At 63.7% G+C, this 45,152-nt stretch carries 28 protein-coding genes; 9 read left to right on the top strand and 19 right to left on the bottom strand.

Annotated elements, in window-relative coordinates; translation table 11 throughout:
* Positions 1–128 precede the first annotated feature (128 nt).
* From PMI38_RS10060 to PMI38_RS10040, 5 genes are all read right to left on the bottom strand, one after another.
* A complete protein-coding gene (locus tag PMI38_RS10060; protein ID WP_008093411.1) occupies positions 129–1,535 on the bottom strand; it encodes an amino acid permease in 1,407 nt (468 codons plus the stop codon).
* 125 nt (positions 1,536–1,660) lie between these two features.
* Positions 1,661–3,913, bottom strand: a complete 2,253-nt coding sequence (locus PMI38_RS10055) for a hybrid sensor histidine kinase/response regulator (RefSeq protein ID WP_008093409.1) — start codon at positions 3,911–3,913, stop codon at positions 1,661–1,663.
* The gene (locus PMI38_RS10050) at positions 3,910–4,674 is read right to left on the bottom strand and encodes a substrate-binding periplasmic protein (protein ID WP_008093407.1); all 765 of its coding nucleotides are present in this window, start codon (positions 4,672–4,674) and stop codon (positions 3,910–3,912) included. Before PMI38_RS10050 ends, PMI38_RS10055 begins: the two co-directional genes overlap by 4 nt.
* Positions 4,671–5,387: a response regulator gene (locus PMI38_RS10045; protein ID WP_008093405.1), complete on the bottom strand. Its 717-nt coding sequence runs from the start codon at positions 5,385–5,387 to the stop codon at positions 4,671–4,673. The genes PMI38_RS10050 and PMI38_RS10045 overlap by 4 nt, the downstream gene beginning before the upstream one ends.
* A 76-nt stretch (positions 5,388–5,463) precedes the next feature.
* The gene (locus PMI38_RS10040; protein WP_008093403.1) at positions 5,464–6,111 is read right to left on the bottom strand and encodes a TetR family transcriptional regulator C-terminal domain-containing protein; all 648 of its coding nucleotides are present in this window, start codon (positions 6,109–6,111) and stop codon (positions 5,464–5,466) included.
* 116 nt (positions 6,112–6,227) lie between these two features.
* Between PMI38_RS10040 and PMI38_RS10035 the strand changes: the two genes are divergently transcribed.
* The 5 genes from PMI38_RS10035 to PMI38_RS10015 all read left to right on the top strand — a co-directional run bounded on the left by PMI38_RS10035 (position 6,228) and on the right by PMI38_RS10015 (position 15,279).
* Complete coding sequence (locus PMI38_RS10035) at positions 6,228–6,974, top strand: enoyl-CoA hydratase-related protein (protein ID WP_008093401.1); 747 nt, start codon at positions 6,228–6,230, stop codon at positions 6,972–6,974.
* Positions 6,975–7,279: 305 nt separating this feature from the next.
* Complete coding sequence (locus PMI38_RS10030; RefSeq protein WP_008093399.1) at positions 7,280–7,840, top strand: TetR/AcrR family transcriptional regulator; 561 nt, start codon at positions 7,280–7,282, stop codon at positions 7,838–7,840.
* 665 nt (positions 7,841–8,505) lie between these two features.
* Positions 8,506–11,973, top strand: coding sequence for a hypothetical protein (locus PMI38_RS10025; protein WP_008093397.1), 3,468 nt, complete (start codon positions 8,506–8,508; stop codon positions 11,971–11,973).
* A gap of 42 nt (positions 11,974–12,015) precedes the next feature.
* Positions 12,016–13,719, top strand: a complete 1,704-nt coding sequence (locus PMI38_RS10020; protein ID WP_008093395.1) for a hypothetical protein — start codon at positions 12,016–12,018, stop codon at positions 13,717–13,719.
* Between the two features lie 36 nt (positions 13,720–13,755).
* Complete coding sequence (locus PMI38_RS10015) at positions 13,756–15,279, top strand: DUF2235 domain-containing protein (RefSeq protein ID WP_008093394.1); 1,524 nt, start codon at positions 13,756–13,758, stop codon at positions 15,277–15,279.
* Between the two features lie 89 nt (positions 15,280–15,368).
* On the opposite strand, the gene PMI38_RS10010 is transcribed toward PMI38_RS10015, so the two are convergent.
* Together PMI38_RS10010 and PMI38_RS10005 are read right to left on the bottom strand one after the other, a co-directional pair.
* Positions 15,369–16,487 carry a DUF3616 domain-containing protein gene (locus tag PMI38_RS10010; protein WP_008093393.1) on the bottom strand — a complete coding sequence of 373 codons (1,119 nt, stop codon included), beginning with the start codon at positions 16,485–16,487 and terminating at the stop codon, positions 15,369–15,371.
* A gap of 137 nt (positions 16,488–16,624) precedes the next feature.
* Entirely contained in the window at positions 16,625–17,500 is an 876-nt protein-coding gene (locus PMI38_RS10005; protein WP_008093391.1) for a hypothetical protein, read from the bottom strand.
* A 193-nt stretch (positions 17,501–17,693) separates the two neighbouring features.
* On the opposite strand from PMI38_RS10005, the gene PMI38_RS10000 reads away from it, so the two are divergent.
* On the top strand, positions 17,694–18,704 hold the full coding sequence (locus tag PMI38_RS10000; protein ID WP_238540182.1) for a helix-turn-helix transcriptional regulator: 1,011 nt from the start codon (positions 17,694–17,696) through the stop codon (positions 18,702–18,704).
* Here the strand turns inward: PMI38_RS10000 and PMI38_RS09995 are convergent, their stop codons facing one another.
* Genes PMI38_RS09995 through PMI38_RS09985 form a run of 3 tightly spaced genes read right to left on the bottom strand, consistent with a single transcriptional unit; the run spans position 18,705 to position 25,649 of the window.
* A complete protein-coding gene (locus tag PMI38_RS09995; RefSeq protein WP_008093386.1) occupies positions 18,705–22,466 on the bottom strand; it encodes a DEAD/DEAH box helicase in 3,762 nt (1,253 codons plus the stop codon). It abuts the gene before it with no gap.
* A complete protein-coding gene (locus PMI38_RS09990; protein WP_008093384.1) occupies positions 22,450–24,438 on the bottom strand; it encodes a hypothetical protein in 1,989 nt (662 codons plus the stop codon). Before PMI38_RS09990 ends, PMI38_RS09995 begins: the two co-directional genes overlap by 17 nt.
* The gene (locus PMI38_RS09985) at positions 24,435–25,649 is read right to left on the bottom strand and encodes a hypothetical protein (protein ID WP_008093382.1); all 1,215 of its coding nucleotides are present in this window, start codon (positions 25,647–25,649) and stop codon (positions 24,435–24,437) included. Before PMI38_RS09985 ends, PMI38_RS09990 begins: the two co-directional genes overlap by 4 nt.
* Before the next feature lie 203 nt (positions 25,650–25,852).
* On the opposite strand from PMI38_RS09985, the gene PMI38_RS09980 reads away from it, so the two are divergent.
* The 3 genes from PMI38_RS09980 (at position 25,853) to PMI38_RS09970 (ending at position 29,628) form a co-directional block, all read left to right on the top strand.
* A complete protein-coding gene (locus tag PMI38_RS09980; RefSeq protein WP_008093380.1) occupies positions 25,853–27,949 on the top strand; it encodes an AAA family ATPase in 2,097 nt (698 codons plus the stop codon).
* Positions 27,950–28,033: 84 nt separating this feature from the next.
* The gene (locus PMI38_RS09975; RefSeq protein WP_008093379.1) at positions 28,034–29,056 is read left to right on the top strand and encodes a helix-turn-helix transcriptional regulator; all 1,023 of its coding nucleotides are present in this window, start codon (positions 28,034–28,036) and stop codon (positions 29,054–29,056) included.
* Between the two features lie 35 nt (positions 29,057–29,091).
* The gene (locus tag PMI38_RS09970; protein WP_008093376.1) at positions 29,092–29,628 is read left to right on the top strand and encodes a hypothetical protein; all 537 of its coding nucleotides are present in this window, start codon (positions 29,092–29,094) and stop codon (positions 29,626–29,628) included.
* Positions 29,629–30,096: 468 nt separating this feature from the next.
* On the opposite strand, the gene recD is transcribed toward PMI38_RS09970, so the two are convergent.
* From recD to PMI38_RS09925, 9 genes are all read right to left on the bottom strand, one after another.
* Positions 30,097–32,181: an exodeoxyribonuclease V subunit alpha gene (gene recD, locus PMI38_RS09965; RefSeq protein ID WP_008093375.1), complete on the bottom strand. Its 2,085-nt coding sequence runs from the start codon at positions 32,179–32,181 to the stop codon at positions 30,097–30,099.
* Positions 32,178–35,852, bottom strand: coding sequence for an exodeoxyribonuclease V subunit beta (recB, locus tag PMI38_RS09960; protein ID WP_008093372.1), 3,675 nt, complete (start codon positions 35,850–35,852; stop codon positions 32,178–32,180). The genes recD and recB overlap by 4 nt, the downstream gene beginning before the upstream one ends.
* Entirely contained in the window at positions 35,849–39,313 is a 3,465-nt protein-coding gene (gene recC / locus PMI38_RS09955) for an exodeoxyribonuclease V subunit gamma (protein WP_008093370.1), read from the bottom strand. The genes recB and recC overlap by 4 nt, the downstream gene beginning before the upstream one ends.
* A gap of 177 nt (positions 39,314–39,490) precedes the next feature.
* Positions 39,491–41,437: a response regulator gene (locus tag PMI38_RS09950; protein WP_008093368.1), complete on the bottom strand. Its 1,947-nt coding sequence runs from the start codon at positions 41,435–41,437 to the stop codon at positions 39,491–39,493.
* Positions 41,427–42,296, bottom strand: coding sequence for a sensor histidine kinase (locus PMI38_RS09945; RefSeq protein ID WP_008093367.1), 870 nt, complete (start codon positions 42,294–42,296; stop codon positions 41,427–41,429). Before PMI38_RS09945 ends, PMI38_RS09950 begins: the two co-directional genes overlap by 11 nt.
* The gene (locus PMI38_RS09940) at positions 42,289–43,305 is read right to left on the bottom strand and encodes an ATP-binding protein (protein ID WP_177324905.1); all 1,017 of its coding nucleotides are present in this window, start codon (positions 43,303–43,305) and stop codon (positions 42,289–42,291) included. Before PMI38_RS09940 ends, PMI38_RS09945 begins: the two co-directional genes overlap by 8 nt.
* Positions 43,296–43,700, bottom strand: coding sequence for an ATP-binding protein (locus PMI38_RS09935; RefSeq protein WP_008093363.1), 405 nt, complete (start codon positions 43,698–43,700; stop codon positions 43,296–43,298). Before PMI38_RS09935 ends, PMI38_RS09940 begins: the two co-directional genes overlap by 10 nt.
* Positions 43,697–44,059, bottom strand: coding sequence for an STAS domain-containing protein (locus tag PMI38_RS09930; protein ID WP_008093361.1), 363 nt, complete (start codon positions 44,057–44,059; stop codon positions 43,697–43,699). The genes PMI38_RS09935 and PMI38_RS09930 overlap by 4 nt, the downstream gene beginning before the upstream one ends.
* Before the next feature lie 4 nt (positions 44,060–44,063).
* Positions 44,064–44,915, bottom strand: coding sequence for an STAS domain-containing protein (locus PMI38_RS09925; protein WP_008093359.1), 852 nt, complete (start codon positions 44,913–44,915; stop codon positions 44,064–44,066).
* Positions 44,916–45,152: the final 237 nt, after the last annotated feature.

The following is a 45,152-nucleotide window of genomic DNA, read 5'->3' as shown; positions in this document are numbered from 1 at the left end:
CCATGGCCTGTCAGGCCATGGCACGTTGCAACAAATGTAGGAGCGGATTTATCCGCGATGCGCCGCGCGGGCGGCGCTCGATCTCATAGGCGCCGCAAAGACTCCGGCGAACACCAACCAGACCCTTCTCATGCCACCGGCACTTCCAACCCAACCCCCTGGCGCTTGCGCTGCACCACGAAGTACGCCGCATAGCACAGCGCAATGAACCCGAAGCCCCAGTACAGCGAAGGCCGCTGGGTCTCATCCATCGCCAGGAACACGAACAGCGAACTGCACAGGGTGATGCACAGCAATGGCACCAGCGGGTACAGCGGCGCCCGGTACTTGAGCTCGCTCAACTGCCCGCCATCACGCAGGAACTGCTGACGGAACCGGTACTGCGCCAGCGCAATCACGATCCAGGTCACCGTGCCCGACATCCCGCTCACCGCCATCAGCACCATGAACAGGGTGTCCGCAGCGACAAAGCTGGTCATCAGCGAAACCAGCGCAAAGCACAGGGTGATGAACAGGGCGCGCAGCGGCACGCCGCGGCTGCTCAGCGGCGACAGGCTCCTGGGCGCCATGCCGGTCTTGGACATCGCCCAGAGGATGCGGGTAGACGCATAGAGGCCGGAGTTGCCCACCGAGAGAATCGCGGTGAGGATCACGAAGTTCATCAGGTCCGCCGCAAAGGGAATGCCGACCATGTCGAACACCTGCACGAACGGGCTTTCCATCAGCCCGGCCTGCTGCCACGGCACGATCGCCGAGAGCACCACGATCGCCAGCACATAGAAGATCAGCACACGGAACACCACGTTGCGCACGGCGCGCGGGATGCTCTTCTCCGGCTGGTCGGTCTCGCCCGCCGCCACGCCCATGATCTCGCAGCCCTGGAAGGCATAGACCACGGTCATCATCACGGCGAACACCGCCGACAAGCCATTGGGGAACAGCGAATCGCCGATCAGGTTGCTCATCATCGGTGCCGGCGCCCCGCTGGTCAGCGGGATGGCGCCGAAGATCACCAGCACGCCGACGATGATGAAGCCGAGAATCGCCGCCACCTTGATGCCGGCGAACCAGTATTCCGCCTCACCGAAGGCACGGGTGGCCAGCGCATTGATGCCGAACAGCACCGCGACGAACAGCGCCGACCAGTACCAGATCGGCACCCCGGGGAACCAGCGTTCCATCAGCATGCCGGCGGCGGTGAACTCAAGGCCCACGGTGGTCGCCCAGCTCATCCAGTACACCCAGCCGATCATGAAGCCCGTGGCCGGGCCGATGAATTTCGTCGCGTGGGCCTGGAACGAGCCGGACACCGGCATCTGCACCGACAGCTCACCCAGGCAGACCATCACCAGGTACATCAGGAAACCGGCCACCAGGTACGCCAGGATCGCGCCGACCGGCCCGCCCTGGTTGATGGTCACGCCCGAACCCATGAACAGCCCGGTGCCGATCACGCCACCGAGCGAGAGCATGAAGATGTGCCGACTCTTCAATGCCCGTGTGAGGTGGATACCTTCAGCTTTACGGCCTTTCATTATTATTATCTCCAATAAGCGTCGAAGACCGCGTGTGCAGCGGTTGACCCGATTATTGGAAAGCGATGTAAGCCCCGGTTGATCGTAAAGATCAAAGATGTAAAAAGTCGTAAGTTTTTTGTCGCTCAAGCCGCCAGCAGTTCAGCCAGGCTGTCTTCGGCGCGCTGCAGGTGCTCGCGCAGCAACCCGGCCATGGCCCGCACACCCGGTTTATCACGCTCCAGCCCGCGTTCCTCAAGCCGCCGCAAGGTCGCTGCCAGCCCACACAAACCCATGGAATCGCTGCTGCCGGCCAGGCGATGGGCCAGGTGGGTCACCTCGGTACAGTCACCCGCCTCGACCGCTTCAAGCAAGGGCTGGCGGTGTTGCGCCAGGGCGTCCAGCAACGCGGCCAGCAGGCCCTGCAGCTTCTGCTCGCCCAGCAGCGTGCGGTGCGTGTCGAGCAGCTCGTGGTCAACCCAGGTGGGCGTTGCCGATTGTTCCTCCTGGCGCTGCCCGGCCAGGGCCTGGCGCAGGCTGGCAAGTTTCAGCGGCTTGCCCAGCACCCCCTGCATACCGGCAGCCAGGTAGGCACGCACCAGCGCCGGCTGAACGCTGGCCGTCAGCGCCAGGATGCGCGTCTCGCGGTTAAGCGTGTGGCCGGCGCGGATCTGCCGGCACAGCTCCACACCACTGATGCCCGGCAGGTGCACATCCAGCAGCAGCAGGTCGAAGCGCTGCTGGGCGCACAGCTCAAGCCCCTGCTCGGCATCTTCGGCCTGCCACACCTTGTGCCCGTCACGCTCCAGCAGCCCGCGCACCACTTCACGATTCAAGGCCACGTCTTCCACCACCAGGATTTCCAGCGGCGCCGCGCTGGGCACCGCACGCGCGAGTGCCTGGGGAGCCTGCGCCGTCGCCAGATCCAGCTCGAACCAGAAGCAACTGCCCTCCCCCTCGCGGCTGCGCACGCCGATCTGCCCGCCCATCTGCTCCACCAGGTGCTTGCTGATCGCCAGCCCCAGGCCGGTGCCGCCATAGCGCCGCGCGACCGACTCGCTGGCCTGGACGAAACGGCCGAAGATCTTCGGCTGCATCGCCTCGCAGATGCCGATGCCGTCGTCGGTGACACTCAGCCGCAGGTGCTGGCGCCCAGGCGGTGACTGCAGCACCTGCACTTCGACCAGGATCTCGCCGCCCTCGGTGAACTTGATGGCATTGGCCAGCAGGTTGCTCAGCACCTGGCGCAGGTACTGCTCGGCGCCGTGCTGGTACGTGGCCAACTGCGGGTCGATGCGGCAGAGCACCACGCTGTCATTGGCCAGCGCGCGGGGTTCGAGCAGGGTCAGCACCTCGTCGCACAGCTGGCGCAGGGAAAAATCGACGGCCTCGGGGTGGCTTTCGCCCTCTTCGAGGCGGGCGAAGTACAGCACTTCGTTGAGGATGCCGAGCAGCCCCTCGCCAGCCTTGTACAAAGCCTCCAGTCGCTTGCGATCGTCTGCCGCGAGCCCCGCGCCACGCAGCAGTTCGGCCATGCCGAGGATGCCGTTGAGTGGCGTGCGCAGTTCATGGCTCATGGTGGCGAGGAAGCGCGACTTGGCAAGGTTGGCCGCCTCGGCATCGTCCTTGGCGCGCATCAGGCTCGCGGTGCGCCGTTCGACCTGCTTCTGCAGCTCGTCGCGCTTGTCCTGCAGGGCCAGGCGGTCGGTTTCGCGACGTTCGATATCGCTGAGGATCGCCCGGCGCATGTCATCCAGCGCCAGCGCCACGCTGTCGATCTCGTCGCTGTGCGGCGAGCGGCGCTTTTTCAGGCGCAGCGGCTCGTGCCACTGCCCGGCACCGATGCGCCGGGCAAAATCCGCCATGACCTGCAGGTGACGGGTGACCAGGCGGTAGAACAGCCCGGACAGCGCCAGCGCCAAGCCGCAGAGGAACACGCTCATCCACAACAGGCTGGTCAGCCCCGTGGCGAACAGCCGTCGGTGCACCGCGCCGAGGTCGATGCTCACCTCCAGTTCGCCCAGGTGGCGTAAGGGCCCGGAAGGCGGCTGGTAGTCCAGGGGAAAACGCTCGACCCGCAGCGGGCCCTGAGGCGATGGATCCCCTTGCTGCAAGGTGAAGTCGGCGCTGTTCAGCCGCACCAGCGCCACGTCGGAAAAGTCCACCAGCCCGCGCAATTGCACGTTCAGCTGCTCCTGGTTCAGGTCCCAGAGGCTGCGCTCCAGGCTGGCCAGGTAACCCGCGCGGATCAACGCCATGCGCGCATCGATCTCGCGCATCTCGCGGCGGTACTCGAAGTACAGCTGGACACTGCTGGCCAGCACCGTGAAGCACAAGCTGAACAGCAGGATGAACAGCAGCAGCCGACGCAGCAGGCCCCCCGGTTGCAGGCGGGTCATGGCTGGCTGACCATGTCGCGGTAGGTGACCTCGCTTTCATGCAGCCAGCGCTCCAGCTCGCCGGCGTCGGTCATCTTCTGCAGCTGCGCGTCGATCTCGCTCATCCGCTCGCTCAGCGGCGAGCGGCGCGACACGGCCACGCGCAGGTAGTCGACGCTCAGTGCCGCCGGCAGCGCGACGATGTCCCGGGCACCGGGCAGGGACTCGACGAACAGCTGGCCGGTGCGCCGCTCCTGGATCACGAAGTCGATGCGCCCGCGTATCAACTTGCCGAAGTTCTGCCCGCTGTCCGAGACCCATTCGATGTTCTGGTGCTGCGCCACGAAGCGGTCGAACTCGGGGCCGTAACTTTCGCCGAACAGCAGACCGCCGCGGTACTGGGCCAGGTCTTCGAGCTTGTCGAACTTGAGCGGGCGCTGGCGGTTGGCGAACACCGCCACTTCCTCGCGCAGCACCGGCACCTGGGAAAAGCGCATGGACTGGGCACGCTGCTCCGAGGTGTAGGCCAGCACCACATCCACCCGCCCTTCGGCGGCGTCGAGCAGGCAGCGCTGCCAGTTGCCCAGCACCACCATCTCGACCTGGTAGCCCAGCCGCCCGAACAGCTCGCGGACCACCGTCGGCGCCAGCCCGCGCGGCTGCTTGCCATCGCTCCAGGACACAGGGGGGTACACCGGATAATCGCAATAGCGGAGGGTTTCTGCGGCCTGCAGCGCCGCGCTGGCCAGCAGCGCCAGCACGCCGAGCAGGTATTGCCTCACGCGGCCACGCTGGCGGTGAACAGGTAACCGGCGCCGTGGATGGTGATGATCAGCTCAGGCTCGGCCGGGTCGTCGTGCAGCTTGCGCCGCAGGCGGCCGACCAGTACGTCGATGGAGCGGTCGTTGGGCACCCACTCGCGGTTGCGGATCTGGTCCATCAACTGGTCGCGGCTCAGGGTATGGCCGCTGTTGCGCAGGAACACGCTGAGCAGCTGGAATTCGCCGTGGGTCAGCAAGGTTTCAGCCCCTTGCGGATCGATCAGGCGGCGGCGGTCGCAGTCCAGCGACCAGTCGCCGAACTGCTTGAGGGTGACGTTGGCAGGCCCGGCCGGCCGGGCGCCCTGGGCGTGGCGCACGCGACGGATCAGGTTCTTCGCGCGGGACACCAGTTCACGGGGGTTGAGCGGTTTGCTCACGTAGTCGTCGGCGCCGCATTCCAGGCCGACGATGCGGTCGATCTCGTCGTTGCGCCCGGTGATCAGGATGATCCCCACTTCCGAGCGCACCCGCAGCTCGCGGGTCAAGGTCAGGCCGTCCTTGCCGGGCAGGCGGATGTCCAGCATCACCAGCTCCACCGGCTGTTCGGCCAACAGCGTTTCGGCTTGTTCCGCGGTCGCGGCGCAGTGGACGGTATAGCCTTCCTGGGACAGGTAGGCCTGGAGCAAGTCACGAATCAGCGGATCGTCGTCGACGATCAGTACGCGAGAGGTCATTGCGTAGGGTCCTGAAGCGCCCGTAGGCGTGTTTCTTATTAGAGTGCGCCAAGACTAGCGATTGCTGAACGGCCGATCAACAGCCCTCGCGGGTCAGGGTGAAACGTTGCCGACCGCCGGCCTGCAGGCCGTCGACCCAGGCTTCGCAGATCTGCACGCCCTGGGACGGGGTGAAGGTGCCCGGGTTCAGGCCCGACTCCAGCCACAGCCCGTCGAGCAGGGCACTGAGGCTGATGGCGGCAAGGTCCGCGTCGAAGTCTTCCCAGCCCTCCTCCCGCGCCAGTTCGCTGAGCAGGCTACGCAGTTCGCGGCGGTATTCACCGTAGGAATGGTCGTGCACCTGGTTGATCGCCTCGGCGGTTTTCACCGCGCCCCAGAACGCCAGCCAGGCGTCGAGCAGCTGCGGGTCGAGCAGCTCGGCGCTGAACGAGCCACGGAAGAAGGCCGACAGGCGTTCGCGCGCGTTGGGCGCGACCTGGTCCATGGCCTCGCGCAGCAGTTGCATGACCCGGCCGGTGACGGCCATGTAAGCCTCGGCGACCAGCTCGTCCTTGCCGGAATAGTGGTGGCTGATCAGCCCCACCGAGACACCGGCTTCGGCAGAAATCTTGCGGATCGAGGCGCCCTGGAAGCCATGACGCTTCAGGCAGGCCAGCGTGGCCTCGACCAGATTGGCCTTGCGCAGTTCGGGCAGCATGCGGCTGAAGCGGGCTTCCTGGGTCATCGGTCGTCCTCAAGCGGGGATAGTCCAGTTGAACGACTGTACAGCAAGTCGCCTGAAACGCGATACTCCGGCGACACCTGCTTCAGCACCCCTCACAAAAACAACAGAGGCTCCTGATGACCGACCTGATCCAGCACGAACTCGACGAAGGCCTGCTGACCCTGCGCCTGAACCGCCCGGACAAGCTCAATGCCCTGACCAACGCCATGTACACGCGGCTGGCGGAGTTGTTCGAGTCGGCCAACAGCGACCCGCAGGTCGAGGTGATCGTGCTGACCGGCAGCGCCGAGTGCTTTACCGCCGGCAACGACTTGCCGGACTTCCTCGACCAGCCCCCGACCGACCTGCAAAGCCCGGTGTTTCGCATGATGTGGGCGGTGCTGGCGCTGGACAAGCCGCTGATCGCTGCGGTTGCGGGGCCTGCGATCGGCATCGGCACCACCGTGCTGCTGCATTGCGACCAGGTACTGGTGGCCCGCGACGCCAAGTTGCGCACGCCGTTCGTGCCGTTGGGCGTGTGCCCGGAGTTTGGCGCGAGCCTGTTGCTGCCACGGCTGCTGGGGCATGCCCGGGCTGCGCAGTTGTTGCTGTGCAGCCAGCTGATCGACGGCGAGCGGGCCGTGCAATGGGGCCTGGCGACCGAGCTGTTAGAGGATGGCGCACAGTGCCAGGCCGCCGCCGTGAAGCTTGCGCGGCGGTTGCAGCAGTTGCCGGCCGATGCGCTGCGCATCAGCAAGCGCTTGCTCAAGGATGCGCATCGGGAAGAACTGGCGGCGACGGTGGCCAAGGAAGGGCTGCTGTTCATCGAGCGGCTGAACAGTGATGAAGCGAAGGCTGCGCTAGCGGCAATGGCGAAGCGCTAGGCTGCCTGAACCGAGTCTTGGCAGGCACTTGTGGGTATCGACTTGTGGGTGTCAACTTGTGGGAGCGGGCTTGTCCCGCGAACCAGGGCGAAGCCCTGGCCATACACCTCTGTTGCCTGGGCCGGCCCTTTCGCGGGACAAGCCCGCTCCCACAAGTGCAGGCCATTGAGCCGGGGGCAATATCCATTTGGGGGGTGTCCAGCACGGTAATGGTGAATACAGTGAGCCAGTCAATCCCGGCCTATCCGCTAGTGAGACACGCGCCTAGGGTGATGGCACACAACAACGACACCAGAGGGATCCCCATGGCCGAGAACGCTTCGCGAACGCCCGATCTGCTGCTGCACGCCGCCGAGCTGATGGCCGAATGTGGCTTTGCCGGCATGAGCATGCGCCAGCTGGCGGCGCGTTGCGGGTTGCAGTCGGGCAGCCTCTATCACCATGTGGCGAGCAAGCAGGACCTGTTGCTGGATGTGCTGCTCGAGGTGCTGGCCCAACGCCTGGCGGCGTGGCACAACGGGTCGTTCAGTCGTGACGTGCCAGGTTACCTGCGGTTCCTCCTGGCCCGTCAGCGCTCGCACCCGCACGAGGATCTGCTGCTGCGCCATGAAGCCCGGCACCTGACGAGCGACCAGTGGCACTGGCTGGACAAGGCGCAGGGACGCCTGCGTGCGCCGCTGTTGACGTACATCGACCAGGGCCGACGCGGGGCGCCCTTGCCGTGCACCGGCAGGGCATGCGCCAGCGAAGCGATCTTCGCCCTGGTCGAGACGGCGCACGGCCTGCGCCGGCGCCCTGGGCCGGTGGACGAGGCCGGGATCGAGGCGTGGCTGATACAGGCGAGCACCGCGGTGCTCGGCGCCTGAGCCGATCAGAACGGCGGCAAGATCCCATTTCCCGAGCGGCCTGCCCCGGCCTGATCGCCGGCAAGCCGGCTCCCACAGTGACCGTGCAGGCTTCTGGATAGGGCGCAAGACAGTTGCTCCCACCGGCATACCGCAGGCTTTGAAAGCTGCGATGGACCTGAGGGAGCAACTGTCTTGCTCAATTTCAAAAAGTTGATGCGATTCCTGTAAAGCAACTGCCTGACTCAATTTCTGAAAGTTGACGCGCCCCCTGTGGGAGCCGGCTTGCCGGCGATGAGGCCGGAACAGGCAAAACGGGGCCGGCTTGCAGCGCCGGTTCTGGCCCTATCGCCGGCAAGCCGGCTCCCACAGGAAAAACCACAGGTTTAACCAACGCACATCAAAATCAATGTCCCTGGCAACTTGACTGTTAACTTGCCGATACACTTGGCGCCTTGTACTTGACTTTTGTGTACCGAACATCAGAAAACAGGCAACACACTAATCTGGCAACTTGCCAGCCTGCCGGTCTTTTCTAAACTTCAACTTGCCAGTCTCTGTTAACAGAGACCAATGTCCGCCGCTCCGCACGTTCGACCCCATCGACGTAGTGCAAGCCGCTGTTCGTGGCTGCTGGATCCGGTCCCGCTCCTGTGCCAAGGGCGACCTGATTCAGGTAATGCACAATGGACACAAACAATAATTCAACGAGCAACTATGCCGTCTGGCTGCCAGGCAGTGCATTGATACTCAGCCTTGTCGTTTCTGCATTCGCCCTGAGCCGTGCGCCTTTTTTGGAAACACGCCCCGAGGGCGGCCAGTTCCAGCCGCACATGCCGATCGAAGCACGTCTGTGGCAAGACCCTTTCGATGCGCTTGAGCGTTACCGTAAACGTGTCAAAGACTTGAAGATCACACCCGTACCAACGGCCTGCACCGTAAATTCCCCCCCGACAAAGGCACAACTTATCGTGGCGTTGGTCGAGGATGGCGCCTATGCCGAAACTGTCGAACTTCGCCGCCGCATGCGCTACGCCATTCTGGCAGGCCTGAAGGGGGCCCGTCTGGTACCCGAAGATGAGCAACATCTTGGCTGCCTGGCCATGAGCATCGACCCGTTGAGGCTTGGCGAGGCCAGGACAATAAAAACCGCGCAAGGCAAAGAAGAAACCGAGGTAGTTGCAGATGTGGAAGTCCCCTACGAGGACTTCGTCGCCGACCCATTGATACCCACCCAAGCCAGCGACGAAGAACAGCCGCCTCCCGCGCGAGTAAGGCTGCTCTGGCTCAAGCAGGATGCGCTCGGGGAGAATCCGCTGGCCCAACTGAGACATCTAAAAAACGCGTTGAGCGATAGTGCAGCCACCGACATCCTCAAGGTAATCGGGCCGGCCGATTCACAAATGCTGCGCACCCTGTATAGAGAAGAGGCCCGCGTACGCTATGGGCTCGGCACTGACGGCGAACCTCTACCCGAAAAAAACGCCAAGGCAGTAGAAATTGCGCAGAACATCGAAATCTATTCACCCTTGGCCACAGCTGACAGGAAACTGTTGCTCAACGACTTCGACAAACGCAACCAAAAGGAAATCGACTCGTTCAAAGGCATGCAGCTGATACGCACCGTCAGCGACGACACCACGATGGCCCGCCTGTTACTGGACGAGCTCAAGCTGCGCCACGTCGACCCAGCGGCCGGTGCACAATGCGCCACACCGAAAGACGAAAGGCAATGCTTCCCTGGCGCCGAATGGCGCAATGCCAATCGCATCGCGCTGATTTCTGAATGGGACAGTTTCTACAGCCGAGCATTGATAGAAAGTTTCCGCATTAAAATCGCCGAGCGGCCGTCGATGCCGCCCGTGGACACCTACAAGGTCGACCCATGGGTCCTTCGCTACAGCTACCTACGCGGTCTGGACGGCCGTCTACCCGAAGACACCATCGCCAAGACTGACCAGAAAACCGAAAAGGAAAGTCGCACAGTCGACCTCAGCCCGCTGGAAAAATCTGACGGCAACTCGCAATTGGACTACTTGCGCCGGCTTGCCGATCACATCCTGCTGCAGGACCAAATGTACCGTAACGCCGGCCAGAGCGGCATCGGCGCCATTGGAGTGTTAGGCCTGGATACGTATGACAAGCTGCTGGTGCTGCAGGCGCTGAAGAACCGGATGCCAAACAAGTTGTTTTTCTCCACGGACCTGGATGCGCGCATGTTGCAACGCGGGCAAGCCCAGGTGACGCGCAATCTGGTGCTGGCATCGCCCTACGGCCTGACATTGACCCGGGCCTTGCAGCAGGAGATGCCGCCGTTTCGCGACAGCCTGCAAAGTGCAGTGTTCGTCTCGGTGCTGGCAGCACTGGCCCCCGAGCCGTTCGACGCCAAACGTTGGAAGTTCGATTACTCCAAAGCCGGCATCTTGTCGCCAAGCATCTATGAAGTAGGCATCAGTGGCTTCATACCGTTGGAAAGCAGTTCCACCAAACGGCGCTCGCCCGATTGCGCGCCTATCAGCAATCGATCGGGCCAGGGCACCTATATTCGTCCGCAGGACATCATGGCCTTGCGCTGCCTGCAGGACCCTTCCCCACCCATTTACCCAGAACCTTCCGGCGCAGTGAAACACCTGCTGCACGCAATCCTGTCGTATTTCCTGGCAGGGCCGTTGGCCGTGTTGCTGGTGGCCCTCGGGCTGATACTGAGCTGGTGGGGCAGCAGCAACCGCCAGGGAAGGATGGGGGTGAGCGCATGGGTGCCACCCGCAATGTATGGCGTGGCAGCGCTGACTGCATGGGTGGCCATGCAGTCCTGGCGTGTCGAGATGCTGTGGGTCACTTTCGCCCTGATCCTGCTGGGGTTGGTCGGGTCCGGTCTGAACCGTCGCGCCCAGAACAAAGACAAGGCGGCCGCAGGCCTCTTCGATGCCAAGGCCTGGTATCTGGTGGTGCCGCTGGTGATCTTCATCCTGGTGCTGCTGCGCGCTTACCAGCAACGCGAAAGCCTGACCGAAGAAGGCTTGGGCGAACCGATGTTCCTTTTCGAAGGCATCAGTGCCTGGCCAACCCTGGCCCTGCGTTTGCTCGCGGTGATCATCTCGATAGCCGCGCTGGCATGGGGGGCGCGCAGCCTGCGTCTGAATCATCAACAGCTTGAGCGCGAGTTCCACCTGCAAGGCGCCAAGGGTGAAAAGCGGCCCGGTTTATGGCAGCAGCTTCGTGCCTTGACCGAGGATGGAAAACTGAGGCCCATGAGGCGTTTGTTCAATGCGTTAGGCCTATGGCTCAGCCATGTTTTCCTGCCGCTCTCGCCCACCCCCCAGCCTGAGCCGGAGCATAACCACCGTGGCCCCAGAGAAGTCCTGTACTACTGGCGCGAGCATCGCATTTGCGGCAGCTTCGGGGCCAGGCTGTTGCGCGCGATCCTGAGCGCCTGGATCTTCGTGGCACTCACCAGCTTGCTGTTCGTGCTATGGCCCTTTGACGGCAGCCCCATACGGGGCAACCTGTCGTTGGGAATCTGGAGTTGGCTTCCTTCCTTATTGGCTTTCAACCTGCTGGTTTTCTGGGTCGTCGACGCCAACTGGTTGTTGATCCGCTTCATACGCCAGCTCAGCGAGGAGCATTGGATCTGGCCAAGGGAGTTGCAACGTGAGCAAAAAGCGCTTTACGGCGACCTCGACAACCCCGTGGACAAGGCCGCCCACCCAAGCATCGACGAATGGTTCGGCCTGAACCTGATCGCCAAGCGCACGGCCGCCGTCAGCCGCCTGATCTACGCGCCAACCATTGTGCTGTTGATTCTGATCGTTTCTCGCAGCAGTTACTTCGACAACTGGCCCACGCCACCAGGGATGATCATCACCTTCACGCTAACGGGGCTGATCCTGCTTTTTTCGGCGCTCTCCCTGCGTCGGGCAGCCGAAAAGGCCAGGACTGTCGGCCTTCAGCGAATCGACCAGTATCTGCTTGAAATCGCCGGCAACGAACCCTTGTCCGCCAAGTTCCGCTTGCTTCGCGAACGCATCGTGGCCCTGAACACGGGCGCCTTTTCCCGTTATGCCGACGAGCCGCTGGTACGCGCGCTGCTGCTATCGCTCACGGGCATCGGCGGTTCGGCGCTGGTCGATGCGTTGAACTATTCGAAGTTCTGATGCAACCACATGCCGGTCATTGCGCCGGCAGAGGAGCACATCATGCCTAATGCAAACGATGTCCAATGGTTCAAGTCGCACTTCCAGGACCGCTTGCAACCTGCCTTGGCCGGCACTCCGCTGACCGTGGACTTCCTCACTGCAATCGCCTGCCAGGAGACGGGTGAAATCTGGCAGAACCTTCGCCACGACCTCCCGGAAGCCGAAGTACTGAGGCTGTGCGTAGGCGATACGCTCGACTCGGACAAGGGCCGCAAAGCCTTTCCCAAGGACAAGGCCGCGTTGCTGGCAGCCCCGCATGGCGAGGAGATGTTCGAGCTCGCCCATCGCTCGCTGGTGGAGATGGCCCAGCACATTCGAGCCTACGCACCCGTGGCGAAAAGACAGAACAAGTTCTGCCACGGCTTCGGCATCTTCCAGCGCGACCTGCAGTTCTTCAAGGATGACCCCGACTACTTCCTCGACCAGCGCTACGCGCAGTTCGAGGGTGCCCTCGACCAGTGCCTGAGCGAACTCAAGCGAGGCTTGAAAACGCTTGGGTTGTCCAAGGCGCAGTCGCTCAGCGACCAGCAGCTGGCATCGGTCGGCATCGCCTACAACACCGGCGGATTCAACCCGAAAAAGGGCCTGCGCCAGGGCTTTTTCGATGGCAAACGGTTCTACGGCGAGAACCTGCTCGACTTCCTTCAGCTCGCCCATACCGTCAGCATGGACGGCGCGCCGCCACAGCTTGCCCCTGCCGCGCCAGGCCTTGCGCTGTTGCCGCCCCCGAGCACTCTGACGGCCACTGGTGAGTTCCTGCGGGTGGACACCCGCGAAAGCACCCTGCGCGTGCGCAGCGAGCCGCGCATCAGCGAACCGTCGAAAGCCAACGTCATCGGCAACCTGCCCGACGGCCACCCGGTACGTGCCGTCGGTATCCGTGCGCAGAACGGCTTCCGGGAGATCGAAACCTCACTGTTCGGCGCGTTGCTGCACGGTTTCGCCGCGCAGAAATTCCTGGTCGCGGATGAGACGATCGAGGATGTGCCCATTACCCTTCCGGCGCCTACGGAGCCCAGCACCGGCATCGTCGCTGCGCACCTGGCGCACAAGCCCAACCAGGTCACCCGGCGCATTGCGCCAGCTGGTGCACATTCGCTGAACGAACGCGGTCAACCCCAACGCCAAGGCGACACGCCCCAGACACTGCGCACCGAGCTGGCGGCCATCATCGATTGGCTGGGCGTCGACAACCCGGCCAACAAACGCTACCAGCCACGCGATGGCCTGACCTTCTGCAACATCTACTGCCACGACTATTGCGCCCTCGCCGGGGTGTATCTGCCGCGCACCTGGTGGACGGCCAGGGCGCTGCTGGACCTGTCGCACAACAAGCCCGTTGCACCGTTGATTGGTGCCACGATCACCGAGATGCGGGCCAACGACCTGTTCCGTTGGCTGCGCGATTTCGGCAGCGAGTTCGGTTGGCGGCAAACCGGCACGCTCAGCAAACTGCAGCAGGCAGCCAACCAGGGCGGCGTTGCCCTGATCGTTGCACGGCGCAAGGAAGATGGCCGGTCTGGGCATATCGTGGCGGTGGTGCCCGAGGACGCCCTCCACAGCGCCAGGCGCGATGCTGCCGGTGACGTGATTGCGCCGCTGCAGAGCCAGGCAGGTGCGCGCAACTTCGCGTATGGAACCGGTACTGCCAACTGGTGGAACGGCGAGCAATTTGCCGAAAGTGCGTTCTGGATTCATGCGTAGTTCATCACTTCGTCAAACCGAACAGAGGGCAGTTTCATGTCCAACATCGTGATTTGCTGCGACGGCACCTGGAACACGCCCGAGCAGCTGGATAAAGGTGTTCCGGCACCCACCAACGTGGTCAGGCTGCATAACGCCGTGGCGGACGAGGACGCCGCCGGTGTTCATCAGGAAAAGTACTATCACCCCGGTGTCGGTACATCCGGCAAATGGTGGGACAAGGCGTTGGGTGGCGGCACAGGATCAGGGCTGGACGCCAACATCAAGAGTGCCTACCAGAAGCTCTGTTACTGCTATCAGCCGGGCATGGACATCTATCTGTTCGGGTTCAGCCGTGGCGCCTATACCGTTCGAAGCCTGAGCGGATTGATCAGTTGTTGCGGCTTGCTGAAGATTGCCAGCATGGAACCAGCGGACGTCTGGAGCAACATCGACCGCCTGATGAAATTCGGCTACCGACGCAAACTGGAAGATCGCGAAGACTGGGACAAGTTGGGCTGGCAATTTCATAACGCCAAAGGGGCCAGCATTCCGATTCGCTTCATCGGCGTGTGGGACACCGTCGGCGCACTGGGCATTCCCGACGACATGGCATTGCTCAACCTGCTCGATGACCGCAATCGCTACACCTTCCACGACACCACCTTCCACGCCGCGGTAAGGACGGGCCGGCACGCCTTGGCGATGGACGAGCGCCGTGCGTCCTTCCAGCCCACGCTATGGACAGATGTACCCGCAGGCTGGGACGTGCAGCAGTTGTGGTTCCCCGGCGTGCATTCCGATGTCGGCGGTGGCTATCGTGAAAGCGGCCTGGCTGACGGCGCGTTGCAGTGGATGGTCGAGGAAGCTTCGAAATGTGGGCTGGCGTTCAACCCCAAGACCATCAAGCAGATTCGCCCTGACTTTCACGACATGATGCATGACTCGTGCGACGGCGTGTTCAGCTTGCTGCCCACGCAACCGCGCAGCATTCCTGACCTCAAGTCGCAAATGGCCAGTTTTCATCAAACTGCCCTCGAGCGCCAGAATGACCCGCCCATCACTCAACACCCCTACCGGCAGTCTCGCCTGATCGCACCGCCCCTCCCGTTGGTGATCGACATTGCGGCCCGCGTGCCCTGGAACGAAACGGGCCTGTGGCTGGAAGCTGGCCAAACCTACCATTTCAGCGCGTCGGGGGAATGGCTCGACAGTTCGATCAGCTGCGACCCCGGCGGTACCGGTGACGGTAATTTCCAGCCGGCGGAGGTCGCCCACCTGGTGGCCAGCGCACTCGGCCAGGTGGAGACCTGGTACAGCAAGCTGTTCAAGAACAACGATGCCAACTTCAACTTCACCAAGCGTCATGAACAGTTCAACTGGTTCAGCCTGATCGGGGCGATCGCCAACAGCGATGGGGTGGATGCCAAAGGGTATCTGATCAAGCCGGAAGTGTTCGAGATAGGTAAAGGGCGCAGCTATACGCCAAAGCGGTCGGGGTATTTGTATGCCTATGCCAATGACGCGTGGAACTGTTATGGCAACAACCGAGGGCATGTTGCGCTGACGGTGAAGGGATGAGCTGTCGGTCCCTTCCACGTTGTCAGCGCACGGACTGTCGCCGCCGGCACCCTACCCTGCCTGCGGCGACAGCGCATGAAGCATCGCCTTCACGGCAACTGGAAAATATCCGCCAGCACTGCGCTCAGCTCCACCTTGCGGCACTCGGCGACAGCGTCGTACACCACCAGCAACGAGGGCTTCTGGCCGGTTTCCGGCACGTACAGGGTGATGCCTTCTGCATGGTCGTTGCCTTCGCCAAAAGGTACATCCAGCACGGGTTGCAATACGCTTGACGGGACCATTACCTCGTCATCAGGTGCGCAACCGCCGGGCCATCGGAAAACGTTGACCGGCCCATCGAGATCCAGGGTAGGCCCAGCCAGGATCAGCAAATCCGCGCCCTGCACGCACAGGTCGCGAATGCCCAGGCCCCCGAGTTGGAGGAAGTGCTTGCGGTAGCGCCGTTTGTTCGGCCCGATGGCCTTCAGGCTCAGGGTGGAAGAACCGGGATCGTCGTCGACCGCCAGCTCCAGCACCACCGCCCACCCACGCAAGACCGGCCCGCGCAGGCCGAGGAAGATCCGCCCGTCCACAACCGCAAGGCCTTCGATGTCAAAGCCATTGTCCTTGCCTGGGATCGCAAGGAATGGCCCGAGATGTTCATCGTCTTGCAGCGCTTCGGTCAGTTCGTCGCCAAACGCGTTCCCCCCCAGCCGGGCGGCGTAGAGGTCCTTGCCGTGCCGGGTAATGCGCTCTTCCAGCCGGCAGCCGCCGGCCTCTTCCAGGATGGGAATGCGGGCCAGCAGGTAGCGGTTGCCATCGCGGCCGATCTTGGCCAGTTGCTTGCTGGCTTTGCCGTACCCCTCCTTGAGCTTCGGCTTCTTGCGCTTTAGGCTGTGCGAGCCCACCAGCCAGAGGTAGCCGGCATCAAAGGCCAGCCCTTCGATGTCTGCCTCGTCCAGTTCTTCCGGGTCATCGCCGGGTGGCACTGGCAGCGCCAGATAATCGCCGAGCTGAAACTGCTTGTGCTGGCCGTAGCGGCAAGCGCCAGCGCCATCGTCCGGCAGTGGCGTCAGCCGCTCCAGGCTCACCGTTTCATCGTTGGCAACCCAGAGCGTAGCGCCGATCTGCAGGGCAACGGACAGCCCATCGCGAAGCGCCTTGCCTTTGGCCAGGTCATTGAGATCGGTATCGAACTCCAAGGTTACGCCATGCGCCTTGTTCATGATGAAGGGCCCTCGCTTGACCCGTCGTTGCAACCGCGCCCCCTGCTCATCCAAGTAGTCAACAGCGAGTGGTGAGCAATTGCAAAGTCACGACCTAGACGATTTCGCTATGCGCTTTATTTCGCGCCGACGATCGTTCAAGCCGCCGCGACCGTGCCCAGGTCATAGCCGATCATGAACAGCGCCTGCTCGATCGCACGCAAGGTCTGCGCAGGCGTCGCCCCCACGCGGAAGGGGTTTTTAGCGTTGAGCACATGGCAGGCCACCTGGCTCAGTACCCAATTGGCATTCAGGTTCCAGCGCGCGTGGTGCGAACCGGAGCGAAGCCGCTTGAACCGAAGCGTTCCGACGCTGGGGTTGCGGTTCTTCGGGGCCGCCGTGGTCGCCCCCTCCTTGGCCCCTGCCCAAGGGAAGTTCAAGCCCTCGGGAACCTGTACAAGCCCCTTGGCCTGGCAGTAGCGCACCACCAGCCAGCCCAGGCCCGCCGCCACGCGGCTGTCGTAGATCACGAAGTCCGGGCAGATCAGCGAGTAGATCTTGGTCATCCCGGCGTTGAACCGCAGGGTCTTGTCGCGAAGGATCGGGGCATTGCGGTCTTTTTTCAGCAGCGCCGCTTTCACCTCCTGCACCTGGCGCCCCAGGCCTACCTTGTTGGCCTTGAGCCACTCGGCGTTGCGCGCCGTGACACCGCCCCAGGCCATGACGTCGAGCGCGCCTTGCAACATCAGGTCATCGTCGCTCCCGGCGGCCAGCAGATCGTCGCGCAACACCTGCAGAGCGTTCGAGTTGCTGGCAGCGTCCACACCGGGGTTGAACGAAAGCCGGGCGTTGCCGGGATGATTCCAGGCGTAGGCCTGATAGGCGCCGTAGAGGCTGTCGCAAGACCATTTGGCACCCGTGCGCCGATCCACGTACTCATGCTTGAACAAGGTCTTGGAGTCCAGTTCGGTGGCGAGCCAGCCGATGAACTCAGGGACATGCGGGAGGGTGGCGTGGGCTTGAGTGGCTTTCATCGATACTCCTGTGGGCTGGCCTTGAGTGCACGATTGCGTGCCAGCGAGAACAATGGTATCCAGCAATACGACACTGTTTTGTCCGTAGTTTGCCCATGAGGAAGCAATGTTGGCTGGATCCGAATACAACGCGCCAAATCGCGAAAGACGCCGCAAGCTCATCAGGGAAACGCTCCATCGCGAAGGGGGCAAAATGACCACCCAGGCCATTCATCTCGCCCTGCAAGCGTCCTATCCGGCGTATTGCAGCCGGACCACCCGCCGCGACCTTGTAGCCCTGGTCAAGCAGAAGGTGATCAAGGAGGTGGTGACCGATAACGAAGACGGCAGGGCCCGCTATTGGATCCTGCGCCGTGCAAGCCTCGACCTGGTGCTTTCACCGGCTGAATCGATGACCCTCACCGCCATGTTCCAACATGCAGAATGCTTCGGGTTCCGTGCAGCGACGGGCGAGCTGGCCGCGTTGCGGGACTACGCGGCCGACTCGATCATTGCCGGAGCCAGACGCAACCTGGTGGCCGAGGGGCGCATCAGGACCGGCACCCGTTTTACCGTGCTTCAACCGGGGGACTACAACACCGAACACCTGCAGACCATCCAGGACGCCATGCGGGACGACCAGTGCCTGGAGATGGTGTACAGGCCACGTGACGTCGGCGCTGTCACTTGCACCTATCTGCTCAAGCCGCTGGCGCTCTCTTACCAGGACTCGAACATCTATCTGTCGGCCTACGTCGCCAGCGAGGAGTGGCTGCCAGGCCAAGCGCCTGAAGACGGCGCCGCGCGTGGCAAGTACAGCAGCAATGGGCCTGGCACCACCTGTGCACTGATGCTGCACCGGGTGGTCAGTGTCCGCACCACGGTGGCCAACATCGCTGAGCCCGCAGGTTACGACCCTGGGTCGCCACAAGCACAGCGGGACCTGATCACGCTCCATGGCGACGGGCCTGTCGAACTGAAACTGCGCTTGAGCCCCAACCTTCACAACCGGCTCACCGAGAACCCGCTGTCTGCCGATCAGCTCATCACGCAAGACCGGCACGGCTGGGTACTGACCTGCCAGTTGAACGACAGCCAGGGGCTACGCCTGTTTCTGCTCAGCAACGCGGCAGACATCGAAGTGCTGGCCCCTGCTGATTTGCGGGCGTATGTGTGCGGGAAGCTGCATGAGGCGCTCGAACGCTACAAATGCCCGGCAGACTGATCAGTCGTCGCCGCCGATCTCCCCTTCCCGCCCCATCAATACGTGTTCCAGCCGGTCGGCCTGGGACGCGACCTGATGGGCGATGTACATCAGTTCCTCTTCATTGAGGTGCTGCACCGGGTGGCAGGCTCGCACGCTCAGTGCCTCATCCTGGTCGACATGGAAGTCCACCAGTTCGAACAGGGCGTTGCGCCCGAGCGTGTGCTCCACCAGCGGTGACTGGCTGAACCGTTTTAACATGGCCAATCTTCGGGTGTGCTTGGGGTCGACCACGTTGGCACTGAACATCACGTACTGGCCCTTGAACGCCCACCGAACCACTTGCTTGCGCCCCTCCAGCTTGAACAGGAACTCAAGCCTCCAGGTCGACAAGCGCCGCACACTCATCCGCGGCGTGTCGCACGCCAGCCCGTCCACCATCGCGTGAACGCGCGAGCGCATTTGCTCGGTGCACTTGCCGACTGCTTGCGAACCTGAGGCACGCTGATAGACGTCGAGAATTTCGTCGCCGATCAGCACACCGTCACTCCCCGCATAACCTTCAACCTGATACTGCAACGCCATTTGCCTGGACTTGTCGGTGCCCGGCACCCGCGCCAGGCGCCTGAACGGATCGGCTTGCAGGGCCTTGAGCACACGCACACGCCCGATCGGGCTGTCGATGTCACCGGGATCTTCGAGCCCGCTGGGCAACGTCGCCGCGATCATCAATTCGGCCATGCCAACTGCGCTGCGGACGGAAACTGCCGGCCCGGCAGCGACGGGGCTGTCGAGGTCTGTGGTGGACAAATGCCAGCCTTTGCCATCTTCCTTGACCGACACCTGCGGATCACCCGTCAGGTCTCTGAGCGAGGTGCCCAACTGGGTTTTGACATGTTCCAGACGCTGCTGCATGGCCTTGGCGCGGTCGCTGATGGCCTGGCTGCAGTCTTCGCCCTGAAGGTCGTCGCCAGTGATGGCGTAGTGGCTGGTCAGAAAATCGAGGATCTGCGGCTGCACCGGTGAAGGGTCCAGCACCTCGTCCTGCAACTGCACCTCGTGCTTGAAGCGCGGGCCTTGTCGGCCCACGGCATGCAGCGTTTGAATGAAGGCATTCATGTTGGCTGCGGCCGTGCGCACCTGGTAGAACTCCATGCTTTGCCGGATGTGCGGAAAGCCGACCTGAATGAAGTGCTCGGCATAATCATCACCGGCCGATTGCATGTGTCGATGCGCCAGCGAACCGACCCGGTCGACACGACCGACCTTCTGCTCCAGCGCGATAGGGCTGGAGGAAATCCCGTAATGGACCACGCTGTCGCAGAAGGTGTGCAGGTCTTCGCCTTCCTGGAACACATCGGTGGACACCAGCACCCTGGGATAACCGGGCATGCGAAACAACGTGGCGATTGCGGTACGGCTACCGCTGTTCTCGCCCGTGGCGCCGCGAATGGGGGATGTGGAGCGGACCTGGCTGGACAGGTATTGGGTCAGGCTGCTCACTGGCTTGGTGTACACATTCGGGAAGTTGAGCTTGATCAACAAGTCCAGGTTCTGCGCAGTGTCGCGCAGTATCTGGTAACTGCTGAACGGGATGCGCTGCGCGTGCTGAATGCGCAATCGTTCGGCCAACGCCGCCATGAATGCCTCTTCGGCATCGGCCTCCCCTTCCTTGCCTGTGTGCCTGAGCGCGTACAGGTCGATGAAAGGATGATCCACACGGCAAAGCACACCGAAAAGCTCCTGGTGGGTACTGAGCCTGCGCAGTAGCCGATCGGCCTCAGCGTGATTCGCCTCGGCCAATTTAGTGAATGTATCGGCGGTCCATAGCGGCGCCAGCTCCGACAGCTCGGCCTGGCGTCGCAGGATGTCCCACAGCGTCGAGCGTTGCAGTTCGCTGGCCAGCACAGAAGGGTCGGCCAGGTCGCACTTGGCCTCGAATTTGTCGAACAACACATTCAGCACGTGGCTGGCGACAATCGCGGCCTTGTCTTTGCGTGCCGCGACCGCACGCAGGTACGCATACTGAGCCAGTCGATAACGCTGGCCGGGGTTGGCAGTGGATTCGTTCTTGCCGATCACGCCCCAATCGAGGGTCAGCGACTTCGCGGTCGGCATGCCCGGCAAGAACACCCAATTGGTCTCGAACCATCGGCTTTGCAGGAGTTTGCTGCGCAAGTTGTGCGGCAACTGCCCCAGCTTTTTCTCGCCGGTCAGCTCCGGATTCTGTCCTCGGTAGAACCAGGTAAAGAAATTGTCGCCGCTGGCCGATGCTTCGAATTCATCGACGGCCTCAGGCTCGATGAGTGAGTGGCTGCGTTGGATGGCGCGCTTGCGGTAACGCTTGAAAACGTTGGCAACGGCAACATCGCTGTCGATGTACTGGCCGATCCACTGGTCGTAGGCCTCTTCGAGCTTGAACTTCAACTCGGAGACGCTGCGTACCCGGCGCACGAAGACCAACTGTTTCTTGCCTTCGACAAACGCCAGCCGGTGGGTCTGCCGGCACACACTGTCCATTTTCGGATGCGGTGGCCTGCGCTTGAAGGTCTTCTCGAAATCTTCCACCAGGTACTCGACGACACCGCGGTCTGCCGCATCGCGCGACGATTCGCTGTCGCTCACGACCTCGTCGCCGTCGAACGTCACGGGCTGGTTCTTTTCACCAGGCAAGTAGCTCTCGAACGAGGCCAACATTCCCAGTTCGAAACGGTTCGAGCAGTTTTCCTGCAAATGCTCGCTGACCTTCTTTTGCAGCAGTGCGGCGAACAGTTTTTGCGCAACCGTCAACGTCACCTGCGCCTCGGTGCCGCGCTGCTCGCGCCGATACATGTTGCGGGTGTGCGCTACCTCGCCAAGGGTGAGCGTGTTCAAGCGACGAACCAGCAAGCGTGCAAGCGCTGCGTGCATGTCGGGGGCGGCCGGATCGTTGCCCGCTGGCAGGTCGGCCTGCGCCTTGAAGCCGAACAGGGCAAGCTGGTTGCGCAACTGGCCCAGGTCGCGGTCGAAGGGCGTCGCCGACAGCAGCAACAGGCGTTTGATGCGTCGGTTGTCGCCCAGCAAGGTCGCCAGCGAACGGTTGCGGTCGCTGCTTTCACGGCCGGCCCGCAAGTTGTGCGCCTCGTCCACTATCACCAGGTCGAAGCGCGGCAACATCTTGCCCAGCGCCTGCATCCACACGGACTTGACCTTGCGTTTGAGGTCCGCCGGTTTGCAGTTGCCGTTCATGGCACCGAGTTGCCGGGCCCATGGGGCCATCAGGTGCCGATACTGGGGCATCGATTCTTCGAACTGCCGGGTGCTGTCCAGCAACTGGGCCGCCGTATTGCCCAGGGCGAAGCTGAAGATCGACGTGCACAGGAACAGGTCCCTCTCATTGCCACTGGCGACGGTCTGAACCAGCTCGGGCAGGTTTCGACAGTCGGCGAAGGGCGTGACCGGACCACTGCCCAGGCCTTTGACCGCCATGTCCTGGAGCCGGTAGTTGCTGCGCACGAAGGCCCGATAGTCCTTGATCCATTTGTCGCGAACGTTGTTTTTCGGCAACAGGTACAACACGCGCAACCCCGGGTTGAAATGCCGCATCAAGGCGGCCACACCCAGGCCGATGTAGGTCTTGCCCATCCCGACTTCATCGGCTAGGTAGGCTACCTGCTGGTCAGCCAGCTTGTTGTACAGGGCGACGGTGCCCTCCAGCTGCTGTTCGGCCAGCCCCGCGAGCTCGGGGTTCTTGCCTGAAAAATCGATCACGGCCTGGGCCGTGGCCTTATTGATCCGCTGCATGGGCAACCTCCTTGTTCGGTGACTTCGAAGTGCTCAGGCGACGCTGAAACTGCGCCCTGAACCACTGCAGAAACCGCCTGCCCTCGCCTTCGTCGAGCTGGCCCAGCAATTCCTGGCGTTCCAGCCCGCGGATGGCGGCCCCCACGCCTGCCTCCAGGTCTGCACAACGGTGCTGTGGATAGCGGTTCAACAAGCCTTGCATGCTGACCAGGGTCAAATAGCGCACCACCAGCGTTTCTTCATCGCCCGCTGCGGCCTGCACGCTGTCGAGCATGGCCCGCAAGGAGTCGGGCTGACAGCCCGCGAGGTAGTACGCCAGTTTGGCGTGATTCCCCTCGGCCTCGGCCCGTTCCAGCGTGCGTTCCAGTTGCCAGAACGCCCCGTTGACCTGTGAAAACTCGGAGAAAAAGCTGCGGTCTTCGCCCTCATCCGGCAGTTGCGGCAGATGTTCGTCCGCCTCGTTGGCGTGACGCCGGCTCAGCAACCGCTGGGCCAATTCGCCAAACTGGCTGATCTTCCGGCTCATGCGCATTTCGATGAACAGACGCAACAGGCTTTGCAGGTCCATGGCCGGCAAATGGCTGGGGCGGCAGTAGATGTTGTGCTGCGTGACCATCAGCCAACGCGCCACGCATTCGCCGCCGGCCTGCCAGCACACGTTGAGCAATGAGGAACGCTGCAGGTGCTCACGCAGCGCGGGCAGCGGCTGCACAAGCTGCGTGGCCCGCTCGAAATGCAGCGTGGCCACGCTGCCATCCGAGCTGTCCAGTAGCGTCAGCTCGCCGCTGATCGGCGCCTGCGCCGTCACCTCCAGCACCCCACTCTCCCAATCGTATGCCAGACACAGAACGGGCATTGCCAATCCGTCCTGCGTCTCGGCAGATTGCGTACCTGGGACTTCAGCAAAGCCCGTGATACTGGTCGTCGAAGGCGACAGCAACGGCGCCAGCGCCCGCCCCTGCAGCAGGAACCCTGCCTCGACGTTTTCATTGAAGGCCTTGTGGCTGAAGTTCACTGACCCGACGAATTGCCATGGCCGCTTGCCCAGCCCTTGGAAAACCTTTGCGTGAAGGCGGCGTAATGGCTTGTCGTGCACCTTGTGACTGTCTTGCCACTGCTCGGCCCAATCACACCACTGCTCCACCTCGAAGGCGCTGTACACGGCAGGGTCGACCAACGCGCGCCGGTCTTCGTCCTGCGGCAGCAACAGGCGCACAGTGCCGAACTCGCTCATCAGTTCCTGGGTACTGCCGCTGGTGGGCGCTTCGGCAAAAAACGGGCTGATGATCTCCAGCGTGCCTGTGCCTTTTGCAGTCTCTGGCCTTTGCAGGTCCTGGTGCAGGAAGTCGAGGAAGGCCAGGCGCCCACGTGCAGCGCCGGAAAAATAGAAGCTGCAGTCGGGATCATCGGCACTCGGCGACCAACCGGCCTGCACCGCAACGATCCCATCGAGCGCAGGTGTCGGTGTACTGGCCTGGAAAAACCGCAAGGCCCGACGCAGCGGCCCAAGGATATTGCCCGGTGCATGGGTGGCGCTGAGCTCGACGAAGTGGCCAACCTCGATGTTGTCCCACCACCCGGCCTTGGTCAGGTTGAACGACCCCGCTGCCAGCACGATAGCCGCCTCCCCCTGCTCGCCCTTGACCACCAGGATCGCCAACTTGGCATGCTGGCAGGCCCCACCGATTCTTACCGGCAGGTAGTCGACTTCCAGACGGCTGCCGGCGGCAGGGTTGAAGACGTCCATGTCGTGGGCCACGGCGAATCGCCGGGCCTTGTCCTGCATCAAGGCCTGCAGTTGGACATAGCGAATGTCATCCTGACTGGAGAGCGCCTGATCGCCCAAAAGCAAGGGAATGACTTCGAGTTCGAAGAAGTCAGGCTCGAAACTGTAGGTGCTGAAAAAGGCAAAGCTCACTTCACGCTCGCCGATGCAGCGGCGAAACGCGTCGCTGATGGTATGTGCTTTCATACGTGACCGGCCTTGGCAATGGCGAGGAAGGCATGGAGGAAAAAGCTGTAGTCCCACGTTTTATGGCAATGCGCGGCCAGTTCGGCAGGCAGGCTGGCGCGGTCGACCGGCACCCTGACCTTGAGCCTGTCCCCCTCCCAATCCAGCCAGGCGGCACCGCCCCGGACGCCCATGACCACTGAATTCTGGCGGATGAGCTGGTCGATCACCGCACCCGCATCCCCGTCATTGGCAGCATCGCTCAAGTCCTGCAGGAAGCACGCATGGGGCAACCCAGGCCGATCCCAGCCCGGCTGGAGAAAGGGCTTGGCAAGCCGCGAACGCAAGTCCTCGACCAACGCTGCGCGGGTTCGCCCACCCTGCCGCTGCAGCCAGACGACCACGGTGTTGGCGAACACCAGTAGCGGTTGCAACAGCAGGATCTGCTCCAGGACCTGCTGCACCTGCGCATCGACCTCATCAGCGCCCACCGCCCAGTTGGCGAAGGCGCGAGCAGGTACGTCGTGCTCGCCCGGCAATGCCAGCCACTGCTGGGCCGCGTCATGCAACGCCAGTTGCAAGGGGCATGCCTTGGCGTACCGCAGCAGCGCCGAGACCAGTTGTTTGCGCATGCCCTGGTCTTTGAGCAGGACCGAAAATGGCCGAGCCAGTGTCGACAGCTGCTGTCTGCTCACCGCGTCCTGGCTTGCCAGCTCGCCGAAGCGCTGCCATTGCGACTTGCCGAACACCTCCAGCAACGCATCTGTCAGGGCGCGCCCTGCGTCGGTCAGGCGCCTGTCGCTGCCCTTGATCAGGCCAGCCTCCTGCAAGGCCGAGGAATACAGCCCCCACAACCCGTAGCTCAGCTGATTGCTCAGAATCTGGGCTTTCTTGTGCATGCCCAGCGCCATCGCGTCGCGCCTGAAATTGGCAACGGCCAGCTGACGCCCCAGCAAGCTGGCCTCGGCAGAGGCTTCCAGACGCAAGTACGCGGCCAGTTGCTCGGCCCTGACATAGCGCGCCTGTACCTCGTCCAGCGAGCGGGATTTGCCTTCATGGGCATGCCGGCAGGCCAGCAGCGCCACCATGAAATGCTCGGCGCGGCTGGTGACCGTGGTCAGGTTGCCGACCAGCTTGCGCCCCACGGCGCTCCAGATCGACTCGATGGCCAAGGGATCCCTGGACCCCTTAGGTCGCAGCCTGTCGTCCAGCAGGGAGAGAACGGTAAACATCAACACACATCCTTGAGAAAGACCCAACATGGCCAACATCGCAGCTGACGCCGACAGTTTGTGTCGCAGTCCCCGCTGCGATCGGCTCGGCCAGATCAAACGGGAAGGCAATATGCCATCTTTTCCGCTGTTTGCGGCAGAGACGACACATTCTGACCATCCCCCGCCCCATGCTGACGGCTCCCTAGCACCAGGAGATCCGTATGGCCGCCCGACTCAACCCCTTCGCACACGGCAGCTACCGCGCCGTAGACACCTGCGCGCTGTCGCTGAAGTGGAGTTTCCAGCTGTTGCTGGAGCTGGGTGGGCATCGCACCTTCATCGGCCGGCACGGCCTCAACGACGATGACCTGGCCCATGAACTGGGCCTGGCCAAATGGGTGGACGATGACCGCTACAGCCCGGCCGTCGCGCTGACGACGCTGCGCAAATGCGCACGCAGCTTCCAGGAGGATCACCCCAGCACGCCCTACCCGGACAACCTGGCGAGCAACCTCGAAGCCCTGGGCGACTTGTTGGCGTTGCCCGAGGCCGAGCTTCAGGTGCTGGGCTTTTGCGTGCTGATGCACAGCGACCCGACCCTCAACGACGCCACCGATCAGTTGGGCATGCTGGGGTTCAACCGGGCATTGAAAGTGCTGTCCGTGCTGCTCGGTCTGCCAATGACGAAGGTCGAGGCGTGCCTTGCCCATGACAGCCCGCTGATGCGCACCGGGTTGCTGGACATCAGCAGCAGCAACCGCGCGGCGATGGCGCTGAGTTCGATGTTGTCGCTGAGCAACCCGGACCTGCCAGGCCTGGTGCGTTTCAGCAAAGGAACGCCGCTGGAGCTGTTCGCCTACGCCTTCCGGGCGAGCCCGCCGGGCAACCTGGGCTGGGAGCATTACAGCCATATCCGCCAGCCGTTGGTGATCGCCGAACGCTACCTGGGCAAAGCCCTGGCCCAGGCGCGCCCAGGGGTGAATGTGCTGCTGTACGGCCCACCCGGCACCGGCAAGACGCAACTGGCGCGCCTGATCGCCAGCCGCCTGGACAGCGCGCTGTACGAAGTCGCCTGCACCGACAGCGAGGGCGACCCGGTGTCGGCCAAGCAACGCCTGTGTTCCTTGCGCGCGGCCAACAGCGTGCTGCATTCGCAGCGTGCCGTGCTGGTGCTCGACGAGATCGAAGATATCTTCCAGGCCGCCGAGACGACCACCGGCAACCGCTCGCAGAAAGGCTGGATCAACCGCATGCTGGAGGAGAACGCGCTGCCGTGTTTCTGGCTCAGCAACAGCATCGAGGCCATCGACGCGGCCCATATCCGCCGCTTCGACCTGGTGATCGAAGTGCCCAACCCGCCCTTGGCGCAACGCAAGCAGATGCTGCGTGAATGCGGTGGCGGCAAGGTCAGCGATGAACTGGTCGAGCAACTGAGCGCCCATGAACAGATCACCCCGGCGGTGCTGGAGCGCGCCGTGCGTGTGGGACGCAGCGTGTCGCCGCGCGCCAGCAAGGCACTGGACAGCACCATTCGCTGCATCGTCGACGGCACCTTGAAGGCACAGGGTTTCGAAAAGCTGCAGCGTAACGAGCGCGCGCTGCCGACGTTCTATTCGCCGCAATGGATCAATGCCGACCTGCCGCTGGACGGGCTGGTGGAGGGCCTGCGCGCCCATCCCCAGGCGCGGTTGTGCTTCTACGGCCCGCCCGGCACCGGCAAGACCGCGTTCGGCCAGTGGCTGGCGCAGGCGCTGGACAAGCCGCTGATGGTCAAGCGGGTTTCCGACCTGGTATCGCCTTACGTGGGGATGACCGAGCAGAACCTGGCAGGTGCCTTCGAGCGCGCCCGACAGGAAGATGCCGTGCTGCTGCTCGACGAGGTCGACAGCTTCCTGCAGGACCGGCGCAAGGCGCGACAAAGTTGGGAAGTCACCGCCGTCAACGAAATGCTCACGCAAATGGAGAGCTACCAGGGGCTGTTCATCGCCTCCACCAACCTGATCCGCGACCTGGACGAAGCGTCCCTGCGGCGCTTCGACCTGAAGGTCCACTTTGGCTACCTGACGAGCGCCCAGGCGCAGGCCCTGTTCGCCGCGCACCTCAAGGCCCTGTCGCTCAAGGACCCGCAGAACAGTGCGGCGGCGCGTTTGCGTGGCGAGGCATTCCTGACCCCTGGGGATTTCGCCGCGGTCGCCCGGCGCGGGCGTTTCAAACCGTTCGCAGGCGCCGACGAGCTGGCGGTCGCGCTGCTGGCCGAGTGCCGTTTGAAGTCCACGGGGCAGCAGCGCTCCATCGGTTTTCAGCAGTGGACGCACTAAAGGTTGACCTCACGGCGCCGATAGGCAGATAACCTGCCAGGCTGCTAGCCAAAGGCCAGCCCTCTTACCACAAGGATGCGTTTCGTGCCCTCCACCAAGACCCACAACGCTTTGAGCCGTCAGTGGGAGCTGCTGCAGCAGCTTCCCAAGCGCTCACCCGGCATCACCGTGACCGAATTGCACAGCCGCCTGGCCGCCGCCGGCTACGCCATCAGCCGGCGCAGCGTCGAACGTGACCTGCACGACCTGTCCCTGGTGTTCCCGCTGCAGTGCAACGATGCCGGTACGCCATTCGGCTGGTACTGGAAGCCGGGCGTGAGTGTCGAGTTGCAGGGCATCACCTTGACCGAGGCGGTGAGCCTGGCACTGGTGGAAGATGCGGTTCGCCCGTTGCTGCCGGGCAGCATGCTGAGCGTGCTGGAACCGCGCTTCGAGCATGCTCGGCAGAAGCTCAGAGGCCTGGGCGACGGCAACCCTGCGGCGCGCTGGCCCGACAAAGTCGCCAGCGTGCGGGCGGACTTCAATCTGCAAGCGCCGGAGATCCAGGCGGACCTCCTGGAGGCGCTGCAGCACGCCGTGATCAGCGAGCAGCAGGTTCATTGCCAGTACTACTCGGCGCACAGCGACAAGCTCAGCGAGCTGACGCTCAATCCGCTGGCCATTGTCCAGCGCGGCCTGGTCACCTACCTGATCGCCACCGCCGAGCCCTACACCGACATCCGCCAGTTCGCGGTGCATCGTTTTCGCACCGCGACCCTGCTCGACACCGCTTGCCGGGGGTTGGGTTCGTTCGAATTGCAGGCGTACCTGGACACCGACGCCCTGCAGTTCGGCACGCCCGAGAAAATCCGCCTGAAGGCCTGGGTGAGCGAGCACCAGGCGCGCTTGATCCGCGAGACGCCGTTGAGTGCGGACATGCTGCTTGAGCCATTGGCGCAGGGTTTCCAGCTTCAGGCCACGGTGACCAACAGCTGGCAGCTGCACTGGTGGATCCTGTCCCTGGGCGACGCGCTGGTGGTGCAAGGGCCGCCAGCGCTGCGCCAACAGGTAGGCGATACGCTGCGCCGCGCCGCTGCGGCGTATGCGCCTGACGCCTGCTCGCAGTGACCCTACCCGCAACTTTTCACGCACAGTAGAACGACATGCTGACGACATCCTCCTTGACCGCTATCGCCAACAGCCTGCGCGACCTGGCCAACTTCGTTGAAGACACGGCGATTGAAAGCCTTCATGAAGTCAGCCTTCCTTTCAGCGAAATCCGCGACGGTTACCCGGCCGACGCGTTGAGCGCGCTGAAGGCCTGGTCCGCCACCAAGGCGCGCTACATCTACAAGTTTTCGGTGCTGGACCATGCCTGCGAACCGCTGCATTTTTCCTTCGAGCTCGCCAAGAAGAGCAAGAAAGACAATCGTGCCTACTGCCGCCTGAATGCGCCTTCACCTCAGCTGTATGTCGGCAGCTCCCTGGATCTGGACTCGAGGATCAAACAGCACCTGGGCTTCGGCAACAAGAGCATCTACGCCATGCAACTCTGCCACTGGCTGCCGCCGGGGGAAGGCACGTTGCATATCCAGGCGTGGCGCTTCGGCATACAGATCGACGCTGCCGTCGTCCAGGCCATCGAGGATGGCCTGTGGGCCGAGAACAGGCCGATGCTCGGCAGACAGGGCGCTCGCTGACTTTGTCGGGGCAACTGTCTTGCTCAGTTTCTGAAAGCTGATGCGATTCCTGTGGGAGCCGGCTTGCCGGCGATGCAGGCGCCGCAGTGCATGGCACCGGCTGCGCCGGTGATCGCCGGCAAGCCGGCTCCCACAAGGGCCCTGCCAACTTCGTGAGTCATGTGGTGGTCTGTGGGAGCGGGCTTGTCCCGCGAAGAGGCCAGCCCAGACACCGGCGTAGCCTGGCACGGGCTACGCCCATGTTCGCGGGGCAAGCCCGCTCCCACAGGCACACGGTCACCGGCTCCCACAAGGGCCCTGCCAACTCCGTGAGTCATGTGGTGTTCTGTGGGAACGGGCTTGCCCCGCGAAGAGGCCGGCCCAGACACCGGCGTAGCCTGGCACGGGCTACGCCCATGTTCGCGGGACTAGCCCGCTCCCACAGGCACAAAGTCAGCGGTGACCGGCCGGCCCAACCTCTGCACCACACTACCTGCGTGCCAGTTCATCCTGCAGTTGCAGCGCCAGCCCGCTGGTCCGCTGCACGTTGCGGCTCACAGCGCCTTCGAACACCCCTGGGCCGGCTTCTACCAGGCTGAACCATTGCTTGGCCCGGGTGATCGCGGTGTACAGCAGCTCCTTGGTCAACACAGGGTTCAAGGCATCGGGCATCACCAGGGCGGTATGGTTGAACTCCGAACCCTGGGACTTGTGCACCGTCATCGCGAACACCGTCTCCACCTCCACCAGCCGGCTCGGCAACACGAAACGGACGCCCCCGCTGCCGTCATTGCGCGGGAAGGCGACGCGCAGCACCCGCTCCGTGTTGGGCCCTGGTACCCAGAGCGCAATCCCGATGTCACCGTTCATCAAGCTCAGGCTGTAGTCGTTGCGGGTGACCAGTACCGGCCGCCCCTCGTACCACCCCTGCGCGCCCGCCAGCAGCCCGCAGCGATGCAATTCAGCAGCAACCCGCAGGTTCAGCCCCTCGACCCCCCAAGGCCCGCGACGCAACGCACAAAGCAGGCGGAATTCATCGAACGCCACCAACACCTTGCCAGCCCAGTCAGCCCACAGGTCGCTGTCGCTGGGCGTGTCAGGCGCCGGGCGCTCGTCACGCAGCTGTTCGAGGTAATGGCGGTAACCTGGCGCGTCGCCTTTGCCGTTGATGATCAGGTCAGTGAGCGCGGCATCCTGCTCACCGCGCAACTTGAGGTTGCACAGCTGCGCGGAGGGCTGCGCCAGCAAGCTGCGTGCTTGCTCGGCATGCTTCTCGTTGACCAGGGTTGCCAGGCGTCCGATGCCTTGCTTGGGGTCGAAGCGGCGCGAGTAACGCAGCATGACGGTCTGCTGCGCCAGTGGGTTGCCCTGGCCGGCAGCCATCTGCAAGCCCGGCGCGCTGAGTGCCTCGCCACTGTGGGTGTTCAACCAGGCCGTGGTCTGCTCGCTGTAGCCGCCTACCTCGGCCTCACGACACAGGTCGCCCAGCACCGAACCTGCATCCACCGAGGCCAGCTGGTCTTTGTCACCCAGCAGGATCAGGCGCGCCCGAGCGGGCAAGGCCTCCAGCAGGCAGGCCATCATTTCCAGGTCGATCATCGACGCTTCGTCGACCACCAGCACGTCCAGCTCCAGCGGTTTGTCCCGCCGGTGAATGAAGTTGCGCGAATCCGGCCGGCTGCCCAGCAAGCGGTGCAGGGTGGACACATCGGTCGGTATCGCCTTGCGCACCGGGACGCTGACCGGTAACACGCTGACCGCCTTGCCAATGGATTCGGACAAACGCGCAGCCGCCTTGCCGGTAGGCGCCGCCAGGCGGATTCGCAGCGGTTTGCCTGCCTCCACCGCGGGGGTTTGCAACAGCCCCAGCAGGCGCACCACCGAGGTGGTCTTGCCGGTGCCGGGGCCGCCGGTGATCACACTGAAGTTGCCACGGGCCGCCAGCGCACAGGCAATCTTCTGCCAGTCGCTGCAGCGTTCGCCATCGATCTCGAATGCCTCGGGGAACAAGGCATCAAGCCGGCTGGCGAGCTTGTCCGGGGTGACCGCCGCCACACTCAAGCGGGCACTCAGGGCCTGGGCGATGCTGCGTTCGTAGTTCCAGTACCGGCGCAAGTACAGGCGCTGCCCGGTCAATACCAGCGGTCGCTCAGGGCTGTGCAGGTCGCCATCGCGGTCCTCGACCAACGGGCTCAGGGCCAGCGCCCGGCGCCACTGCGCCACGTCCAGGCCCTGCAACCATTGCGATGGAAGCTGGCTGCCCTCCTCGCCTTCAGGTGGCAACGACAGCACGAAATCCGGCGCATTCAGCGTTGCCGCCAGGTCCAGGCAAGCATGCCCGCGACCAAGCTGGTGGCTGGTCATCGCTGCGGCCAGCAACACACTGGCCTGGGCCGCGGGGTCCTGCTCGAGCATGAAGGTGGCAAACGAGCGATCCAGCGCGCGCAACCAGCCACGGCCCACCCAGACATCCAGCTGCTGCAGCAGCACTTCGCTGCTGGCCTGCGCCACCGACACCGGTGAATGATCGGCCAGGCGTTGGTTGTTGCTCAGTTGTTTAAGGGTCTGGCTCATGCGCTGACCTCCGTGTGTTGCCCCATGAACAGTTGGTCGAGCTGTTCGATCAGCTGCCGTGGCGGCCTTTCGAAATGCACGCCATGGGTTGGCGCCTGGTGCCCGCGGATGAACAGGTACACCGCCCCGCCCATGTGCCGCTCATAGTCATAGCCCGGCAGGCGCAGCTTGAGCTGGCGATGCAAGGCCAGCAGGTACAGGCACAATTGCAGGTCATAACGCTTGTTCAACATCGTCGCGGCCATCGCCTCGGCGCTGTAGGCCTGGTCATTGCTGCCCAGCCAGTTGGATTTGTAGTCCGCCACGTAGTAGCGGCCCTGATGTTCGAACGTCAGGTCGATGAAACCCTTGAACATGCCGTTCAACTCATTGGCCGCCAGCACCGGGCGCGGCGCCCCCCCCAGGGTGTACTGGCGCACCAGCGCATCGAGGTGCTGAACGCTCACGCTCTGGCTTGAGAACCAGAATTCCATCTCGACCTGGTAGGTGTTCAGGGAAGCGAGCGTGCACTGGGCGCCGTCGAAGTGCAGTGGCGTGCTCAGGTAACTGCCCAGCCAAGCGGACAACGGCTCGATCCAGTTCTCCCAATCGCGCAGGTTGCAGCGCCGGGCAACGGTGTTGTGCAAGGTTTCGGCATCGCTGGCAGCCTTGGCAAAGCCTTCGCGCCCGGCCCATTCGAACAAGCCATGCAGGAAGGTGCCCGGGCCCGCTCCGCGCGGGAAGCCGTGGATTCCGGCGCCGGCAGGCAGGCTTTCAGCCTCCTCCTCCGCCTCTTGCAGGTTGGCCTCCAGCGCGGTCGCGGGTTCCAGGCTTACAGGCGCCTGCACGCCCATCAGCACATTGCCGTCGGCAATCGCCAGGGCCGAGTAGCTGGCAATCCACCAGTTCGCCGCCAGCCTGTGCAGTGGGCGCAGCGCCGGCCCCACCGTGGGCAGGGCCGGCGCCGTATGGACCTTGTCCGAGGGTTCGGGCGCTTCGCACACGTCAATGTGCTCGCAGCCGGCGGCCAACGCCTCGACCAGGTCTGCCACCTGCCCGGGCGCTATCGTGCCCTCGCCCGCCAGCAGGTAACCCAGGCCCGCCTTGTCCAGGTCTGTCGCCCTGCTTCGCGTACTGAAGCCCTGGGGCGCCACGCAGATCCAGGTGGCATGACGGGCGCGGGTCAGGGCCACGTAGAGCAGGCGCATCTCCTCGCCCATGCGCTCATCGTTGGCACGCCCTTGTGCCGGTTTTGCCGTATCGCCCTTGGCCAGCTCGATGACCAGGCCATCGTCATCGTGGAACATGGGCGGTGTCTTGCTGCGCCCGTCGATCGCCTTGGCGCTGCACGCGAATGGCAGCAGCACCAAGGGGTATTCCAGCCCCTTGGACTTGTGCACGGTGATGACCTTGATCAGGTCCGAATCGCTTTCCAGGCGCAGGATTTCTTCCTCGCTCTGGCCCTCTACCTGCTCGGCGAGGTGGCGAATCAGGGCATGCTCGCCATCGAGTTCGGCGGCGCTGCGCTGCAACCATTCGGCCAGGTGCAGCAGGTTGGTCAGGCGGCGCTCGCCCTGCTCTTCCAACAACAGACGGGCCGGCACCTTGAACGTGGCAAAGAGCTTTCGCAGCATGGGCAGCACGCCTTGTTGCTGCCTCAACACGCGAAAATCCCTGAAGCGCAGCACTTGCTGCTCCCAGAACGTTTCGTCCTGGTTCAATTTCTCCAGCGCCTGCCATGCCAGGCCCACGCTGCGGGTCGCCATGGCCGCGCGCAGCAGCCGGTCGTTCGCCGGTTGAGCGCAGGCCCGCAGGATGTACAGCAGGTCCTTGGCCTCGTCACTGGCAAACACCGAGTCACGGTCAGACAGGTACACGCTGGCCAGTTGCCGACGCGCCAGGGCTTTGCGAATGGCTTCGGCCTCCTTGCGATTGCGCACCAGAATGGTGATATCGGCCGGCCGCAAGGCGATCAGTTCACCGTTTGCCGCCCGCAGGCCGGAGCGCTCAGGCGCTGTCGGATCCAGCCAGGCCTGAATCGCCGAAGCCGATGCCTCGGCAGCCTCGCGCAGGTACGTGGCGTTACTGATGATGCCGTTGGTTGGCAGCTGCCAGATCGTCAAGGCGGGTTGCGCATCACCTGCGATGTGCAGCACCTCTTCGCGGCCATTGGCCTGGACGCCGTTGAACGGCACCGGATTGCCTTGGTCCTCTTTGGCAAAGCGGAACGCACCACGGGGATGGGCTTCGGCGAAACTGAAGCAGTGGTTGGCCGCCTCGACCATTGCCTTGCTCGAACGAAAGTTGGTGCCCAAGGTGTAATGCCGGCCTTCGGTAGCCTCACGCGCCTGGAGATACGTGTAGATGTCCGCACCACGGAAGGAGTAGATCGCCTGCTTCGGGTCACCGATCATGAACAGGCCGCAGTCCTCCAGGTTATCGGGGATGCGGTAGATGGTTTCGAAGATGCCGTACTGAACCGGGTCGGTGTCCTGGAACTCATCGATCAGGGCGACCGGATACTGCTTGCGGATGGTTTCGGCCAGGCGGCTGCCTGAAGGCCCTTCGAGCGCGTGACCGAGGCGATTCAACAAGTCATCGAAGCCGATCTGTGCCCGGCGCATCTTCTCTGCATCGAACGACGAGCGCACTTCGCGCAGCGCGTGCAACAACAGCTGCGCGCGGATATCGAGGGGCGCGTTTTCATGATCGACCCAGGCATCGATGGCGGCAAAGGCAGGGTGATCGGCTACGACGCCGCCTCTGTTCAACCTGAACCGGGTTTGCCCGCACTTTCTGACATGCGCGCACGCTTCGGCGCCCTGGCTCCAGGCGGCGATCTCGCAGAGCATTTGCTCGAAGGCCTGGTCGCATTTGCTGGGATAAGTGCCCGCGTGCAGCTTCTCCCGCGCTTTATGCAGCGACGCCTGTACCTCGTCCAGACCTTGCGCCCAGGCAGCCCTGGCCTTGGCTTCGAGCACGACGCATTGTGCCGCCCAATCGATAGAGGTTTGCAGCAGCGCATCCAAACGCGCCGGCGCAGTGATGGCTACCCCCGCCTGCTGGAAGGCGGCGTCAGCTCTGGACAGCAGCGGATTGAGTGCCGCCTGCAGCTCGGTCGGGCTTTTGAAGCAATCGGTGACCACCTTGGCCAGCGCTGGCGGCAAGGGATAGAAGTGCCGCCGCCAGTAATCCCTGACCACTTCGGCCAGCAGCTCGCTCTGGTCGGTCTCCAGCGTCTGGGTAAACAGGCTGCCGCTGTCGAAGGCATGCTCTCGCAGCATCCGGTAGCACCAGCCGTGGATGGTCGAAACCGCCGCTTCATCCATCCACTCGCTCGCCAACTGCAGCCGGCGCGCGCAACCGGGCCACTGCTCGGCGGGGTATTCGGCACGCAGTTGCTGGAGCAGCTTGTCATGCGGGCGATCAGGCTCCGAGAAGCACTGTGCAGCTTCAGTCAAGCGGGCGCGAATTCGGTCGCGCAGTTCCTGGGTGGCTGCATCGGTGAAGGTCACCACCAGAATCTGCGGCGGTGTCAGCTGCTCCTTGAACGCCGCCTCGCCGCCATGGCCCAGCACCAGGCGCACGTACAGCAGGGCGATGGTGAAGGTCTTGCCGGTGCCGGCGCTTGCCTCGATCAGACGGCTGCCGTGCAAGGGAAAGTCGAGGGGGTTGAGATTTACCGGGGTCATTGGTCGTCGCTCCCTGCGTGGCTCGAGGAAAGATGATTGAACAGCCCGCCATACAAGCGCGATGCCCACGCGGGGAACGTGCCGCCAGCACACAGTTGCTCGAAGTCGGCAAAGGCGCGACGCAAGGCGAACGAACGCTCTGCTTCGCCCTTGTGGTTGTAGCCCCCTTCGAACACCTCGCGGGCTTTGTCCAAGGCCGAGTCATTGCCTTCCCCGCCTTCTGCAAGCCAGGCAAAGGCACTTTCGCAAGCCACCGGCAGGGGTTCGCGCATGCCTGCCACCCACGCTTCGAGCAGCGAGCGCAGGTGTTTTTCCGCCTCCTGCGCCGCCATCGGGCGAAACACCACATCCCCGCTCAAGCTGACCAGAATCGACGTGCAACCCTGCCCGCGCAATTGCAACGCCAGGTGCCGCAGCCACGGGCGAACCAGGTTGTGCCAGCGCCAGCTGTCCTTGCTGCACAGCTTCTTGCTGTCCAGTTGCAGGTAGGCGCGCTCGCCTTGGGCGTTGCGCCGGATACCGCCCAACCAGTCACTGAGCCCCGGGATCGTGTCATCGGCATCGATCGTCGCGGCAAACTGGCCTTCCTCGACCTCAGGCCACGCCTGCAATTGCGCGTGGTAGCGCGCCAGCATGTCTGGCATCGGTTCGACCAGTTCGTCTGCCGTCAGGCTGCCGAAAGCACCCAGCGGCAGCTTGCCTTCGCGCTGCAGACGCTGCACCTGCTGGCCAAGCGCATCCAACGCATGCTCTGGCTGGTAAGCCTCCTCGACCCAGCGCTTGAGCGCCTGGCTGAGCCGGTCCTGGTGCTGCCAGTTCTCCAGACCGTCGAGCTGGAAGGTTTCGTCATCGCGGCTGGTCAACTCGTCTTCGTCGAAATTGACCTTCAGCCGTTGCGCAAAGAAGGCACCGACCGGATCCCGCACGAACCCGGCCAGCTGACGCAGGGTCAGGGGCGTGTCCTGCGCCAGGGCGGGCAAGGGCCCGGTCGCCTGCGGCTCGGCTTGCGCCTCATGCACTTCGCGCCACTCGTGGGAATAGGTGAACAACCCGTCAGGCCCAGGCTCGTTGGCGAAATAGGCGGCGCTGAACGGTTGCAGCGGATGCTCCTGGGTCAGCGCAGCGAGCAACTCGCGCGCCGTGGCCGAGCGCCAGCCGCTGGCCAGATGGTCGCGCAGCTGGCCAATCAGCACGGACGGCACGCGCTCGCTGTTGTCGCGGATGTTGCGGCCGACCCAACTGACGTACAGCTGCTCCTGCGCAGACAGCAGCGCTTCGAGCAGCAGGTAGCGGTCGTCTTCACGCCGCGACCGATCCCCAGGCCGGTAGTCGTTGCGCATCAGGTCGAAATCGACGGGCGATTGCTGGCGTGGGTAATCACCATCGTTCATGCCCAGCAGGCACACCACCTTGAACGGGATCGCGCGCATCGGCATCAGGGTGCAGAAGTTCACCGCACCGGCGAGGAAGCGCTGCGACAGGCTGCCCTCTTCAATGCCGCAAAGCCAGGCTTCATGGACCACGCTCAGCGGCAGCGTCTGGGCGTACTGCGCCGCCTCACAGGTGCGCAACCAGGTGTCGAGCAGCTTGAGCAACTGGTTGACCAAAAGCTCTTCGGCATCGCTCACCGGGCGGAAAAACACCTTCAACAGCGACTGCAGGCGCTCGACCCACAGCACCGGCGTCGCCGGCTGTTGCAAGTCTTCACGGGCGATTTCCAGGTGGTCGAGCAAGGTCAGCAAGGGCCCCGCCAGCGCCGCTTCAAGCCCCGACACCTCATCAAAGGGCTCGATGCCATTGAACTCAGGCCCTTGGCCCGCCGCGTAGCCCAGCAACATCCGCCGCATGCCGAAGCGCCAGGTGTTCTGCTCCAGGCCCGCAGGCATGCCCAGGCTCTCGCGCTGCTGCGCATCGAGCCCCCAGCGCACACCGGCGCCGTCGATCCAGCGCTGCAGGATCGGCACATCTGCTTCCTTGATGGCAAAGCGCGCGCGCAGCGCCGGCACGTCGAGCAAGTCGAGGATGTCGCTGGCGGCGAAGCGGCTTTGCGGCAACTTGAGCAAGTGCTCCAGCGCGATCAGCAGGGGCTGGCGCCCACGCTGCCCTTGGTCGGCCACGGTAAACGGCACATGACGCGGGTCATTGCGCGGCACCTGGCCGAACACCGCCTCGATGTGCGGGGCGTAGGCATTGATGTCCGGCACCATGACGATCACATCCCGCGGGCTAAGCTCGGGGTCGGCGCCAAAGCGCGCGAGCAGCTGATCGTGCAGCACTTCCACTTCGCGCTGCGCACTGTGGACCACATGGAAACGCACCGAGCGATCCTCGACCACGTCCACGGCCCCCCAGGTCGCACGTGTCTCGGACAGCGGACGCAATTCGAGAATGTCACTTTGCAACTGGCCCAGCAGGCTTTGCGCCGTCGGCTCGGTGAACAGGTCGATACGCCCGCCCTCGAGGCCCTCGAACAAATGGCGGTAGCTGGCAGGTTCGTCGTAGTGGTCAAGCAGGTTGATGTAGTCGCGCCCCTGCTTGCCCCAGGCCGCCAGCAAGGGCTGGCCATGTTCGTGGGCGGCCATGGGCGCATTGCGCGAAGGCTGACGGCGATAGGTGTGCGCCAGCAGGTCTTTGTCGGCGACGATATCGCCCCAGTGGTGGCGGCAAGGGTTGTGAACACAGAGCACGACCTGGCTGTAGCGAGAAAGCATGGCCAAGGCTTCGAGTACCTGCGCCGGCATCGACGAAATCCCGAACACCACCACCCGCCGTGGCAATCCAGCCGGGGCCTGCTCAGCTTCACGCAGATGCGCGACGAAGCGCTTGTGCACCCCTGCCCGGCTTTGCTCGAGCGCCCCCTCGCCAACATCCGCGAGGATTTCCCGCCACAGTCGAGCCTGCCAGAGGTTGTCCGCCTGCAGAGGTTCGACGCTGCCCTTGATGTGCCTGAGCTGGTCACGCCCCGCGGCCCAGTCGTCCAGCCAATCGGCGCGATAGACCTGATACTGGTCGAACAGGTCCGCCAGGCGCTCGCACAGCTGATGGCGTTTGCGCTGGTCGTCGTCGCCATCGAGGAACCGCTGCAGGCTGCTGAAGGGGGGGTTGCTCAGCAAGCCAGGCAGCAAACGCATCAGCCGCCAGCTCAACGCCGCCTTGTCCAGCGGGGAGGATTCCGGGGTGGTCTGCTGGCCCAGTACCGAGCGGTAGGCCTGCCACAGAAAGCGTGCCGGCAACTGCACATCCAGCGCCGCCGCGATACCACAGCCGCCCTTGGCAGGGTCATCGGCCAGCGCCAGCTTCAACCACTGTGCGATACCGTTGCTGTGAACCAGCACGACCTCGTTTTCCAGGGGGGCCAGGGGGTAGCGCTGCATCCAGTTGACCGCCAGCTCACGCAGGTCGTCCAGGCGATTGCCGTGAATGATCATGAAGCCAGGCTTCAACGCGTCCGCATCCTGCATACAGGCTCCCAATGTGGTCTGAAGGCCTCCCGCAGTGAGGCAGGAAGGCAAAAGGCCACTACTTTAATCCGAGAGCACCGTGCATAACCACTGCTATCGACGGGTTATCAGCCTTGGGCGTGCGGACTCAAGCTGTCTGGCACGCCATTTCACAGGTTCAGGCGAACGCTGACCGTTTTACTTCACCTGGCCAAGGGTCAGCCGCACCTTGTCGAGCAGCTCGCCGATCTGGAATGGTTTGATCAGCAGGTCCATGCCGGTATCGAGGAAGGTCTGGCGATCCAGAGCCGTCTCGGCGTAGCCGGTCATGAACAGCACCGGCAGGCCAGGGCGATAGGTACGCGCCATATCGGCCAAATCGCGGCCACTGATGCCGGGCAGACCGACATCGGTGAGCAGCAATGCGATATCGGCATCTTCACGCAGATGGTCAAGTGCCTGCTCGATGGTTTCGGCCAAGGTGCAACGATAACCGGCATCGGCCAGGACTTCGGCCACGGACAGGCGCACGCACGCCATGTCCTCGACCACCAGCACATGCTCGCCCGCCCCCTGCTGCTCGGGCCGTGGCCTGAGCTCCTCGCGGGCTTCCTGCTGATTGCTGCCCGGCAACATCAAGGTGACTTCGGTGCCCTGCCCCGGCACGCTGCGGATCGCCACATGCCCACCCGACTGGCGGGCGAAGCCATAGATGGTCGACAGCCCCAGCCCGGTGCCCTGCCCCAGCGGCTTGGTGGTGAAGAACGGGTCGAACACCTTTTCCAGCAGCTCCGGCGCGATGCCGCTGCCATCGTCGCGGACGGTCACCGCGACATAACGGCCGTCCTGCAGGTTGGGGTCACCATGCGACCAGGTCGCCGCCGTGTTCACCCAGATATGCCCGCCTTTGGCCAGTGCATCGCGGGCGTTGATCACCAGGTTGAGCACCGCGCTCTCCAGCTGGATCGGGTCGACCAGCGCGATGGTCGGTTCGCTGGAAAGCTCCAGCGACAGCACGATACGCTCGCCAATGGTCCGGGTGATCAGTTCTTCCAGTGACCGTACACGCTCGTTGACGTCCACCGGGCGGGTGTCCAGCGGTTGCTGGCGAGCGAAGGCCAGCAGCCGGTGGGTCAGCGAGGCGGCGCTCATGGCCGAGCTGAGCGCCGCGTCGGCGTAGACCGGGACTTTCTCCACACGGTTCTGCGCAACGCGTTTGCGGATCAGCTCCAGGCTGGTGATGATGCCCGTCAACAGGTTGTTGAAGTCATGGGCGATGCCGCCAGTCAGGCTGCCCAGGGCATCCATTTTCTGCAATTGCAGCAGTTGCGCCTCCGTCCGTTCGCGCTGCGCCATTTCCCGCGCCAGCTGGGTGTTGGCGTCCTCCAGGCGCGCCAGGTGCGAGCGTTCTCGGTGGCGATGTGCGGTGACGTCTTCGACGAAGACCAGGCTCAAACCCGGCGCCCGATAGGGCGAAAGCTGCCACTCGGTGTCCCGCGGCACCCCGCCCACGCTCATGCCCAGGGTGCCCCGCCAGCGCTGACCGTCGACCAGGTGTTGGCGTAACGCGGCAAGGGTGGTGTTCTGGTGGTCGGCAAAGCATTCCTGCAGCACTTCGGGGTGGCGGTTGTCCTGGATCAGTTGGGCGAATGCATGGTTGCACTCATGCACCTTCATCTCGGCATCGAGCACGGCGATCGGTGCCGAGACATTGGTGAAGATTTCCCGAAAGTTGGCTTCGCTTTCACGCAACGCCCGCTCGGTGTCGCGCACCCGCAGGAGGGTGCGCAGGGTGGCGACCAGCACATCCGGGTCCACCGGATGCACCAGATAGGCATCGGCACCCGCATCGAGCCCGGTGATGATATCGCCGGTCTGGATCGACGCCGCCGACACGTGGATCACCGGCAGCAAGGCGGTCGCCGGCCGCGCACGCAGCAACCTGACGATATCGAAGCCGCTCATGTCGGGCAGGTTGACATCGAGGATCAGCGCATCGATCTGCTCGCTGCCAAGCAGCGCCAGCCCCTCGCCGCCGGTACCGGCCTCGAGTACCTGGTAACCATGCAGGGCCAGGCGACGCCGCAGCGCATAGCGCGTGGCCGCATTGTCATCGACGATCAGCAGGTGCACGTCAGCGTTCATCAGTGCTCTCCTGGGCCAGCGCCAGGGGCAGGATGACAAAGAACGACGAACCGACACCGGGTGTACTCTCTACCCCCACCTCGCCGCCCAGCAGCGCGGCGAAACGCTTGCACAGTGACAACCCAAGGCCTGTGCCGCGCAGTCGTTTCTGCAGGGGCGAGTCGAGCTGGGCAAAGTCTTCGAACAATCCGCCCAGCAGTTCCGGGGCAATACCGATTCCCGTGTCGCTGACAGCGAAACGGACCTGGTCGCTGCCATGCAACTGCGCCGTCACCCGGACTTCGCCGCGGGTGGTGAACTTCAGGGCATTGGCGATGAAGTTGCGCAGGATCTGCGCGAGCTTCTTGTCATCGGTGTACATCTGCCCCAGCCCTTGGGGCTCTTCGAAGATCAGGTCCACCGTGCCCGCATCGACGATCGGGCGGAACATCCCGCGCAAGGCTGCGAACAGGTCGAGCATGTCGAACCAGGCTGGCGAGATGGTGATGCGGCCGGCTTCGATCTTGGCAAGGTCCAGCAGGTCCTCGACCATGTCGCTCAGCTCGCGCGTTGCCGTGCTGATGAAGGCCACCTGCAGTTGCTGCTCCTTGCTCAGCGGCCCGTCCACCTCGTCGGCAAGCAGGCTGGTGATACTCAGGATCGAGCCCAGGGGCGTGCGAAACTCGTGGCTCATGTAGGAGAGGAAGCGGCTTTTCAGGTCTGACGCCTGGCGCAACTGCTCGGCCTGGATGTCCAGCTCGGCATAGAGCGCCAGCACACCTTGGTTGGTTTCCTCCAATTCCGTGCGCAGGGCCTGGTTTTCGGCCTGCAGACGCGCCATGAGGGCGGCCTGCTCGGCGCTGATGTCGGGTTCAGCCATGCACGGTCTCCAGATCGATGACCAGCACCGTCACGTCGTCCCGTCCTCGGCAGAAGTCGCGATGCAATACGGCGGCGATCACGGCGGGGTGGCGGTGAGCAAGGCCGGGATAGGTATTGAGGCTCCAACGGGACTGCAGGCCGTCGCTGAACATGATCAACAGATTTCCCTTCACTTGAGCGTAGTCGAACACCTGGCCCTTGCGGTATTGCCCGCCGACGATGCCCGGGTGCGAGGCCAGGCCGCGCGTGCGGTCGCCACCGACCAGTGTCGCGCCGATGTTGCCGATGCCGATGAACGTCAGTTTGTCGCCCGCCCCGTCGTACTGGGCAATGGCAACGGCCCCGCCACGGGTGGCGGACATGGCATGGTGCAGATCGCCCAGCAGGTACTCGGGGGCGTTGAAAGGGCGCTGGGCAAACGCTTCGGCGCCGGCCTTGGCGGCACGCTCGGCCTCCTCGCCATGGCCCAGGCCATCGATCACCAGGGCGCTCAGGCGTTGTTCGTCAAGCGACACGTGCCAGGTATCGCCGCACGCCTCTGCGTCATGCAGAGAATGCTGGCTGACGCCGATGCGCAGGTCCCTGGCCGTGTCTTCTTGCCGGTAGAGCCGCGCCAGTACCACCGCCCCGCCTGCGTCGGCATGCACATCGAACACCTGGGCCAGGCGGCTGACCGCCCCCAGGCCGATGCCCTGGGTGCCACCGGTGGAGTAGCCGTCGGCCAGGCAACTGGGCAGGTCGAAACCTTGGGCACGATCCACCGCGATCAGCTCGATGCCGTGATGGGCGCCATGGCTGAGCGCGCGCAGGTGCAGCTCTCCGTGCTCGGCATGCTTGAGCACATTGCTGGACAGCTCGGTGGCGACGATCGCCGCACGGCCGGCGTCGGTCGCTGAAAAGCCGTGCTGTTCGGCCAGTTTCTGCACGACCCGCCGGGCGTAGCCGACCTGGCTGGCGTCATCCAGGCGCAGGACCTGGGTCAGGCTCGCGGCCAGGCTCATGTCCATCGGGTGATCGTTACCCGGGTGCCTTGCCCGGGAGCGGTGTCCAGTTCGAATTCATCGACCAGACGACGAGCGCCGGTCAGCCCCAGGCCCAAGCCTGATCCCGAGGTCCAGCCATCGGTCAGCGCCAGCCGGGTATCCGCGATGCCCGGCCCTTCGTCGCGAAAGACCAGGCGCAGCCCTACCCGCCCGGTTTCTTCGATGACCTCCCAGTCCATGTCGCCACCGCCGCCGTACACCACCGTGTTGCGAGCCAGCTCGCTGACGGCCGTGACCAGCTTGGTCAGGTCGACCAGGCGCATGCCGCATTCGCTGGCGATCTTGCGTGCCAGTTGCCGGGCCAGTACCACGTCCTGTTCGATGCGTACCGGTTGACTGCCGCTTTGGCGAATGGTCATGAGCGGCCTACTCGTTGGCGCAGCAAGTTCATGCCGCGGTCGACATTGAGCGCGGTATTCACCCCGGGCAGGGTCAGGCCGAGCTCCACCAGGGTGATCGCCACCGCCGGCTGCATGCCGACCAGTACGGTTTGGGCATCCATGATCCGCGACAGGCCGGAAATGCTCGCGATCATGCGGCCGATGAACGAATCGACCATGTCCAGTGCGGAGATGTCGATCAGCACGCCCCGGGCCGAGGTCTGGTCGATGCGCTCGGTGAGGTCGTCCTGCAGCCGCAGCGCCAGCTGGTCATGCATGTCGACCTGGATGGTTACCAGCAGAAACTCACCCATTTGCAGAATGGGAATGCGCTCCATCGTCTCACACCCGCTCGCCAGTGGCCGTGCCCAGGCGCGCGAGCGCCAGTTTCAAGGCATCGGCGAGGTTGGACTTGGTCGTCAGGGTTCCCAGGTCCAGGCCCAGGTGCACGATGGTCTGGGCGATCTGTGGGCGCACGCCGCTGATGATGCAATCGGCCCCCATCAGACGGATGGCCGTCACGGTCTTGAGCAGGTGCTGGGCCACCAGGGTATCGACCGTGGGCACGCCGGTGATATCGATGATGGCGATTTCCGAACCTGTGTCGACGATGCGTTGCAGCAGCGACTCCATCACCGTCTGGCTGCGTTGAGAATCGAGCGTGCCGATCAGCGGCAAGGCCAGTACCCCTTCCCACAGCTTGACCACGGGGGTGGAAAGCTCCAGCAGTTCTTCCTGCTGCCGCTTGATCACCGCCTCGCGGGTTTTCTGGTAGGTGCGGATGATGTGCAGGCCGAAGGCATCGAGCAACTGCGATATTTCCCATAGCTGCTCGGCCAGCAGCGCGGGCTGTTCGCGGTAATGGGCTTGCAGGAGGGAGAACAGCGGGCCTTTGAGGGCAAAGATGAAGTAGGCGGTCTGGTGGGATTCCTGGCCGATCTGGGCGCGGGTGGCTGACAGTTTATCGAGGAAGCGGCGGACCTCCTCCCAGCCTTCGACGCCGATCTGGGTACCGCATTCCTTGCGCAGACCGTCGAGCAGCAGTTGAAGAAAGTCACGGGTTTCCTGACGCAGGTCCTGTTCGCGGATATTTCGCGTCGCCCCGTTGGCTTCCAGCGCCGCCAGCCACTCCCCCTGCAGTTGCGCCTGACTCCCGACGATCGCTTCCAACGTGTTGTTCTGCAGTGCTGCCATTGCGGTTCGCTCCTGAATAATGGTGTCGACTTCAAAAAGGACATCTGCCGATGAAGAAAGTTGTGGCGTCATTGCGCCATCTACCGTGCCGCTAACTCTAGGCCATGTTCATTGGCCATGCGCCGGCGTGAACGGCGGATGCGGGTGCAGTCCAGTTTGTGGGAGCGGGCTTGCCCCGCGAACACGGGCGAAGCCGGTGCCAGGCGGCTTTATTGCCTGGGCCGGCCTCTTCGCGGG

Origin of the sequence: Pseudomonas sp. GM84 (assembly GCF_000282535.1) — a bacterium.
In the GTDB taxonomy this organism is placed as follows: Bacteria; Pseudomonadota; Gammaproteobacteria; order Pseudomonadales; family Pseudomonadaceae; genus Aquipseudomonas.
Note: the sequence above shows the minus strand (reverse complement) of the source record. Positions and strands in the feature narration are given on the sequence as shown.

Coding starts and splice junctions, on each gene's coding strand:
- PMI38_RS10060 (WP_008093411.1), bottom strand. CDS start 1,535: ATGAAAGGCCGTAAAGCTGAAGGTATCCACCTCACACGGGCATTGAAG.
- PMI38_RS10055 (WP_008093409.1), bottom strand. CDS start 3,913: ATGACCCGCCTGCAACCGGGGGGCCTGCTGCGTCGGCTGCTGCTGTTC.
- PMI38_RS10045 (WP_008093405.1), bottom strand. CDS start 5,387: ATGACCTCTCGCGTACTGATCGTCGACGACGATCCGCTGATTCGTGAC.
- PMI38_RS10040 (WP_008093403.1), bottom strand. CDS start 6,111: ATGACCCAGGAAGCCCGCTTCAGCCGCATGCTGCCCGAACTGCGCAAG.
- PMI38_RS10035 (WP_008093401.1), top strand. CDS start 6,228: ATGACCGACCTGATCCAGCACGAACTCGACGAAGGCCTGCTGACCCTG.
- PMI38_RS10030 (WP_008093399.1), top strand. CDS start 7,280: ATGGCCGAGAACGCTTCGCGAACGCCCGATCTGCTGCTGCACGCCGCC.
- PMI38_RS10025 (WP_008093397.1), top strand. CDS start 8,506: ATGGACACAAACAATAATTCAACGAGCAACTATGCCGTCTGGCTGCCA.
- PMI38_RS10020 (WP_008093395.1), top strand. CDS start 12,016: ATGCCTAATGCAAACGATGTCCAATGGTTCAAGTCGCACTTCCAGGAC.
- PMI38_RS10015 (WP_008093394.1), top strand. CDS start 13,756: ATGTCCAACATCGTGATTTGCTGCGACGGCACCTGGAACACGCCCGAG.
- PMI38_RS10010 (WP_008093393.1), bottom strand. CDS start 16,487: ATGAACAAGGCGCATGGCGTAACCTTGGAGTTCGATACCGATCTCAAT.
- PMI38_RS10005 (WP_008093391.1), bottom strand. CDS start 17,500: ATGAAAGCCACTCAAGCCCACGCCACCCTCCCGCATGTCCCTGAGTTC.
- PMI38_RS10000 (WP_238540182.1), top strand. CDS start 17,694: ATGACCACCCAGGCCATTCATCTCGCCCTGCAAGCGTCCTATCCGGCG.
- PMI38_RS09995 (WP_008093386.1), bottom strand. CDS start 22,466: ATGCAGCGGATCAATAAGGCCACGGCCCAGGCCGTGATCGATTTTTCA.
- PMI38_RS09990 (WP_008093384.1), bottom strand. CDS start 24,438: ATGAAAGCACATACCATCAGCGACGCGTTTCGCCGCTGCATCGGCGAG.
- PMI38_RS09985 (WP_008093382.1), bottom strand. CDS start 25,649: ATGTTTACCGTTCTCTCCCTGCTGGACGACAGGCTGCGACCTAAGGGG.
- PMI38_RS09980 (WP_008093380.1), top strand. CDS start 25,853: ATGGCCGCCCGACTCAACCCCTTCGCACACGGCAGCTACCGCGCCGTA.
- PMI38_RS09970 (WP_008093376.1), top strand. CDS start 29,092: ATGCTGACGACATCCTCCTTGACCGCTATCGCCAACAGCCTGCGCGAC.
- recD (WP_008093375.1), bottom strand. CDS start 32,181: ATGAGCCAGACCCTTAAACAACTGAGCAACAACCAACGCCTGGCCGAT.
- recB (WP_008093372.1), bottom strand. CDS start 35,852: ATGACCCCGGTAAATCTCAACCCCCTCGACTTTCCCTTGCACGGCAGC.
- recC (WP_008093370.1), bottom strand. CDS start 39,313: ATGCAGGATGCGGACGCGTTGAAGCCTGGCTTCATGATCATTCACGGC.
- PMI38_RS09950 (WP_008093368.1), bottom strand. CDS start 41,437: ATGAACGCTGACGTGCACCTGCTGATCGTCGATGACAATGCGGCCACG.
- PMI38_RS09945 (WP_008093367.1), bottom strand. CDS start 42,296: ATGGCTGAACCCGACATCAGCGCCGAGCAGGCCGCCCTCATGGCGCGT.
- PMI38_RS09940 (WP_177324905.1), bottom strand. CDS start 43,305: ATGGACATGAGCCTGGCCGCGAGCCTGACCCAGGTCCTGCGCCTGGAT.
- PMI38_RS09935 (WP_008093363.1), bottom strand. CDS start 43,700: ATGACCATTCGCCAAAGCGGCAGTCAACCGGTACGCATCGAACAGGAC.
- PMI38_RS09930 (WP_008093361.1), bottom strand. CDS start 44,059: ATGGAGCGCATTCCCATTCTGCAAATGGGTGAGTTTCTGCTGGTAACC.
- PMI38_RS09925 (WP_008093359.1), bottom strand. CDS start 44,915: ATGGCAGCACTGCAGAACAACACGTTGGAAGCGATCGTCGGGAGTCAG.